The organism is Acetobacter sp. DmW_043 (assembly GCF_002153485.1).
Taxonomy (GTDB): Bacteria; Pseudomonadota; Alphaproteobacteria; order Acetobacterales; family Acetobacteraceae; genus Acetobacter; species Acetobacter thailandicus.
In genome coordinates this window covers 115,344-172,829 of record NZ_JOMN01000015.1, presented here as the reverse complement: position 1 = coordinate 172,829, position 57,486 = coordinate 115,344, and the positions used below count along the sequence as shown (strand labels likewise).

Annotated in this window: 51 protein-coding genes and 1 tRNA gene (1 of these 52 cut by a window edge); 27 read left to right on the top strand and 25 right to left on the bottom strand. The window is 51.2% G+C overall.

The genetic code is table 11. From position 1 onward, the window contains the following. Positions 1-104 precede the first annotated feature (104 nt). Both HK11_RS06150 and HK11_RS06145 read right to left on the bottom strand, forming a co-directional pair. Positions 105-1,676 (bottom strand): hypothetical protein, encoded by a 1,572-nt coding sequence (locus HK11_RS06150; RefSeq protein WP_086554453.1) that lies wholly within the window; start codon positions 1,674-1,676, stop codon positions 105-107. A 366-nt stretch (positions 1,677-2,042) separates the two neighbouring features. Then, positions 2,043-2,128: transfer RNA gene (locus HK11_RS06145), tRNA-Tyr, on the bottom strand. A gap of 168 nt (positions 2,129-2,296) precedes the next feature. Here HK11_RS06145 and panB point away from each other — a divergent pair. Together panB and HK11_RS06135 are read left to right on the top strand one after the other, a co-directional pair. Then, positions 2,297-3,127 carry a 3-methyl-2-oxobutanoate hydroxymethyltransferase gene (gene panB, locus HK11_RS06140; RefSeq protein ID WP_086554514.1) on the top strand — a complete coding sequence of 277 codons (831 nt, stop codon included), beginning with the start codon at positions 2,297-2,299 and terminating at the stop codon, positions 3,125-3,127. A 180-nt stretch (positions 3,128-3,307) separates the two neighbouring features. Further along, positions 3,308-3,928 carry a potassium channel family protein gene (locus HK11_RS06135; protein ID WP_158092786.1) on the top strand — a complete coding sequence of 207 codons (621 nt, stop codon included), beginning with the start codon at positions 3,308-3,310 and terminating at the stop codon, positions 3,926-3,928. On the opposite strand, the gene HK11_RS06130 is transcribed toward HK11_RS06135, so the two are convergent. The 6 genes from HK11_RS06130 to HK11_RS06110 form a co-directional block, all read right to left on the bottom strand. Continuing rightward, a complete protein-coding gene (locus tag HK11_RS06130) occupies positions 3,919-4,707 on the bottom strand; it encodes a serine protease (RefSeq protein WP_233133341.1) in 789 nt (262 codons plus the stop codon). The genes HK11_RS06135 and HK11_RS06130 overlap by 10 nt on opposite strands. A 57-nt stretch (positions 4,708-4,764) precedes the next feature. Next, entirely contained in the window at positions 4,765-7,524 is a 2,760-nt protein-coding gene (locus HK11_RS06125) for a DUF4175 domain-containing protein (RefSeq protein WP_233133340.1), read from the bottom strand. Positions 7,525-7,529: 5 nt separating this feature from the next. Then, positions 7,530-8,864, bottom strand: a complete 1,335-nt coding sequence (gene lysA, locus HK11_RS06120) for a diaminopimelate decarboxylase (protein ID WP_086554450.1) — start codon at positions 8,862-8,864, stop codon at positions 7,530-7,532. 81 nt (positions 8,865-8,945) lie between these two features. Next, entirely contained in the window at positions 8,946-9,086 is a 141-nt protein-coding gene (lptM, locus tag HK11_RS12790; RefSeq protein ID WP_408736137.1) for an LPS translocon maturation chaperone LptM, read from the bottom strand. After that, complete coding sequence (gene argH / locus HK11_RS06115) at positions 9,083-10,519, bottom strand: argininosuccinate lyase (RefSeq protein WP_086554449.1); 1,437 nt, start codon at positions 10,517-10,519, stop codon at positions 9,083-9,085. Before argH ends, lptM begins: the two co-directional genes overlap by 4 nt. Positions 10,520-10,829: 310 nt before the next feature. Continuing rightward, positions 10,830-11,612 carry a GTPase family protein gene (locus HK11_RS06110; protein ID WP_086554448.1) on the bottom strand — a complete coding sequence of 261 codons (783 nt, stop codon included), beginning with the start codon at positions 11,610-11,612 and terminating at the stop codon, positions 10,830-10,832. A gap of 241 nt (positions 11,613-11,853) precedes the next feature. On the opposite strand from HK11_RS06110, the gene HK11_RS06105 reads away from it, so the two are divergent. The 5 genes from HK11_RS06105 to HK11_RS06085 all read left to right on the top strand — a co-directional run bounded on the left by HK11_RS06105 (position 11,854) and on the right by HK11_RS06085 (position 15,519). Next, on the top strand, positions 11,854-12,657 hold the full coding sequence (locus tag HK11_RS06105) for an N-formylglutamate amidohydrolase (protein ID WP_086554447.1): 804 nt from the start codon (positions 11,854-11,856) through the stop codon (positions 12,655-12,657). Further along, positions 12,657-13,520, top strand: a complete 864-nt coding sequence (locus tag HK11_RS06100) for a shikimate dehydrogenase (protein WP_086554446.1) — start codon at positions 12,657-12,659, stop codon at positions 13,518-13,520. Before HK11_RS06105 ends, HK11_RS06100 begins: the two co-directional genes overlap by 1 nt. A gap of 21 nt (positions 13,521-13,541) precedes the next feature. Then, the gene (gene coaE / locus HK11_RS06095) at positions 13,542-14,129 is read left to right on the top strand and encodes a dephospho-CoA kinase (RefSeq protein WP_086554445.1); all 588 of its coding nucleotides are present in this window, start codon (positions 13,542-13,544) and stop codon (positions 14,127-14,129) included. After that, a complete protein-coding gene (gene dnaQ / locus HK11_RS06090; protein ID WP_086554444.1) occupies positions 14,126-14,803 on the top strand; it encodes a DNA polymerase III subunit epsilon in 678 nt (225 codons plus the stop codon). The genes coaE and dnaQ overlap by 4 nt, the downstream gene beginning before the upstream one ends. Before the next feature lie 179 nt (positions 14,804-14,982). Then, entirely contained in the window at positions 14,983-15,519 is a 537-nt protein-coding gene (locus HK11_RS06085; protein WP_233127753.1) for a hypothetical protein, read from the top strand. Positions 15,520-15,532: 13 nt separating this feature from the next. Here the strand turns inward: HK11_RS06085 and HK11_RS06080 are convergent, their stop codons facing one another. The 6 genes from HK11_RS06080 to purM are packed head-to-tail and all read right to left on the bottom strand — an operon-like array spanning position 15,533 to position 22,575. Beyond that, positions 15,533-16,648: a glycosyltransferase family 4 protein gene (locus HK11_RS06080; protein ID WP_086554443.1), complete on the bottom strand. Its 1,116-nt coding sequence runs from the start codon at positions 16,646-16,648 to the stop codon at positions 15,533-15,535. A gap of 3 nt (positions 16,649-16,651) precedes the next feature. After that, on the bottom strand, positions 16,652-18,724 hold the full coding sequence (locus tag HK11_RS06075; RefSeq protein ID WP_086554442.1) for a heparinase II/III family protein: 2,073 nt from the start codon (positions 18,722-18,724) through the stop codon (positions 16,652-16,654). A 50-nt stretch (positions 18,725-18,774) separates the two neighbouring features. Then, the gene (rpe, locus tag HK11_RS06070; protein ID WP_086554441.1) at positions 18,775-19,434 is read right to left on the bottom strand and encodes a ribulose-phosphate 3-epimerase; all 660 of its coding nucleotides are present in this window, start codon (positions 19,432-19,434) and stop codon (positions 18,775-18,777) included. Between the two features lie 54 nt (positions 19,435-19,488). Beyond that, positions 19,489-20,823, bottom strand: a complete 1,335-nt coding sequence (locus tag HK11_RS06065; RefSeq protein ID WP_086554440.1) for an RsmB/NOP family class I SAM-dependent RNA methyltransferase — start codon at positions 20,821-20,823, stop codon at positions 19,489-19,491. Between the two features lie 52 nt (positions 20,824-20,875). Beyond that, entirely contained in the window at positions 20,876-21,493 is a 618-nt protein-coding gene (gene purN, locus HK11_RS06060) for a phosphoribosylglycinamide formyltransferase (protein WP_086554439.1), read from the bottom strand. Between the two features lie 2 nt (positions 21,494-21,495). Next, the gene (gene purM / locus HK11_RS06055; RefSeq protein ID WP_086554438.1) at positions 21,496-22,575 is read right to left on the bottom strand and encodes a phosphoribosylformylglycinamidine cyclo-ligase; all 1,080 of its coding nucleotides are present in this window, start codon (positions 22,573-22,575) and stop codon (positions 21,496-21,498) included. 205 nt (positions 22,576-22,780) lie between these two features. Here purM and HK11_RS06050 point away from each other — a divergent pair, with 205 nt between their 5' ends. The 9 genes from HK11_RS06050 (at position 22,781) to HK11_RS06010 (ending at position 35,642) form a co-directional block, all read left to right on the top strand. Next, on the top strand, positions 22,781-23,521 hold the full coding sequence (locus HK11_RS06050; RefSeq protein WP_086554512.1) for a chromosomal replication initiator DnaA: 741 nt from the start codon (positions 22,781-22,783) through the stop codon (positions 23,519-23,521). A gap of 273 nt (positions 23,522-23,794) precedes the next feature. Beyond that, positions 23,795-25,882, top strand: a complete 2,088-nt coding sequence (locus tag HK11_RS06045) for a S46 family peptidase (protein ID WP_086554437.1) — start codon at positions 23,795-23,797, stop codon at positions 25,880-25,882. 120 nt (positions 25,883-26,002) lie between these two features. Continuing rightward, complete coding sequence (locus HK11_RS06040; RefSeq protein ID WP_255375968.1) at positions 26,003-28,264, top strand: RNA degradosome polyphosphate kinase; 2,262 nt, start codon at positions 26,003-26,005, stop codon at positions 28,262-28,264. Between the two features lie 15 nt (positions 28,265-28,279). Continuing rightward, on the top strand, positions 28,280-29,767 hold the full coding sequence (locus HK11_RS06035; RefSeq protein ID WP_086554435.1) for a Ppx/GppA family phosphatase: 1,488 nt from the start codon (positions 28,280-28,282) through the stop codon (positions 29,765-29,767). A gap of 113 nt (positions 29,768-29,880) precedes the next feature. Continuing rightward, positions 29,881-32,217 carry an adenylate/guanylate cyclase domain-containing protein gene (locus HK11_RS06030; RefSeq protein ID WP_086554434.1) on the top strand — a complete coding sequence of 779 codons (2,337 nt, stop codon included), beginning with the start codon at positions 29,881-29,883 and terminating at the stop codon, positions 32,215-32,217. Then, positions 32,214-33,116, top strand: coding sequence for an ABC transporter permease (locus HK11_RS06025; RefSeq protein ID WP_086554433.1), 903 nt, complete (start codon positions 32,214-32,216; stop codon positions 33,114-33,116). Before HK11_RS06030 ends, HK11_RS06025 begins: the two co-directional genes overlap by 4 nt. 2 nt (positions 33,117-33,118) lie before the next feature. After that, positions 33,119-33,820, top strand: coding sequence for an ABC transporter ATP-binding protein (locus HK11_RS06020; RefSeq protein WP_086554432.1), 702 nt, complete (start codon positions 33,119-33,121; stop codon positions 33,818-33,820). Then, on the top strand, positions 33,820-34,779 hold the full coding sequence (locus tag HK11_RS06015) for an MlaD family protein (RefSeq protein ID WP_086554431.1): 960 nt from the start codon (positions 33,820-33,822) through the stop codon (positions 34,777-34,779). The genes HK11_RS06020 and HK11_RS06015 overlap by 1 nt, the downstream gene beginning before the upstream one ends. Then, positions 34,776-35,642, top strand: a complete 867-nt coding sequence (locus HK11_RS06010; protein WP_086554430.1) for a hypothetical protein — start codon at positions 34,776-34,778, stop codon at positions 35,640-35,642. Before HK11_RS06015 ends, HK11_RS06010 begins: the two co-directional genes overlap by 4 nt. Positions 35,643-35,669: 27 nt before the next feature. Here HK11_RS06010 and HK11_RS06005 read toward each other — a convergent pair whose 3' ends face one another. Beyond that, positions 35,670-37,850: an FUSC family protein gene (locus HK11_RS06005; protein ID WP_086554429.1), complete on the bottom strand. Its 2,181-nt coding sequence runs from the start codon at positions 37,848-37,850 to the stop codon at positions 35,670-35,672. A 256-nt stretch (positions 37,851-38,106) separates the two neighbouring features. Here HK11_RS06005 and HK11_RS06000 point away from each other — a divergent pair, with 256 nt between their 5' ends. Together HK11_RS06000 and HK11_RS05995 are read left to right on the top strand one after the other, a co-directional pair. Next, entirely contained in the window at positions 38,107-38,478 is a 372-nt protein-coding gene (locus HK11_RS06000; RefSeq protein WP_086554511.1) for a YidB family protein, read from the top strand. An 83-nt stretch (positions 38,479-38,561) separates the two neighbouring features. After that, complete coding sequence (locus HK11_RS05995; RefSeq protein ID WP_086554428.1) at positions 38,562-39,086, top strand: hypothetical protein; 525 nt, start codon at positions 38,562-38,564, stop codon at positions 39,084-39,086. Between the two features lie 41 nt (positions 39,087-39,127). On the opposite strand, the gene ccmI is transcribed toward HK11_RS05995, so the two are convergent. The 6 genes from ccmI to ccmC form a co-directional block, all read right to left on the bottom strand. Beyond that, entirely contained in the window at positions 39,128-39,859 is a 732-nt protein-coding gene (gene ccmI, locus HK11_RS05990) for a c-type cytochrome biogenesis protein CcmI (protein WP_086554427.1), read from the bottom strand. A gap of 4 nt (positions 39,860-39,863) precedes the next feature. Continuing rightward, entirely contained in the window at positions 39,864-40,352 is a 489-nt protein-coding gene (locus HK11_RS05985) for a cytochrome c-type biogenesis protein (RefSeq protein ID WP_086554510.1), read from the bottom strand. A 5-nt stretch (positions 40,353-40,357) separates the two neighbouring features. Continuing rightward, positions 40,358-40,945, bottom strand: a complete 588-nt coding sequence (locus tag HK11_RS05980) for a DsbE family thiol:disulfide interchange protein (RefSeq protein ID WP_086554426.1) — start codon at positions 40,943-40,945, stop codon at positions 40,358-40,360. After that, positions 40,942-42,927, bottom strand: coding sequence for a heme lyase CcmF/NrfE family subunit (locus HK11_RS05975; protein WP_086554425.1), 1,986 nt, complete (start codon positions 42,925-42,927; stop codon positions 40,942-40,944). Before HK11_RS05975 ends, HK11_RS05980 begins: the two co-directional genes overlap by 4 nt. 39 nt (positions 42,928-42,966) lie before the next feature. Further along, the gene (gene ccmE, locus HK11_RS05970) at positions 42,967-43,500 is read right to left on the bottom strand and encodes a cytochrome c maturation protein CcmE (RefSeq protein ID WP_086554424.1); all 534 of its coding nucleotides are present in this window, start codon (positions 43,498-43,500) and stop codon (positions 42,967-42,969) included. Between the two features lie 154 nt (positions 43,501-43,654). Continuing rightward, positions 43,655-44,476 (bottom strand): heme ABC transporter permease CcmC, encoded by an 822-nt coding sequence (ccmC, locus tag HK11_RS05965; protein WP_369822924.1) that lies wholly within the window; start codon positions 44,474-44,476, stop codon positions 43,655-43,657. A gap of 136 nt (positions 44,477-44,612) precedes the next feature. Between ccmC and HK11_RS05960 the strand changes: the two genes are divergently transcribed. Next, positions 44,613-44,906, top strand: a complete 294-nt coding sequence (locus tag HK11_RS05960) for a YciI family protein (RefSeq protein WP_086554423.1) — start codon at positions 44,613-44,615, stop codon at positions 44,904-44,906. A gap of 5 nt (positions 44,907-44,911) precedes the next feature. Continuing rightward, complete coding sequence (locus HK11_RS05955; RefSeq protein ID WP_086554508.1) at positions 44,912-45,325, top strand: EVE domain-containing protein; 414 nt, start codon at positions 44,912-44,914, stop codon at positions 45,323-45,325. Positions 45,326-45,334: 9 nt separating this feature from the next. On the opposite strand, the gene HK11_RS05950 is transcribed toward HK11_RS05955, so the two are convergent. After that, complete coding sequence (locus tag HK11_RS05950) at positions 45,335-45,673, bottom strand: TIGR01244 family sulfur transferase (RefSeq protein ID WP_086554422.1); 339 nt, start codon at positions 45,671-45,673, stop codon at positions 45,335-45,337. Between the two features lie 263 nt (positions 45,674-45,936). Here HK11_RS05950 and HK11_RS05945 point away from each other — a divergent pair, with 263 nt between their 5' ends. Next, entirely contained in the window at positions 45,937-46,758 is an 822-nt protein-coding gene (locus HK11_RS05945) for an EcsC family protein (protein ID WP_369822923.1), read from the top strand. 57 nt (positions 46,759-46,815) lie between these two features. Here HK11_RS05945 and HK11_RS12320 read toward each other — a convergent pair whose 3' ends face one another. Together HK11_RS12320 and HK11_RS05940 are read right to left on the bottom strand one after the other, a co-directional pair. Then, a complete protein-coding gene (locus HK11_RS12320) occupies positions 46,816-46,965 on the bottom strand; it encodes a hypothetical protein (RefSeq protein ID WP_158092785.1) in 150 nt (49 codons plus the stop codon). Positions 46,966-46,993: 28 nt separating this feature from the next. Next, on the bottom strand, positions 46,994-47,968 hold the full coding sequence (locus HK11_RS05940; RefSeq protein WP_086554420.1) for a D-glycerate dehydrogenase: 975 nt from the start codon (positions 47,966-47,968) through the stop codon (positions 46,994-46,996). Positions 47,969-48,177: 209 nt separating this feature from the next. On the opposite strand from HK11_RS05940, the gene aat reads away from it, so the two are divergent. The 4 genes from aat to HK11_RS05920 all read left to right on the top strand — a co-directional run bounded on the left by aat (position 48,178) and on the right by HK11_RS05920 (position 50,932). After that, positions 48,178-48,807 carry a leucyl/phenylalanyl-tRNA--protein transferase gene (aat, locus tag HK11_RS05935; protein ID WP_194299652.1) on the top strand — a complete coding sequence of 210 codons (630 nt, stop codon included), beginning with the start codon at positions 48,178-48,180 and terminating at the stop codon, positions 48,805-48,807. Positions 48,808-48,828: 21 nt separating this feature from the next. Further along, complete coding sequence (locus HK11_RS05930; RefSeq protein ID WP_086554418.1) at positions 48,829-49,665, top strand: DUF4412 domain-containing protein; 837 nt, start codon at positions 48,829-48,831, stop codon at positions 49,663-49,665. Beyond that, positions 49,662-50,303, top strand: a complete 642-nt coding sequence (locus HK11_RS05925) for a hypothetical protein (protein WP_086554417.1) — start codon at positions 49,662-49,664, stop codon at positions 50,301-50,303. The genes HK11_RS05930 and HK11_RS05925 overlap by 4 nt, the downstream gene beginning before the upstream one ends. Before the next feature lie 68 nt (positions 50,304-50,371). Continuing rightward, on the top strand, positions 50,372-50,932 hold the full coding sequence (locus HK11_RS05920; RefSeq protein WP_143216353.1) for a hypothetical protein: 561 nt from the start codon (positions 50,372-50,374) through the stop codon (positions 50,930-50,932). 9 nt (positions 50,933-50,941) lie between these two features. Here HK11_RS05920 and HK11_RS05915 read toward each other — a convergent pair whose 3' ends face one another. Then, positions 50,942-54,229 (bottom strand): AsmA-like C-terminal region-containing protein, encoded by a 3,288-nt coding sequence (locus HK11_RS05915; RefSeq protein ID WP_086554415.1) that lies wholly within the window; start codon positions 54,227-54,229, stop codon positions 50,942-50,944. A gap of 38 nt (positions 54,230-54,267) precedes the next feature. Between HK11_RS05915 and HK11_RS05910 the strand changes: the two genes are divergently transcribed. Together HK11_RS05910 and bcp are read left to right on the top strand one after the other, a co-directional pair. After that, positions 54,268-57,354 (top strand): bifunctional [glutamine synthetase] adenylyltransferase/[glutamine synthetase]-adenylyl-L-tyrosine phosphorylase, encoded by a 3,087-nt coding sequence (locus HK11_RS05910; RefSeq protein WP_369822926.1) that lies wholly within the window; start codon positions 54,268-54,270, stop codon positions 57,352-57,354. 27 nt (positions 57,355-57,381) lie between these two features. Continuing rightward, positions 57,382-57,486 carry the 5' end (the start) of a thioredoxin-dependent thiol peroxidase gene (bcp, locus tag HK11_RS05905; protein ID WP_086554413.1) on the top strand. Its footprint extends 372 nt past the window's final position, so only the first 105 of its 477 coding nucleotides appear in the window; it begins with the start codon at positions 57,382-57,384; the stop codon falls past the right edge of the window.

Sequence of the window (57,486 nt, the reverse complement as noted above, 5' to 3'; positions counted from 1 at the left end):
TTATCTAACCAGATTGTGATGAAGTGCCTGCAGTCTTTATAAAAAAGGCCCGAAGAAAACTTCGGGCCTTTTCGTTAGTGCGTAGTGTTAATAAGGAGAGATGGTCAGGCAGCAAGAGAATTATTTTTGAGCAGCTGGGCTACCATGGCATCTGAATGGCTGCCTGTGAGCTGGCCAATAGTATCACCGCCAATGTTAGCCGGTGTGCCGTTTGCACCATTGAGTGTCATGAGGCCATTTGAGTTTGCCTTGGTTGTCAGTGTGACACCAAGGTCAGAGGCAAGTGTAACCGGCGTATGAAATTTAACAAAATCTTTGAAGACGTCACCAACAGTTTTCATCTGATCAATGAAGGTGCCATCGGTCCAGCCAGCGACAGTCTTACGAAGGGCTTCATTGTCAGATTCAGAGCCAACCTGAATAACCTTGCCATAGTGGTTGAGGCTGGATGATGCGCCTTCGTCTTTCCAGGAGACATAAGAGGCTCCTCCATTCGTGTCACGGGCATAACTTGCAATCGGGTCACCGTAGGCCATGATGCTGAGGAAGTTAGAGCCATCACCTTTTGCTGTGGATGATGAGGGAATACCGGTTGCAGAAAAGGCTATGCCGCCCAGGCCTGTCTGCTGCGCTACGTAAGAGGCCTCAATGCCCCCCAGAGAGTGGCCTGTAACGAAAATATTGTTCGTGTCTATGCCACGGGCTTCAGCTTCCTGAACAACCTTATTCGCCCACTTCAGAGCACTTTTCTGCGCTCCAGACACATCCTGATTAAAAATCTGAGCATTTGAAGCCATGCCGGCAACACCTGCTACGGGATTGATACTCATATTATCACCGCCGCTGGTGCTCTGATATGAGATGATAACCTGATTATCACCGGTCAGCCACACGCGCGAAGACATGCCCGTTGCGTCATCAACTGTATAGAGCTGCTTGCCATTAACGAGGAAAGGGGTAAGTCCTTTGGGGGTGCCGTCAATTGTAAATTCTGCGTTGGCAGCATTGAGGAGCTGCGACACTGTTGGTGTTTTGCTAAGATCCTGATCAACTGGTGCTTTAATGGCAACCTGATCGTTAAGATAGTTCAAATTAGAATAGGTTGTGCCTGCAAGCTTACTTTTCTCTATAGATGCAAGAAAACTAAAGACCTTGTTAACGCGACTATTGTTAAGTTTATTTTGCGCGTCTGTTACACCACCAGCGGTATAATCTACTATTTTTGAGAATAACTCGCTGTTCTTAGGTAAAATCTTATTCAGGGCAGATACAGGTGACTTTGTTGCATCTTTAATGTCTAAGGCGATGTGATAAGCTTTGTTAATATCTTTCACTACCGGGATATCAGAAATTCTCTCTTTTGTATCAGAGATCTTATTTTCTATTGCGTCAGAAATTTTCTTTTTTGTATCGGATATCTTATTTTCTATTGCGTCAGAAATTCCCTTTTTTGTATCGGATATCTTATTTTCTATTGCGTCAGAAATTCCCTTTTTTGTGTCAGATACCTCATTCTCTATTTTGCTACCAATGTCTTTGAGTTTTGAAACTCCTGAAAGTTTATCTTCTAAATTACCGACAAAACCTGATGTTTTGTTTTCAGTTTCATGGATTTTATCCGTGGCATTTTTTACCGCATCGGTCGCAGAGTGTCTGAGAGATGAAAAAAAAGACATGTTAATATAGTGTCCTTATAAGATCGTCTCTGAAAGAAATAGATGTTTTCTTAACTTTCAGAATCTTATTCATGAATTAATCTTAACTAAAGTTAATATATTTTAGTTAATGATTAACTTCAATTCATTTTTTATGTGTGACTATATTGGGAGCACTTAGGTGCTACGTTTAAAAAGCAGAGGATTTTATTTTAATTTACTCTTTTAAAAAAAGATCATTCATGAGTAACAGTCTGATATCGTGATATAAATATAAGGAGAATATTTTTCTGGCTCAGCCAGCGGTTCAGGCATTTTTCATGCCAGAATCATCTGATAAATTCAGAGTATCAAATGTCTGCAGTACTATTATTTTTTATAGGAAAATGGTGGAGAGGGTTGGATTCGAACCAACGTAGGCGTACGCCAGCGGATTTACAGTCCGCCCCCTTTAGCCACTCGGGCACCTCTCCGTATCGGTGAGCACAGACCTATAGCGATGAGCCTGTCTTGTCAACGGGCTAAGCAGCAGGTTTTTATGCTTTTAGTATAAAATATTCTATATGGCAGTCTGCCAGGGCACATTATGGGTATGAGTGCCCCAGAAGCATCTTCAGATAAAAGAAAAAGGAGCCGGTTTTTTGAGTAAGCATAAAGCAGGTAAACGTCATACATTGCGCTCTCTGGCCAGGCTTGAGACACCAATTGTTGCGTTAACTGCGTATACTACGCCTATGGCCCGGTTAATGGACCCTCATTGTGATTTGCTGCTTGTCGGTGATTCTCTGGGAATGGTTGTTTACGGAATGCCGTCCACGCTGGGTGTTACGACAGAAATGATGATTGCTCATGCTCAGGCTGTCATCAGAGGGAGTAGTCGGGCTTGTGTCGCTGTCGATTTACCTTTCGGAAGCTACCAGAAGAGCCCGCAGCAGGCGTTTGAGACCGCTGCCAGAGTGATGGCGCAGACCGAAGCCGGATGCGTTAAACTCGAGGGCGGAGAAGAAATGGCTGAGACAATTTATTTCCTTACTCAGCGAGGGGTTCCTGTTATTGGCCATATTGGCCTTAAGCCTCAGGCTGTTCATACGCATGGCGGTTTCAGAACAGTAGGGCGGGGCAGTGAGGCTGACCAGATTATAAAAGATGCAGATGCTGTTGTGGCTGCCGGCGCCGGCGCTGTCGTTATCGAGAGCACGGTTGAACCGCTGGCCCGTGCGTTAAGTGACCGCCTGCCTGTGCCAACTATAGGTATCGGGGCATCGCCTGCCTGCGGAGGGCAAATCCTGGTGGGTGAGGATATGCTGGGCTTGTTTACTGATTTCACTCCGCGCTTTGTAAGACGGTTTGGTACGCTTGCTGCCGATATTGATAAAGCAGTTGCTGCTTATGCTGAGGCAGTCAGAACACGCCAGTTTCCCGGGCCGGAGAATTATGTCAGTGCGTCAGGAACAAAAACTGAAGGCGCATAAATTCGGCATGTCAGGCAGGCGCTTCTCACCACGTCAATGAGAGTCTGAGTGGCGGGCGGGGCTTGTTCCTGACGAAGACATTATGCATTCTGCAATAAGAATAATGAAATGAACGATTTTTCTTTAGGGTGAAGAATGCAAAAAAGCACGTTTTACAATGTCGTCAGGTTTGTGCTTTTGGTGATAGGTGTTTTTTTCCTTTTTTATCTGATTATTCTTCCTCTGATTGATGCAATTTCGCCGCATGAATATGGCGTTGCCAGGGTCTCTCTGGGAATTTTTGTACTGGCCTTTTTATTTTTAGTTTCGGTTGCCATGGCTGTCGAAAGCACGAAGGCTTTCTATTCTATCGGCGCTGAAAAAAGCAGGCAGGTAAAAATATTTCTTATAAAAATAAAAAAATTAAAAGATAAAAGCCTCGGGGTTGATGCTCCGGGCGCTCTGATCTCTATGATTTTGTCATATATATTTTTTAATTATATATTTTCTGTTTTTTATATATTTCTTTCTCATGTTGATAATCATTCATTTTCAACAGGTGGCCCTCTTTCTATTATTGATGGTATTTTTTTTAGTGTGGTTACAGCAACGACAATTGGCTATGGTGACGTTTACCCCGAGACGGGTATTGCCAAGCTGAGTGTGCTATTTCAGATTTTGATCAGTATGTTTTACGCCGTGGTTTTATTCTCGGCGAGTTCTTCTTACCTGCGCGACTATGTCAGCACCGTAAAAAAACAGGCAGCAAAAGAAGTGGCCGAAGAACTGGAGCAAAAAACAGAACAATCTGCTCAGGGCTGAGAGGATGTATCCGGCGCTTTAAGGAGTGACACCGCAAAACCGCCGGCCTCATTACCATGCGCCAGAGTCTGAATGCCCAGAACCTGCCAGCCATCTCTGGTGTTTGTCAGTAAAGGTGCGCCGCTGCTGCCGTGTGTGCCTGCGCAGTTATGAGCCAGAAGAGGGTGCCCGCTCAGGTCCCGGCTTATGCCGGTAATCTGGCAGTTTACATCAGCTGTAATGACATCAGGTTTGTTCTGCTCATACCCTCCAAGAACAACCGGGTTCCCGGCTTTGATATCATTTTGGGTAGCGTCAACGTGAAAAATTGTTTCAGGCCGGGCAATCGGATGGTCGAGCAGCAGCGTGGCTTTATCCAGCCCGGCTTTTTGTTCTTCCTGTAAGGGAGTGTAACCCGGAGGGATGATATATTCTTTAACCCGGGCGTGTGCTGCGTATTGCCCGGCGCTATAGGCCAGAAGGAAATGAACAATTGAAGCAGGCACGAAGCGATGTGTCGCCGAATTCCACAGGCAGTGCGCTGCAGTTTCAACAACAGTCGGGCTAATCAGAAAACCCGTGCATCTGCTCCCCTGTTCAGTTTGAACGCGTCCTATCGCTGCCCAGGGCATCTGACGTACATCAACACGCTGGCGGGGGTCATTATTGCCGACGCCAGCAAGATGATCGCGAAAATCAGGACCATCGGCACGGGCCTCTGAGAGTGTTTTACCTGAAATAGTAAGACTACAGGACAGAAATATGATGTGAAACAAAGGTAAAAATTTACGCTTCTTCATCACTCTGGCCTTCTGTCATGTCATCGACTGCTCTTATAGGAACAGTCCTCAAATGCGTTAAAAAGATTTTAAGAGGCGGTCGAGATAGTCCAGCTCCTGTTTTGATCTGGTACGATCAGAATCTCTGCGTCGCAGCTCCTGTTCAATATCACGGGCTCTCTGGCGTGCAACGCTATCAGGCACTTCTGAGCTTTCATCGTGTCCCTGGTCATTGCCGCTGCCCATTGTGCGTCCCAGCGGGTCGTTTTTACTGTGTTTTGGGTCCGAACCATCGCTTCCGTCTGCATCACTGACAGGAGAAGAGCCGTCGTCACCCTTGCCGGACTGACCTTTTCCGTTCTGGTTGTTGTCTCCCTGGCCTTTGCCTGAGCCCATACCAAAAGATGGCAGAAAGCTGGAGGGAGCACTTCGTCCGTCACCCTTCATGATTTGCTGCATTTGCTGGCGGCCTTTACGCAGGGCATCAAGGGTTTTCTGTTGTTCAGAGGCGGTGACAGTGTCCTCTCCATCCCCCAGAGCCTTCATCGCGTTCTGCATACTCTGTTTTGCTTCAGCAAAAGCAGGTGGTGTTTTACCTGTCAGGTCCTTAAATTCATTTTGTAATTCATCAAGTGCGCGTTGCAGGGCGTGCTGTACGGCGCGGTCATTACGGCGTGCTGCTGCCTGAGCTTCGGCTTTAGCCGGATCAGGCAGTTTCGCCTGGTTGTTATTATTTGTCTGTGGCGCAGGGCTGTTATCTGCATCAGGAGGGACGGGCAGGCCGAGTTGACGTAAAAGTTCAGAGGTTGGCATGGACTGGTAGTTGTCGTTCGCCCCCTCATCTTCAGAATCGCCTGTTTCTTCAGCGGAATTAGCATCAATGCGTGACTGGCTATGGTCAAGCAAAGTAGCCTGTTTACTGGTCATGTCACGCAAGGCGGCGGCCTGTTCTTTTGCTTTTGCCTGCGCAATCATTTGCTGCGCCATTGCAGCCATATCTTTTGGTGTGGCATTGCGCATGCGTTCAGCAGCGTCTTCCATCTGCTGCAGGCGCTTCATAGCTTCTTCAGGGTTGCCACTCATGGCGTCTTTCTGCATCTGCTTCATCAGGCCTGAGAAGGCATTCTGATTAGCCTGCGAGAAATTTTGCATATCCGGGATGATCGTATGATCCCGCATAGCCTGCTCTGTCAGAGCCTGCATTTTACGGGCCAGAGCATTATTGAGGGTTGCCATCCGCTCTTTCAGCTCCTGCTGGGCGTTTTTGTCCCCGCGTCCCGTTTTGTTCATATACTCAAGCTGCTGAGCCACGGCAGCCTGTGCGGCCCTGACATCCAGTGAGGCCTGTGCAGAAGCTTCATTTTTATCTTTTTGTCTGTCTTCTATATCAAGGGCCAGGTCCCACATCAGGTTAACAGCACTGATTTGTGCAGTTTCATTGTCTGTGTGTCTGTTGTTCAGAATAGCAACAATATCGGCAAGGTTAAGCAGCATGCCGGTATGGTTTTGCACCGGGCCGGGGGCATCTCCCAGTACGGCCAGGTCGCTGGCGGTATCTTCCCGGTTTTCCTGTCCGAGCGCATAACGTTTACGCAGGTCAAGAACAGCACGGGCTACCGGTGAGTGAAAAACTCTTGCACCAAGGCGGAAAGTAACAGGTTTGCTGGCGCCGCTTTGCCCGCTGACAGAATGCGCAACAATGCGACCTGTTACAGTTTCTCCGGCCCATGGGTCTTCGGAAAGGTCAGGTGAGACCGCCCCTTTAACAGATTTCGGATGGCCAGACAGAGGGAGAGGAACGGCCAGGGTGCGCTGTGTACCACGGCCAGGATGGGCAAGTTGCAGCTCAGCGGTCAGAGAGTCGAGACCAAAAGCATGAGCGGCCTGAAAGGGCAGGCGTGTACGCCAGTCATTTTTTTGAGCACCGGGAGAAGGACCCCATTCAGCAGAGGGAACACCGTCTGGTTCAATTGTGACTGCCCACTGGCGAAGTGTACGCCCACGCCCTCTGAGGCGAATGAGACCTGAGCGTTCAAGTGAAGCTTCCAGCTTCCAGCTCTGTGAATCAAGGCGTGTGGTTTTGTAGTTTTTAATCTGGTTATAGCCGGTTCTCAGAACCGGAGCGGTATCTGTGCCTGTGACGATAGCTGTAAGTTTTGCGTTTTGTGGCACGCTGGGGTTCGATGCCGCACTCCCCAGAAAAACAGGCATGGCTGAGGTATAGGAGGGGGGAGTAATCCATGCTTCCACATGTGGCATGGGGGTATCAGGATCATCCCAGTCAGGGACAAAAGCTGCAAGTATGCGCCCGGGAGCGGAGTACCCGGCAAGCACGAAGACACCGCTCAGAGCGGCAATCAGGCCCAGAGTGGCAAACCGGCTGAAAAAAGTGTGAGGCCACAGGCGTGGAAAGCCTGCTTTGAGTGTCACGATTTCAGAGAGAGTCCGTGCTTTATGTGCATGCCATAAAGCCGTGGTGTGAACATCCTGCAAACCGGCTGGTTTGTCTGTCAGTGTCGTCAGAGGACGATTTTTAAGGCCTGATACCTCTTCAATGCGATGATCTGCAGCATGAGGAGATATCGGAGGGATACGCTTAAGGTCGGTATACAGCCGCCTGCCACAGAGGATGGCCCATCCGGCTAATAAAATAAGTCTTACGCTGTCAGGCAGGTAGTGTGGCAGGCGCAGCAGGGCTGCCAGGATATAAAGCGCAACCAGGCCCAGAGTGGGCAGGAAAGCCCTCCAGTATGCTTCCGTTTGCAAAATCTGAGCAGCACGCTTGCGCACTGCGACAAGTTTTGCATTGAGTGAGAGGCGTTGCGTTTCTCCTGTCATAGGCATCAGGTCAGGGCTGAGGGTACAATTTCATGACGCCACAGCTCTTCAGTCTGCTGTCTTTCGCGTATGATATGCCAGGTTCCGTTATCAATCATCACCTCAGCAGCCAGAGGGCGGGTGTTATAAGTTGAGCTCATGACGGCACCATAAGCACCGGCATCAAGGATGGCTACGCGTGAGCCGCGCTGTAAGGAGGGAAGGTCGCGGTCGCGTGTAAATGTGTCACCGCTTTCACATACAGGCCCGACAACATGAGCCGGGGCAACCGGGCCGGCGGCTTCATGTGCGCTGAGGGGTATAATGCCGTGCCAGGCGTCATACATGCTGGGGCGTGCAAGGTCATTCATCGCAGCGTCAATAATGCAGAATGGCACACCTGAGGCATGCTCTTTGCGCAAAATAACTGTCGACAGCAATATGCCGGCGGGCCCGGCCAGCCAGCGACCTGGTTCAATGGCCAGTTTGAGGTTAAGGTGTCCAAGCTCGGCTTTAATGGCGCCGGCCAGGGCTTCAGGCTGCCCTTCTGTTTCCGTGCAGTAAGAGATTCCCAGGCCACCGCCACAGTCCATAACAGAGACATCAAGGCCGGCAGAGCGGGCTGACTGAATGAGGGTTGCCATACGTGCATAGGCTGCACGGTAGGGCGCTGCAGAAGTAATCTGACTGCCGATATGCGTTGAAAACCCGACAGGGGCGAGCCCGGGGAGTGTCAGGGCATGAGCATAAAGTGCCTGTGCTTCTTCAAACGCAATGCCGAATTTATTCGCAGCCAGGCCGGTCGTAATTTTTGCATGCGTTCTGGCATCAACATCGGGGTTAACCCGCAGGGTGATGGTTGCTGTTTTTCCGTTTTTTTGGGCAAGAGCTGACAGAATTTCGAGCTCCTCCTTACTCTCAACATTAATCTGGCCGACACCAGCGCCAAGAGCGGCCTCGAGCTCAGCATCAGTTTTCCCAACTCCTGAAAAAACAATGTCGCTTGCTTTTATGCCGGCTTTTAGTGCGCGGGTTAATTCACCCCCGCTGACGATGTCTGCACCTGCACCCTCCTGACGGAGGAGAGACAGGACCGCAAGATGGTCATTTGCTTTAACAGCATAGTGAATAGAAACCTCTGAACCGATCTGCTGCATTGCTGCACTCAGGCGTTGCATACGGGTACGCAGTGTGTTTGCGCTAAGCACCCAGCATGGAGTGCCGACTTTGCCAGCAATAGTGCTGAGTGAGACACCATCCATTAAAAGGCCGCTTACACCATCCATTTTCAGGTTGGGGCGGGCAGCCAGAAGGTCAGCTACCGAAGGTGATGTGCCTGCGTGAGAAAGAGAGTCGGCCATTGAGATGTCTTAAAACCTTAAATTTAATTTATATAATCACAGAGAGCGAAAAACATATACTCATGTCTTTCGCATTATTGGTTAATCATTGGGTGGATAGGTGCGGGGGTATATAACATCTTTTGCCGGCCCCGGGGGATGCGGTGAACCTTTTTTACCGCACCCGCTAAGTGGAAGCGCCAGAAAAGTCACGGCTATTAAGCCGCAGAGGAGACGTTTCATGCTGAGACTCTGTTCAGTGCAGCCAGCCATTTCTTTGCTTCACGACTGACGTTAGATGCTGCTGTTCCGCCTTCGCTGGTGCGTGAGGCAATGGAGGCTTCAACCGTCAGAACCGAGAAAATGTCATCGGTGATCCCGGCTTCTTCTGCCTGCATTTCAGCAAGAGAAAGTTCTGACAGGCCAATATTTTTTGCTTCCGCTCTGGCAACCAGCCGGCCGGTAATGTGGTGCGCTGTGCGGAAAGGTACTTTAAGTACACGTACCAGCCAGTCGGCGATGTCTGTTGCGGTTGAGAAGCCAGAGCCGGCAAGTGCGCGCATTTTTTCTGTATTGGCCGTCATGTCACGTATCATGCCATCGCAGGCAGCCAGTGACAGCACAGCCGCGTCAGTTGCTGCAAAAACAGGCTCTTTATCTTCCTGCATGTCTTTTGCATAAGCCAGGGGCAGACCTTTCATCACGGTCAGCAGGCCGACCAGACTGCCAGTCATCCGCCCGGTTTTTGCGCGGATAAGCTCTGCGGCATCAGGGTTACGTTTTTGCGGCATGATGGATGAGCCGGTTGTAAAAGCATCTGAAAGGCGAATGAATGAGAAGGGAGACGAGCACCAGATGACGATTTCTTCGGCCAGGCGTGAGAGATGCATTGCCATGATGGAGAGAGCAGACAGATACTCGAGAGCAAAGTCGCGATCAGAGACTGCGTCGAGTGAATTTGCTGTAGGCCGGTCAAACTTAAGCAGTCGTGCTGTCATCTGACGGTCAATCGGAAAGGATGTTCCTGCCAGCGCCGCTGAACCCAGTGGACACTCGTTGAGGCGTTTGCGTGTGTCACTCAGGCGGCCCCGGTCACGGGCCAGCATTTCAACATAGGCCATCAGATGGTGGCCAAAGGTAACGGGCTGTGCAGTTTGCAGATGCGTAAAGCCGGGCATGGGGTCAGCTGCATGTGCTTCAGCGCGGGTTGCCAGTGCACGCATGAGCGAGGCGACCTGCTGGTCGAGGCCGTCAATGGCATCGCGCACCCAAAGGCGGAAGTCCGTAGCCACCTGGTCATTACGTGAGCGGGCTGTGTGCAGGCGTTTACCTGCTTCGCCAATACGTTCAGACAGGCGCACTTCAATATTCATATGAATATCTTCCAGTGCTTCAGAGAAATCAAAGCGCTGCGCTTCAATATCACCGCGAATGGCAGCCAGGCCATCACGAATGGCAGATTCATCCTCACGGGTGATAATGCCGGTGTGAGCCAGCATGGCCGCATGAGCGAGCGAGCCTTCAATATCCTGTTTCCATAAGGCCTTATCAAAACTGACAGAGGCATTAATCGCCTGCATAATGTCTGATGGACCACCAGCAAACCGCCCGCCCCATTGTGCGTTGGTGTTTGCCTGTGATGAGGTGTTTGTGTCGTTTGTCTTGTCCGCAGACATTATCCAGCCCCTGCCTGTATCCCTGAAGTCCTGATCGGACATGTAGTTTACTGATGCAGAGGCTGTGGTGCAAATTCCCGCAGATGTAAATGCCTGAAGATTTGATGCGAAGATGTGTCGTCCGTTTAACCAAAAAACGATTTAAAAAGAGATTTCGCTCCGTTTGCTATATATTCTTTAATTTTGCGAATTGGTTCTTTAAAAAAAGGCGTTTTAAGAACAGGAAAATACCTATAGGCAAACTCTTCAGCTGTATCGAGAGCGTATTCTATAAATCCTTTTTCTACTTTCTTTTCTATTTTTTCAGTTCTTATTTCTTTTTTTGTCTCTCTGTAGATGGATGCTTTTTTTTGTTGGGTATAGTAGATATTATTCTTTCAAGTAACGTTTCCAGATTAAAATTGATATCTGTTTCCGATGCCTCGGTATCGATCGAGACATACGATATGTGCGAGGGATCAATGCGAAAGGCATCTTTGATCTCGTTAATTTTTTCTTCAATATTTTTAATCTGATTAGGTCCGGGCTCAAATGTGTCCCAGTTCCACTCCCGATGGGGAGCTATTTTATCTACCTGAGATAAAACAATAAATACCGGACACCCAGACTTCAGATCATTTTCATATATATCCTGAGCTTCGGCATAAGCACGGTCGTCAGCTTTCATAACCCACAAAATAAGGTCACATTGCTGAGCGAATTCTTTATAGAGATTCCTGTATTCTATATGTCTCTCTATGGTTTCACCAATGCCAGGCGCGTCGACCAGAGTCATGTTGCCGACTGGTATTTCATTAAGTGTCCGGGTGCAGGCTTTAATATCAGATACTTCAGATATTTTTTTGCCAAAAATAGCATTGCAGAGAGATGATTTTCCCGCACCGGTCTTTCCGAAGACGCCTATTTTTGGTTTGTATTTTATAGATTCAGACAGTTTTAAATTTACAAAATCTTTGATTTTACTTTCGATATCGTTGTATTTTGTTTCTGATGATGAATCTTTATTATTTTTGAATTTTTCAGGGTGATTTTTTAAATAATCTGTCGCTTCCTTTAAAAAATCAATCGCTTTATTTACACGCTCCTGAGTCATATTGTTTCTTTCTGCAATAAAATAATGTAAAAATATTTTATATTATCTGATATTTCAAATTGATAGTTAAAATAAGGATGGATTACGCGGGTTGTTTAATTAATCGTAATATTCTTCACTTTTCATGCTAATGACAGTGCAAATGTCATGAAAGTTTTTCCTGGCATAAGGGTGCTCTCTCTGCATTTGTCCATTATAGTGTCTGGCAGAACACGACAGCAGCCAGAGAGGGTATGGGGTGATGACAAAAGCGGCAGAGGCTGAGAGCAAATGGGTTGCCGTCTCTGGTAAAAGAGGGGGGTCACCGTTTGTTCTGCTTAGTGACCATGCCGGACAGGTAATTCCGTCTCACCTGCAGGATCTGGGGCTGAGTGCGGCAGAGCGTGCGCGGCATATCGGGTGGGATATTGGCATTGATGGTGTCGGCCGTATTTTATCAGGCTTGTTAGAGTGCGTGCTGATAGAACAGGTGTGCTCTCGCCTGGTGATCGACTGTAATCGTGCTCCCGGACATCGTACTTCTGTTGTGACAGTTAGTGATGGTACGCTGGTGCCAGGGAACCAGAATTTATCGCCCGCGCAGCGCAAAGAGCGTGAAGAGACTATCCTGCATCCTTATCATGATCGTATTACCCGCGAGCTGGATGCACGTCAGGCCGCAGCTCTGCCTTCAGTTATTGTTTCCCTGCATAGCTTCACCCCTGAAATGAATGGCGTAAAGCGGCCCTGGCATGCTGGTTTGCTGCATAATCACGATTCACGTCTGGCACATATTATGATCGCGCTTTTGCGTGAAGAGGGACTGACTGTAGGGGATAATGAGCCTTATGCTCTGACAGATACCTCTGACTATACTGTGCCAAAACATGGTGAGCAGCGTAGCCTGCCTTATATCGAGCTTGAAATTCGCCAGGATCTGATCGCCAGTCCGCAGGGGCAGCTCGAATGGGCACAGCGCCTGGCCCGTCTGCTGCCGCAGGCATGGAGCATCTTTTGCCAGAAATACGGGGGCGAAACAGCCTCTGCACGCGAACAGGTTTCATAATGTCCAGCGTTAAAACAGATATTCCCTCAGCTATCCTTACAGGTCATGGCCGTATAGCCGGTGTCATTGGCTGGCCTGTTGAGCATTCACGCTCTCCTTTGCTGCATAATTACTGGCTGCGCCGTTATGGTATTGATGGTGCTTATGTACCGCTGCCTGTTCAGCCTGGTCAGTTCGAATTAGCTGTGAGGGGGCTTCAGGCCGCCGGATTCAAAGGAGCCAATGTTACTATCCCCCATAAAGAAGCAGCTTACGCCCTGGTGGATGAGCTTGATCACTCGGCAAAACGTGCAGGGGCGGTCAATACGCTGATTTTTGAAAAAAACGGGCGTATCAGAGGGGTGTCAACAGATGGCAGCGGTTTCGTTGCCAGTATGAAAGCCGCGGGTCATGCGCCGCAGGGAAAAGCTCTGCTGCTGGGGGCAGGTGGAGCTGCACGCTCTGTTGCAGCAGCTTTGCAGGATGCAGGTTTGCATGTCGCAGTAACAAACCGCACAGAGGCCCGCTCAGAAGCTCTGGCTCAGGCTCTTCCGGGGCTTGAAAGGGTGGCATGGGATGAATGGGAGAGCAGGCTTGGAGCATATGACCTGCTGGTTAACACCACCTCTCTTGGTATGGAGGGTGGGCCTGACCCGTTATTCTGTCCCTCTCTGGCTCAGGCATCATCGTCTCTGATTGTTGCCGATATTGTTTATGTTCCTTTGCTGACACCTTTGCTGGCACAGGCGCAAAAACAGGGACTGAAAACTGCAGGCGGGCTGGGTATGCTCCTTCATCAGGCGCGGCTTGGTTTTCGTGAGTGGTTTGGTCAGGACCCGCAGGTCGATGAACAGCTTGAAGCTTTTGTGCGTCAGAGTTTGTAGCAGGAAAAATACAGGGTTCCGATGCGCGTTCTTGGTCTGACCGGTGGTATGGGGATGGGAAAAACTACGGTGGCAGCTTTTCTGTCCCGTGCAGGTTTTCCCGTGTTTGATGCTGATGCGACGGTACGCGCCCTGCAGGCTGATCATGGTAAGGCATTACCATTTATCGCGCAGCTGGTGCCTGAATCGGTGAGTGATGGTCATCTGGACCGGGGGGCATTAAGGCGCGCTGTTGTGCAGCAGCCTGCTCTTCTCCGGCAGCTTGAGAAGATAATTCATCCGATGGTATGGGCTGAGCGTACGCAATTTTTGCGCAGGCACAGGCAGCAGGGAGCCCGCTGGGTGGTGTTAGATATTCCACTCCTGTTTGAAGCCGGTGCCTGGAGATTATGTGATTATATTGTCGTTGTCTCTGCACCTGCACGCATTCAGGCCGGGCGAGTTGCTCTGCGGCGCAGTATAACTAAAGCTGAGGCCCGCAGGCTCATTGCCAGGCAAATGCCAGACCGGCAAAAAAGGCGGCGTGCTGATCGTGTTATCAGAACGGGAGGTACAGTGCGGCAGACTATACAGCAGGTACAGTCGTTAATCAGGATGATGAAACAATGAAGCGCTCAGTTCTGTTTGATACAGAAACAACAGGATTTGACCCCGAAAAAGGCGACCGGGTTATTGAGATTGCCGCTCTTGAGCTGATTGATGATATGCCTACGGGCGAAGCATTTCATGTGCTGATTGACCCTGAGCGTGATGTGCCCGAGGAAGCAACCCGGGTGCATGGTTTTACAGCGGCAGACCTTGCCGGAAAGCCAAAATTTGCGGCTGTTGCTGAGGGCTTTATTGAGTTCGTACAGGATTCTTCGCTCATCGCGCATAATGCCCGCTTTGACTTTAAGTTTATGAATGCAGAGCTGAAAAAGGCAGGGTACCCGACACTTGATATGAGCCGTATGGTCGATACGCTTGATATGGCCCGTGAGCGTTTTCCCGGCATGCCCAATAGTCTTGATGCTCTGTGTCGTCGTTTTGGGGTCGATCTGTCTGCCAGAACAACACATAACGCTCTGCTCGACTGTAAACTTCTGGCAGATGTTTATGTTGAGCTTATGGGAGGGCGGCAGCGTGGTCTGGGGCTCACAGCAGATGACGAGCAGCAGCTGGCTGGTGCAGTCTACAGCGGACCTGCTCATCGTCGGGTGATTAGGATTGTGCCGTCAGAACAGGAGCTGACAGCACATCACGCCTTTCTTGAAAAGCTGGACAATCCTTTGTGGAGCAGATAAAAACAACATTCTATTGGTTTCAAATCAAAAAGATTTTTTCTTTTTTTTATAAATTATCTCTTTCTCTGGAATAGTTCAGTTTTTTCTTTTGTTGGCGCATGTTAAAATGCGGATAGTCTGAATCTGTTCTGTGATCCAGGAACGATGGACAGGCTGGTTTTCATATAAGGAGCCATTTGATGCGTGTTGCATCTGTTCATGTTTTTTCTGCTGCAGTTTGCTGCGCTTTATGGTCTCTTTCTGCGTGTGCGCAGTCACCTCTTGGCCCTAAAACGGGTGAAGTGACATTTCATACAAAATCAGCTGATCTTGGCGTAGGGTACACCTGGGGTGGGGGCGTTCTCAATTATGGTGGCCGTTCTTACCCCTTTAGTATTAAGGGAGCCTCTGCCGCGGCAGTTGGTTACTCGAGTGGCCAGAGTGTCGGGCAGGTATATAACCTTCAGCGTATTGAAGATTTTGCCGGCACCTTCTGGGCTCTGAGCGGAGAGGCAACCCTGGGGCGTGGGGTGAGCGGTCTTCTGATGGAAAATGATAACGGGGTCAGAATACGCCTCGATTATATTGCGCGCAGCGGTGCGCGTCTGGCGGCGTCTCCTTCACGTTTTACAGTCAGATTACTGAAACAGCCTGCTCTGCAGGAGGGTGATAAGAAACCCGCTTCGCCACCAGCTGCGGTTACAGATAAATCTCAGCCGGCCTCTGCTGCGCAGTAATAATACACTATAGTCAGGCTCCTGAGAGCAGTAGTCTGACAGTGTGGCTGATGATATTTTTTTCTTCAAAATATTCCAGTGCTCTGTGTCGGCCGGCCTGTCCCATCTGATGACGCAGCGTGCTGTTTTCTGAGAGTGTTTTCAGAGCCTTCGCCAGGGGTTCTGCCGTGCCTGGCGGAACAAGAAGACCAGTAACATTCTGAATAACCTGTTCACGGGGGCCGCTAATGTCTGTGCTGACAACAGGCAGCCCGGTCATCATAGCTTCAATAACCGACATTGGCAGGCCTTCAAAGTGGCTGGGTAGTGTGAAAATATCCGCTGCAGCCAGAAGAGCGGGAATGTCAGTGCGGTATCCCAGACATTTCAGCCTGCTTCCCAGAATATAGTGTGCCTGTTCAAAGTTTGCCTCTAAATCAGCACCGTGATCTGAGGGGAGGCGTTCTCCAACTATCCAGAGCTCTGCATCCGGTACAGAGGCCATAGCTGCCAGCAGCTCGGGGTAACCTTTGTGGCGTACCAGGCGTGACACTGCGATGATAACCGGTGTGCTTTCCGTTGTCATTAAACTGTCACGTATGCGTTGTCTTGCTTCAGGGTCTGGCCTGAAAACGCTGCTGTCCCGCCCGTTTCCAACAGCGTGTGGCTGCGGATGGATTCGCAGTCGTCGGACATCTTCTGCTTCTTCTGAGGATACTGTCAGATAGATATCTGTCAGATGTCCGCATAATTTTTCAAGCATAACCGCCAGCATGCGGCGTGCTTTTGACCCTGGCTGATTAAAGAGAAAGCCATGACATGTATAGGCGACGACAGGAACACGGCATATGGCAGCAGCCAGTCGCGCAAGTATGCCACTAATGGGCATATGAGCATGTACCATATCCGGTTTTTCGCGTTTTATGAGGCGAATGAGGCTCCAGAAAGCTCTGATTTGCCCGGGCAGAGAAAAAGAGCGGACAAAGGGGAGAGTTTCAATCCGAAAGCCTTCTGCGCGAGGTCTGTCGAGCAGAGGTCCATCGGCACACACACCGACCACCTCATGCCCTTCTTCTCTTAAGCGTCTCATTAATGGCAGGAGAAAGTGGTTCAGAGCGAAATCAACATTTGTGACTTCAAGAATTTTCATCTGCTACGGCTCACTCACCAGTGTGAGAGCCCATTTTATGGGGGGGCACGGCACAGGCTGTGTCTGCTGGCCCCGGCGGGCCAGGAACTCAGCCGACAAAGGTGTGTCCTGAGGGGTAATCTGTCTTTCTTTTTCTAATCGACGAGCATGGAGTGCAGCAGTGGCCTCTGCCCGGCTGAGCGTGGTCTGAGAGGCTGCGGCATGGTTGCGTGCGCGGGTATTGTCGTACTGCAGGCGTGTAACGCCTTCGAACAGTGTCGGGATGCTGTCTGCCGGGGGTGGATCACGCGGAATTGGTGCGTAATCATCCTCTTCCCCGGTTTCAGGCACTGAGTTTTCTGTGAAGGAGAGAAGTGCTTCCTGCTCAGGAATACTGACCTGTTGTTCTGCTGCAACCTGTGGAGCGGGACTGACCGGAGCCATATTCAGGAAGGCAGGGACCGTATCGTCAGATTCCGTAAGGGCCAGATCTGCATTGTCAGAGACAGGTATTTCTCTGTTTTCTACAGCTTCTGTTTTTTCTTCCGGCTGTGTTTTTTCAGGAACAGAAGGAGTCAGTACAATCTGGAGGGTCGGCTGTCGTTGTGACGTGCCAAGGTAGACGCTTTCTTCCACTGTTGCCAGAGCATCAGACTGAAACAGCCAGCTTTCTTCATCTGTGTGTAACAGGAGCCCATGACTGGTTTTTTCAACTGTAACATTGGGGTGCAGATGAAAGCGCACGCAGAAATCAGTCCGGGTGCCGCCAGGCAGAGAGTCTTCTCCGCGCAGACTCTGACCATCAGCACTGAGATAAAGCAGGCGTGTAAAAATGCCACCCCCCCGGGATTCAAAACCATCATGCGTCATGTGGAGCCAGCTGGCTCCACTCTGGCTGGCCTGGGCTGCTGTAATCTTAGGGCGATGGGCAATGCTGCCATCTTTTTGGATATCGACAGGTGAGATATCCGGAAATTCAAGAACAGAGTGGGCAGCAGCCTGTCGCAGCGCTTTATTCCACCCGGGCTGTGTGCTGGAGCCACAATTGACGATGATACGACTGCGGCCTGATGCAAATTCGAATGACAGCATACCGGCATGGGCTGTTTTGTCATGGCCTGAAGGAGCGCAGGTCGCAGTATCAGCAATCAGCAAAGCACGGCCACTTGCCATGCGGGTATAGCCGCCATCAGCCAGGCTTGACGCCATAATACGTGAGCGTGAGGCACGGTTCAGAATATGCTCAATTGTCGCAGAATCATGCTCTGAACTACCATTAAAAAGCATGAGGCCGCCGTCATTATGGCGCATAGTGCGCAGGGCTGCGACGGCACGTTCTGTCATGGCGGTCAGATTGGGGGGGATAGACAGGCGCGCCGTCTGATGAAAGCTCAGAATTTCAGCTATTTCTTTGACAGCTTTGAGCTGATGGTCAGGGTTACGCGTAATATGAGTGCCATCAGCCAGAAATTGTTGTGTAATAAGGTGTGGGCTTAGCTTCAGATAACATGCGAGAAACTCTTTAAACTGAGGCAGAGCGATAGCAACACCCAGTAACCCTTTCATAGCTGTGAGCGCATGCCATCCTTTGGCATATTCGGGCATCAGAGCGATAACAGAACGCCCTTCCATAATCAGGGCTTTGATAAGAGCCTCACGGAAAGGTTCATCAGCAGTCGCTGCAAAAAAATCGTAATATGAAAGCCAGGCTGTCAGGCGGGTGCCGGTAACTGACGGGTCTGAAACCTGGCGCTCAGCAGCAGGAATATGGATCCATGATGAGACCAGGCTGCGCGCTTTGATACGGGCAGACTCGGCCCCCAGTTCACGCAGGTCACGCAGCCATTCAAAGCTCTGAAGCCACCTGCGGTAGGTCTCGGGCCATGAGGAATCATCCCAGATGCCATAGTGAAGCTTACGGGTTACTCCCTCAAAGTATGTCTGGTTATGGACCAGACGCTCGCCTGTAGCGGGGTTTCCCGGCCATGGGTCGCGCAGGGTCTGAGCCGGGGACTCCGGCATTGGCTTTCTCCACCTGACCGGATTGCGCATGGCAAAAGCAAGGCGGGTATCGCGGGTCCAGCGGCGCAGTGGCATCTGAGGAAATATGCTCCGGAGGTTAGAGAACAGAAAGACTTAAATAAGAGTTATACGCGTAATGCTGCGATGGCCTTAGCATAATCACTTTGATTATAAACGGAGCTGCCGGCAATAAGCGTATCGGCGCCAGCATTCACCGCCAGTCGTGCAGTTTCCGGGTTTATACCACCGTCAACAGATAGTCTGATATCACGCTCTGAGTGCGTGATCATGTCACGTATACGCCGTATTTTCCCAAGCTGGCTCTGAAGAAATTCCTGGCCGCCAAAACCTGGGTTAACCGTCATGACCAGAATAATATCAGTAATATCGAGGAGTTCACTGACCGCTTCAGGCGGGGTCGCAGGGCAGAGAACAATACCTGGTTTAACGCCCATTTTTCGTATGCGCTGAAGCAGGTAATGCGCATGAGGACCGGCTTCAACATGCACAAGAATGTGATCGGCTCCGGCTTTTGCAAAGGCCTCAAGGTAGGGGTCAGCTGGCTCAATCATCAGGTGCACATCAAATGGTAATGTGCTGTGAGGGCGCAGTGCTTTGACAACAGGCGGGCCAAACGACAGGTTGGGCACAAAGTGCCCGTCCATCACGTCAAGATGAATCCAGTCTGCGCCAGCTTTATCAACGGCTTGTACTTCCTCACCCAGGCGGGCAAAGTCAGCGGAGAGGATGCTCGGTGCGATAAGAGTACGTGTCAGTGCTGTCATGCATTGAAGTATTGGCAATAAAACGACAACTTGCAACTCTCGCTGATAAAGAATTTACCTTTCAGGACAGATAAAACGTGCGGCAAAGAATCCGTCCATACCACCCTTATCAGCCCACAGGCCCGGGTGGGTGCGCAGCCAGCCTTCAGGCGTCAGGGCCTCAGGTAAAAAGCTGAGTTCTTCAGCCGTAAACGGAGATGGTTTCCAGCCCATGGCTACGGCGGCGCGTGCTCTTGCTGGTCCTTCTTCTTCCTGGAGGGAGCAGACCGCGTAGATCAGGCGACCGCCAGGTTTGAGCATAGTTCTGGCTGCTTCGAGCATCTGGTCCTGTTGCCTGGTGAGGGCAGGCAGGTCCTGCGGGCGTTTGACCCACAGTACATCAGGGTGTCGGCGGATGGTGCCGGTCGCAGAGCACGGAGCATCAAGTAAAATAGCATCCTGCAACGCGTCAGGCTGCCATGTGGTGGCATCAGCCTGAATAACGGTTGCCGGGCATGCCAGACGCTCCATATTTTCGTGCAGGCGGTTCAGGCGGCTGGTGTTTTGTTCAACAGCGGTAACTGTTGCACCAGTAAAAGCGAGCTGAGCTGTTTTACCACCCGGTGCGGCACACAAATCTGCCACCAGTTCGCCGGCCTGTGCATTAAGCAGCCGTGCGGGCAGGGTTGCTGCGGCGTCCTGTACCCAGAATGTGCCCTCATCATAACCAGGAAGTTCGCTGACGCGCGTGCCGGCAGGCAGGCGTACAGAACCGTTTGGCAATACAACCCCCATCTCTGTCAGCGGGGAGGTTATGCCAGGGCGCAATGTCAGGTCGAGAGGTGCCTCATCACACAGTTCACGGGCAATAGCACGCGGGGTACCTTTTCCCAGTTTGTTCCATGCTGTCCAGAGCCATGCAGGAATGTTCTGGCGTTCCTGATCAATACCATCCAGCAGCGTTTTGCCCTGGTCAGCAACTTTACGTAGTACGGCATTTGCCAGACCAGCAAAAGGAGCCAGCTTGCGACGGCGCAGAAGAGAGACAGTTGTGCCAACAGCAGCATGAGGGGGCGCATCAAGGAACAGAAGCTGTGCGCAGCCCATCATCAGAGCAATACGTACGGGTTCAGGCGGCTCTTTGCGTAAAAAGGGTTCCAGCACAGCCCGCAATGTACCCATATGGCGTAAGGTTGCTGCCGCCAGGCGGTGGGCTGCTGCTCTGTCACGGGGTTCAGCATTATGTTGTGTCGCAGACTTTGAGAGAGAACCCTCAAGCATGCGTCTGTGCTCGACTACGCCACAAAGGATATCAAAGGCGACATCACGCGTCGGGTCAGGCTGCGGCTGTATATTTTTCTTGCGCGCAGGGGGGCGTTTTCCATGAGGGCGGCGGGATTCTGCTGTCATCAGCTCACTATCAGATTGCGCAACTGCGCGAAGTATGTCGAAGGGCGGGCGGTCAGCCTACCAGTAATGCTTCCCCGCCCTGGCAGGCCGGAGCAGTTTTGTCCAGAAAATGCTTCACAACTGTCGGGTAAAGGCGGTGCTCCTGCTTGAGAACACGTGCGGCAAGAGCGTCTGCCGTGTCGCCTGGCAGGACAGGTACAGCCGCCTGACCAAGAACTGGCCCTTCATCCATATCTTCTGTTACGATATGAACGGTGCAGCCATGTAAGCGTACACCAGCTTCAAGAGCACGTTCATGTGTGTGCAGGCCAGGGAAAGAAGGCAGAAGACTGGGGTGGATGTTGAGCATCCGGCCGGCCCAGGTGCTTGTCAGCCACGGGGTGAGCAGACGCATATACCCGGCAAGGCATATCAGTTCAGCTCCCGCTTCAGTCAGGCAGGCATGCAAAGCCTGCTCATGTGCTTCACGGTTTTTACCAAACGGGCGGTGGTCAACAACCTGGGTGCGCAAGCCGGCCTGACGTGCAACTTCAAGTCCGGGAGCTTCAGGGTTGTTGCTGATAACAATGCAGACCTGCGCAGGAAAATTTTCTGCTTTGCAGGCTTCAATCAGAGCCGTGGCATTGCTGCCCCGGCCACTGATAAGTAATGCGACAGGTGTTTTAGTCATTTTTAAACCTGGTGAAAATCAGGGCAGGCCTGCATTTTCAGACCTGCTTTAGCGGTGCTGTCGGCGGCCTGCTCAATATGACCGATTACCGTGGCAGGCTCTCCTGCCTCTCTGAGCATGGCCAGAACGTCATCAGGTTTGTCGGTAATCAGCACCATACCAATGCCACAGTTAAAGACGCGCAGCATCTCTTCATTTTCGACATTGCCTGTGCGGGCAAGCCAGCTGAATACACCAGGAACCGGCCACTCTGCAGTGATAACGGCGTCAAGGCCATTGGGCAGAACACGAGGCAGATTACCAGGCAGGCCGCCGCCGGTAATGTGGGCAGCCGCGTGGAGAAGGCCTGCACGATGTAAAGTCAGAACAGGTTTTACATACAGGCGTGTTGGTGTGAGCAGTGCCTCACCCAGTGACTGGCCCGGAGCGAAGGCAGCCGGGTCTGTCCAGGTCAGATGTGCATCAGCAACGATACGGCGTGCAAGTGAGTAGCCGTTGGAGTGAATGCCTGATGAAGGCAGGGCAATCAGTGTGTCGCCTGCTGCGATGTTACGGGGCAGCAGATTATCACGCTCTGCCGCACCGACTGAGAAACCAGCGAGATCGTAATGACCATCAGCATACATCCCTGGCATTTCAGCAGTTTCGCCACCAACCAGCGCACAGCCGGAATCTTTACAGCCCTGGGCAATGCCTCTGACAATGCGTGTTGCGTTGTCAACGGAGAGGCGGCCTGTTGCAAAATAGTCAAGGAAGAACAGAGGCTCAGCACCCTGTACAATCAGGTCGTTGACGCACATAGCAACCAGGTCAATGCCGATTGTTTCATGCAGGTCGGTTTCAATGGCGAGGGTCAGCTTCGTGCCGACACCATCGGTGCATGAAACGAGAACAGGGTCTTTAAAGCCGGCAGCCTTCAGGTCGAATAATGCACCAAAGCCGCCAAGACCACCCATGGTGCCAGGACGATCGGTCGCGCTGGCAGCCGGGCGGATGGCATCGATCAGGGCTTCTCCTGCTTCAATATCCACACCAGAGTCACGATATGTCAGACCGGAGGATGAACTGGAAGAAGACGTCATAATGGCACACTTACTTTGCTAAGGAATCGATGTGATGGTACAGAGTGTACAGATTTGTGAGGAAGTCTTTACGGCAGGTCGCGCGACACGCAAAGCGGCTTGAAACGGAATAACGGAATAAAAATCAGTGCATGATAACCCCGAATTTCTGAAAAGGCAGGGAAAAACCTTCGATCAGAAGGAAAAACTGGCCAAAGAAGGCGGGGTGAAATCAGCTCAGGAAGTTTTTCAGACAGCATCGTCAGTAAGAGGAAACGGGCAGACAGCGTTGCCATTTATGCGTCATTCCCGATTCGAACGATCTGATTTTGTTGCAGCCCCCTCTAATGCAGCGGCGCGTATCTGGGTTCTGGATCCGGAGGCCCGGTGGCAGTGGCCAGAGGGTCGTCTGGTGTTGTGGGGTGATGAGGGTACAGGCAAAACGCATCTGCTTTCGGTCTGGTCAGGGCGGCACGGTGCACCCGTTATCGATGGAACCCGTCTCTGTAATGCAGATGTTGCTGCTCTTTCGCATGAAAAGCTGAGTGCTCTGGCACTTGATAATGCAGATTGTGTGTCGCAGGAGCGTGACCTGCTGCATCTTATTAATATGTCACGTGAGCGGCGCATTTCTCTTTTAATGACTGCCCGTACACCTCCTGCACGCTGGTCTGTCGCTCTGCCAGATCTGGTGAGCCGTTTGCGTGCCACGACTTCTGTGCCCATTGGTCCGGCAGAAGAGGCTTTGCTGCGGCGTTTATTTTTGCGTTTGCTGGCTGAACGTCAAATTGTGGTGGGGCAGTCAGTTACAGACTGGCTGCTCAGGCGCCTGCCACGCAATGCTGGTGTGATCAGAGATATGACAGAGCGGCTGGATAATCTGGCTCTGGAATCCGGAGGGAAGGTGACCCGTAAGCTGGCTCAGGAGGTTCTTGAGCAGATAAATGGCCACTCAGATACATTCTGAGAATTTTTTTTATTTTCTGGTTTCTTCGACCGTAATGCTGTTTGCGTACTAAAGATATCAGTAAATTTTACGAATGCGAAATAAACGTAAAAGCCCGGCCTGTTTTTACGCATGAAGTGCAAAAACCACCTTTGGGACGGAGCTTTTGTAAGTGAAAATCAGGGGTTTTATGGTTTGCCTGTAGTCTTGCTCTGAGGGGGTATTCAGGTCAGGATAGCCGCGAATGTAATATTGTAACGTATTTTGTACAAAACAGGATAATCGGGTGAGCATATGGCAGGAATTGTAAAATACGCGTCGTTGTTCGGCATTCTGGCCTGCGGGTCTGTGATGCTGTCAGACGCCCGTGCCGATGAAGGCATGTGGACGATGGATAATCTGCCCGTCAGACAACTGGCAGAGCGGTATAATTTTACGCCCACACAAAAATGGATTGAGCACGTCACCAAATCTTCTGCGCGACTGGCGCTTGGGTGCTCAGCCTCTTTTGTGTCAGCAGATGGTCTCGTAATGACCAACCATCACTGTGCGAACACCTGCCTGCAGCAGCTTTCTGATTCAAAACATAATTATTTTCAGGATGGTTATTATACCGCATCTCCGGCCCAGGAGCAGAACTGCCCGGCGATGGAACTTAATCAGCTTGACAGCATTACGGACGTAACAGACCGGATGCAGGCGGCGCTCAAAGGCAAAGATGGTGAGGCTTATACAAAGGCTCGTCAGGCTGAAGAGAGTGCTATTGAAAAAGAATGTGCCGGCACAGATGCCAAAACCTGGCGCTGTGAGGTTGTCAGCCTGTATCATGGTGGTCGCATAGCGCTGTATAAATACCACCGTTATCAGGATGTCCGTATGGTTATGGCTCCTGACCAGAATGCGGCATTCTTTGGTGGTGACCCGGACAACTTTAATTTCCCGCGTTATGACCTCGATATGGCGTTTTTGCGGGTTTATGAAAATGGCAAGCCTGCCAAAGTTTCTTCTTATCTGCCATTTGATCCGGTCGGCCCGGCAGCAGGGCAGCTGGTCTTTACCTCAGGCAACCCTGGTTCGACCGAGCGCGAGCTGCCTCTGGCTGATCTGGAATTTCGTCGCAATGTGATGGTTCCGTTCGTGACAGATGCTTACTCAGCACTTGATGGTGTGCTGTGGCAGTATAGTCGTGAAAGTGCCAGCCATCGCCAGGAAGCGCAGGAGCGTATTTTTGGTATAGAAAACAGCCTTAAAGTTTTCCGTGGACGAGTGCCTGTGCTGGCTGATTCAAAGTTTCTGATGGCAAAGGTTAAAAGCGAAACCGAACTGAAGAACTGGATCAATGCAGACCCTGAACGTCAGAAACTTTATGGCGATCCATGGGCTAAAAATACCCAGGCTATAGCTGTAGAAGAGCAGATTTTTAAGCCTTATATGATGCTTGAGCGCTCTTCAGGTCTTGGTGGTGATCTGTTTGCTTATGCAAAACTGCTGGTGCGTGCTGCTGATGAGCGTCAGAAGCCAGATGCCAGCCGTCTGAGCGCGTATCATGATGCTAACCTTCCTGCTCTTGAGGCAGAACTGGCGTCAGTGGCTCCTGTGTATCCTGAACTGGAAAAAACAGAACTTGCATTTTCTCTGACCAGACTGCGTCAGGTTCTTGGCGCTGACAGCAAGCTGACACAGCTTGTCCTGGCCAAATCATCTCCTGAAGAGCTGGCGAATGAGCTTGTGGGAGGCACAAAGCTTGCTGATCCTGCTGTGCGTCTTGCCTTGTGGAAAGGTGGAGCAAAAGCGATTGCTGCATCAGATGATCCGATGATTGTTCTGGCCAGAAAAATTGAGCCAGAAGCTCGTAATCTGCGCCATCAGATGGATGATGATGTGCTTGCTCCATCACGTCAGGCTTCTGAAGCAATGGCAAAAGCACGTTTTGCCCGTGACGGTATGGCATCATATCCTGATGCAACCTTTACACAGCGTCTGTCCTTTGGGCAGGTTAAAGGCTGGAACGAAGATGGTCGCGCTATTCCGCCATTTACGTATTTCTCCGGCTTGTATGAGCGTGCCACCGGCGCAGATCCCTACAAGCTGAGCCAGCCATGGGTTGACGCTAAAGCGCATCTGAACATGAAAACGCCGTTTGATTTTGTTTCGACCAACGATATTATCGGCGGTAATTCAGGTTCTCCGGTTATTGATGCCCAGGGACATGCTGTTGGCCTGATTTTTGACGGGAATATTCACTCTCTGGGTGGAGATTTCTTCTATGATGAAAGCAATAACAGAGCAGTCGCTGTTGATAGTGCTGCTATTATCGAGGCATTGAAGGTTGTTTATAAAGATCAGGCGCTGGCAGATGAGCTGGTAAAGGGACATCTGTAAAATAGTTTGCTTCTGATCTCTGTTTCAGCAGGATGTCATATTTTATCCTGCTGAAATATTTTGTATTTATACGTTCTGCGCGGTAGTGTCAGGACGATATAAAATAAGGAGACAGCAGTGGTGGTGCGGAGCAGGCAGGACAATAAAACCGGTGTTGCTATAAGACGCCGTGCAAAACGCCCTCCTGGTGCCACTGCGCCTTCTAAAAAAAAACCCGTAAAGCCTCAGATCGCGTCTGATTCCCCTGAGCGTTTCATTAATCGTGAGCTCTCATGGCTTGATTTTAATCAGCGCGTTGTTGAGGAGGCAGATAACCCCCGCAACCCCTTGCTTGAGCGGCTTCGCTTTCTTTCTATCAGCGCCAGTAACCTCGATGAATTTTATTCTGTTCGTGTTGCTGGTCTGGTTGGTCAGGTAAGAGAAGGGCTTGCGGCGTTCTCTCCCGATGGTCTGACTCCCGCAGAGCAGTTAAATGCTGTGCGTGAACGCTCTGTTGTGCTGCTGCATGAACAGCAGCGAATATGGCTTGAGCTCAGAGCGTTGCTCGCTGAGTCTGATGTTATATTGCAGGATATACCAGAGCTTGATGACGCCGATCGTGCCTGGCTTGTTTCCTGTTTTATGGACCGGATTTTTCCGGTGCTGACACCGCTGGTTGTTGATTCAGCGCATCCGTTACCATTCATCCCCAATATGGGTCTTGCTCTGGCCCTGCGTCTGCTGAATTGTGAAACTGACGATTTCGTGATGAATGCGCTTATTCTTCTGCCTGCGCAGGTTGAGCGTTTTATTCGTCTGCCTGTCAGGGATGGTAATGGCAGCCGTAAAGTGCGCTTCATTCGCCTTGAAGATATGATAGCGCTGTGCATCGATAAACTGTTTCCTGGTCTGGTTATTGGCGAAAGCGGCATGTTACGTGTGGTGCGTGACACGGATGTCGAGTTTGAAGATGAAGCCGAAGATCTGGTGCGCTCATATGAAAGTGCATTAAAACGCCGCCGCCGTGGTGTGGTTATCCATCTCGACATGGAAGCGTGCGTTCCCAGAGAGCTTGCTTCGGCTATTGCGGCGGACCTCGATCTGCCGGATGAAGAGATTATTGTGCACCCGGGTATCATAGGTGTTTCTGACCTGAAGCAGATGATAGTCGATGACAGGCCTGATCTGCTTTTCCCGCCTTATACGCCACGCTTCCCGGAGCGTATTCTTGATTTTAACGGCGATTGTTTCGCTGCTATTCGTGCAAAAGATCTGCTGGTACACCACCCGTTTGAAAGCTTCGATGTGGTGGTGCAGTTTCTGCGGCAGGCTGCACTTGACCCTAATGTCATTGCAATTAAGCAAACTCTGTACCGTACGTCCCGTGACTCTCCTATTGTTAAGGCTCTGATAGAAGCGGCTGAAGCAGGCAAGTCAGTGACAGCAATGGTTGAGCTACGGGCCCGTTTTGATGAGGAGGCGAATATTCGCCTCTCCCGGGCGCTTGAGGCTGCCGGTGTGCAGGTTGTTTTTGGGTTTGCTGACCTGAAAACACATGCGAAACTCAGCCTGGTTGTGCGGCGGGAAGGGAACCAGGTTCGTTCTTATGCACATTTTGGCACGGGGAATTATCATCCCATTACGGCCAGAATTTATACAGACTTGTCTTTCTTTACCTGCAAGCCAGAGCTGGCTCGTGATTCTGCACGGTTATTTAACTATGTTACGGGTTACGCGCTGCCGGCTGAAATGGAGGAAATATCATTTTCCCCTATTACAATCCGTAAGACACTGGTTGAACAGATTAATGCTGAAATCAGCCTGGCTAAAGCAGGGAAGCAGGCCAGTATCTGGCTGAAAATGAATTCATTGGTCGACCCTGAGCTGATTGATCATTTGTATCGTGCATCACAGGCAGGGGTGAAGATCTCGGCTGTTGTGCGCGGTATGTGTTGTCTGCGCCCTGGTGTCCCTGGTCTTTCAGACAATATACGGGTGAAATCGATCGTCGGGCGGTTTCTGGAGCATTCCCGTATTTTTGTATTTGGTAATGGTCATCGTCTGCCGTCGCGTCATGCCCGGGTTTATATTTCGTCCGCTGACTGGATGACACGTAACATGGACTGGCGGGTTGAGAGTATGGTGCCGATCACAAACCCGACGGTGCATGCTCAGGTTGTCGGTCAGATTATGGTATCTAATATAAAAGATACACTGCAGTCATGGATGCTTGAGCCCAATGGTAAATGGCGCAGAGTTGCTCCTGGCAGAAAGCCCTTCTCGGCGCATGAATGGTTTATGACAAACTCTTCTCTTTCCGGGCGCGGTTCGGCAGCTCATGAGGGAGGGGTGAGGGCTCCTGCCACGTTGTCTTCCTTTCAGAACCTGATGTTTGACGCATAAAGAGAAAGAGCAGAAATGCAGAATGATATTCCTCGTCGTTCGGCTGTAGTCGATCTCGGGTCGAACTCCGTCCGTCTCGTTGTGTTCGAAGGGGTATCACGCAACCCTGTTCCGATTTTTAACGAAAAAGCAGTGCTTCGCCTTGGTAAAGGGCTGACACAGACAGGTATGCTCAATGAGGAGGGTGTAACGCTTGCGCTGGACGTGCTGAAGCGTTTTCATGCCATTGCCCGCGCTATGCATGCTGATCCGTTTGAAATTCTGGCAACGGCTGCCGTGCGTGATGCAAGAAATGGCCCGGGATTTATAGATGCACTGCGTAGCCATATGCCTGGCGTGCCCATTCGCATTCTTTCAGGCGAAGAAGAGGCTGACCATTCGGCTATTGGTGTGATGTGTGGCATCCCGGGTGCTTCAGGTATTGTCGCAGATATCGGAGGGGGCTCTCTGGAGCTGATTAATCTGACGCGTAAAGGTCGTCATGATGCAAGTACGTTACCACTTGGTGTAATCAGATTAGGAGACCGCTCTCAGGGCGATATCAAAATAGCCAAGCAGCTGGCTGATGACGATATTGATAATGTAAGGTGGCTGAGTAAGCTTAAAGGCAGTACGCTTTATCTGGTCGGCGGGGCATTTCGTGCACTGGCCCGCCTGCATATTGCCCGTATGCAGTATCCTCTTAATATTATTCATTACTATACGCTTGATGCTGAAGAGGCACGTGAGATGACCGGCTGGCTGTTGCATGCACCACGCCGCGGGCTTGAGCGGTTGTCAGGGTCTCCTAAAAAGCGTTTGTCAGATATACCTTTTGCCGCAACTGTGCTGCGCCGTCTGCTGAGAAAAATACAGCCTGAGCGGGTTGTGTTTTGTGTCGATGGTCTGCGTGAGGGGTGGTACATGCTTAATGTCGCCCCTGACTGCCTTGAGCAGGACCCGATGGAGGTTGTGGCGCAGGATATGTGTCTGCGGCTCGGGCGAAGCATGAAGATGCCAGGCGTGCTGCTGCGGTGGACTGATTCTTTGTTTATAAAAGAAACAAAGCGCCAGAATCGACTGCGCCGTATTGCCTGTCGTATTTCAGATGTTGGTAGTCATGATCATCCTGAATATCGTGCTGAGCAGACATACTGGCGTGTATTAAGGCTGCAGGGTACCGGCTTTGATCATAAGGCCCGTGCATGGCTGGCCCTGGCCCTGGCGGTCAGATATTCTGCTGTTTCTGATGAGGCATATTTATCAACATCACGAATTTTGCTTGAAGATGATGAGTGGAATCGTGCGATAATACTTGGGCAGGCATTGCGGCTTGCATATTCTGTTGCAGGTGGAACCGCAGCTCTGCTTGAGGGGACGGAACTCGTCAGCCAGCGTAAAGAACTTGTTTTGCGGCTGAGTTCGTCATGTGTGGCAGTAAAAGGGGATAGTGTAAGGCGTGGACTGGCCCGGGTTGGTCAGGCTATGTCATTGCCAGTGCGCATTGAAGAAGCAGATTCATAAAAAATATTTGGTTAATCTGATCTTTTTTGTGCAAGATTATGGTGTGTTTTTATAAAAAAAGAATACCCTCTTTGCATCAGCAAAGAGTATTCAGATTTTAGTGGAAAAAAATCGTGTCTTCTGAAGAAATAATTGACCCGACGAAACAAAGCGATTTTTCTGTCAGGCGTATATTATTTCATCTTGTGCTGCCAGGCCTTGCTCTGGTGCTCAGTGTTCTTGCTATCGTCGTTATTGGCATGCACTCGTATAACACCACGCGAACAGGGGTGCGAACGCTGACGCATGAGCTGCTGGATGCCGTGCAGCGTTATATTTCTCAGGAAGTTTCAGATTATATCATGCCTGCCTCAGCTGGTAATATTGTTGCCAGCGGGATGATCGAGCATGTGCCTGTTGCTGTACAGAAGCGTGTCTTTTTTTCATATGGCAGCGCAATGCTGCATAATATACCACAAATTGAGTCATTCTACCTGGCCGACGCCAGGGGCAATTTTACGATGATTGCCCGGACGAAAGACAGAAAAAATATTGAGCAGACAACTCTTGAGGGAACTCAGGGGCATAAAGTTTTTCATCACATTTATTATAACAATGACGGTGTGCAGCTCGGTGAGGCAAGTGATCCGGCAGGTGAGTATGATCCGCGTCTGCGTCCCTGGTATAAAGTGACGGAGCATAAAGATGCAGTGCAGTGGACACAGCCGTATCTCTTTCCGTCCAGTGGTCAGTTTATTATGACCAGTGCTTTGAGATTTAAGGGGATTGATAGTCAGACTGTTGTTTTCGCTACAAATATTTCACTTAATGAGCTGAGCGGTTTTCTTGATAGAATGAAGGTCGGTAAAACCGGCAATGCTATCATTCTGGATACGGAGGGGAGGGTCATCGCTGGCCGGCATCTGATGAAGCTGGCTAAGGAAGCTGACTGGGACCCGGCAAAGATGGTACTTAATGCCAAAACCTCGCCTATTCTGGCTATGGGTTTTGATCATTATCGTGTGCGGGGGTTCGGGCCTCGTAGCTTCACGGCTGATGGTAAGCCGTATGTTACGATGACGTCTCCTCTTAAGAATTCGTCAGAAAGCTGGGTGCTGCTGTTGTCTGCACCTGAGAGTGATTTTTCGAATTTTGCCCGTCAGAGTAGCAAGCAGAGTTTGCAGTTTGCTGCTGTTATTATTGTTTTCTCTTTAATTCTTGCCGGGTTGCTGGCCCGCCAGGTGCGCAGAACAGATCGTACAGACCGATTACTTGTCGCGCAGCAACGACAGGTCGCGCGTGAGGCCGCTTCAGTTCAGCAGATATCATCAACACCGCATTTATTTGATGACCCCAGTGAACCTCTGGTCCTGACTGAGCAGCTGGCTGACATTACCGGTGCACGTCGTGTGAGTGTCTGGCGTTTTCTGCATGATGGCTCAGCGATGATCTGTGAAGATTCCTATGACAGTAAGCAGGATACACATTCCGGCGGATTTGAAATGTTTCGTCAGGATATGGAGGAGTTTTTTAAGGCCCTCGAAGATGGTGAAAATTTCTCCGTTGACGATGCGACCGGCGATACACGCACAACACAGTTTGAAAGGCTGGTTATGCGAGAGATCGGCACTGAGCGGGTCGTGGTTCATCCTGCGCGCGGAGCCGGTGAAGTTGTTGGCGCAGTAGTTCTCGAAGATGCGTCATCTGTTGGTCACCTTCTTTATTTTGTTGATCTGATATCTTCTATTGTTGCTGTGCGCTTTGCCAGTTTGTACGGTGATCGTACAACAGGGTTTAACGATGCTGACTCTGGCAAAATTATTGCTGGTGATAATGATGTGCCACAGGTGGTCTCCGGGCTGAAACCACATTTTGACACCGTGCTGAATGCAGATTCAAAGGCTGCTCTGGCTGAGACTTCAGGTGTCTATCATCACGTTGCCGTGCTGGTTGTTGTTTTCACCGACCCTGTCTTACATTCTGATACAGAAACAGTAGAATTGCTTCAGCTGATAGATCGTCTTGCCTGTGAAGTGCAGCGTATCGCTACAGAACAGCAGCTTTTTGCCGTAAAAATTGCCGGGCATCGTATGATCTGTACGGCAGGCTGTACAGATGCAGAAGACCCAACGGCTCTGCTGCGCATTGCCAATGCAGCCCTGTCAATGCGTGAGGCATTTATGGCCGCCCTGGCCGGCGCTAACCTTGAACCTGTCTTTACGATGGGTCTTGATTACGGGGCTGCTTTTGGTCGTGAGGTCGGACATGAGCCCAAAGTGTTTAACCTCTGGGGGCAGACAGTTTCAGTCGCCGAACTGATGGCGCAGGGGGCAGCGGGCGCGGGTACCGTTCAGGTGACAGAACGTGTTTATACTGTGTTGCGTGACCGCTATCTGTTCCGTAGCAGAGGAACCTTCTTTGCGCCTCACCTCGGTCTGAGCCGCGCTTACATTCTGGCAGCACACCGATGAGCGGGGGGGAGAGCAAACTGCCTGCACAGGGTGGCGGTGATGAAAATGATGCTATTCTTAGCGATAGCATTCAGATGCATCAGAAGCAGAGCCTCCTGCTGCGTCTTTTTTTGTGGCTGGTAAAAAAAACAGGGGCGCTTGGGCGGCTTGTGCGCCATCAGGTCTGGTTTTTTCTGGTGATGCTGGGGGCCTGCTGGGGGGTTCTGTTTGAGAGTATCAGTCAGAATGCCTGGCGACGTACAGTGCGTTATGAATTTGGCACGACCATGAACAGCGTGATTGGTGGTGGTTTAATTGCAACGCTCTTTGCAGGAACACTTACCGGCGTCGCTGCGGTTTCACAAACAATATACTGGCTTGGTGTGGCTGGTATGGCCAAAATGACCGGCTCTATCCTGATTAACGTGGTTGTCCGTGAGATAGCGCCTATTCTGGTCGGTATTTTGCTACTCGGTCGTAATGGCATGCTGTCTGTAACAGAGCTTGGCCTTCTGACAACAGGCGGGCAGATCCGCTCATTTCAGGCACAGGGCATCGACCCATTTTTGCTGCTTGTTATGCCTCGTACCCTTGCGTTCACCGTTGCCGGTTTTACGCTGGGCATAGTCTTTTCAATCGCGTCACTGTTGACCGGGTATATTATCAGTCGCGTTTCGGGAGTTGTGACAAGTCCGGTATGGTCTTTTTTTAATGATGTTATTTCTGCCATGTCTACGGCAGATTATATTATGATCCCTCTGAAATTTGTTACTGTCGGGTTTGTGGTAGGGGTTGGTTCCTGTATTACAGGGCTGACTGCGACCAGTCAGGATAACCTTCGTACGCTTTTACCTCGCGGATTTTCCCGCGGTATGTTGATTGTTATGGCTGTCAGCGTTTTGTTTAGTCTGGATTTCTGAATATGTACACACGTGCAACAGGTCCGGTTTTAGAGCTGAATAAAGCTGTTCCGTCATTTGATGAGAGTGGGTTACCACCTGTACCATTCAGTATGAAACTGATGCCTGGTGAGTGCGCTATCATAGAAGTGCGTGACAACAGCCGGGCTACCGCTTTTGCAGATATGTGCTCAGGGCTTGTCCCGCTGGTTGATGGTGCGGTTAAATTTATGGGGCTTGACTGGGCAGATTTACGCGACCGGGAGAAAAATGCTCTGCGCGGACGGATTGGACGGATGTCACACCGTCCCAGCTGGCCTGATTTTCTGGGCACTTATATGGGAATAGGCCTGCAGCAGCTACATCATACGACGCGTGATATGAGTGAGGTTGTTATTGAGGCAACACAGCTGAGTAGCTGGTTTGGTTTGCCAGGTTTGCCAGTGTTACGTCCGGATATGCTTTCTGAGACAGACCTTATCAGGGCATCCTGTGTCAGGGCATTTTTAGGTAATCCTCAGATTCTTCTTCTCGAAAATCTGCTGGAGGCATGCCCTGCTGATCTTGAAGAGGCTTTTGTTGGTGCTGTTGTTGCAGCCCGAAATAAAGAAGCTGGAGTAATCTGGCTGGTGCGTAATAATACAGTGCAAAGGCGCTATCGTCAGTTAGCCACCAGTATGTGGCGCCTTGTGGATGATGGACTCGTGGCGGTGCGGGCAGGCTAATGTTTCAGATTCGTTTACGACAGAAAGTTAAGCCATTAATCTCACTCCGATATACGGACGAGTGGGTGGGGCTCCTGGTAATACTGAGCCTGGTAGCCTTCGGTGGGGTTATCGTCGAGGCCGGGGTGCTGCGTGACTGGCTGACGCCACCGGCTATCTTACGCGTTACACTGCCCGCAGGTGGTGTTGAGGGGCTGACCGTCGGGGGTGATGTTCAGTTACTGGGGGCGCATGCCGGCACTATTCGTTCCATCAAGCTGAACCCTTCAGGCGATATGTATGTAATTGTTGACCTTGACCTGCAGGCTAAGCCCTTTATCCGTCGTGACAGTACGGCAATTATTCGCAAGCAGTTTATTGTGGCAGGGTCGTCTTATCTTGATCTGAACCGGGGATATGGTGCCCCGATGAACTGGGATTATGCTGTTATCAGTGCGACGCCGGCTCCTAATCCTGGTGATATGATCACAGCAACGCTGAATGATATTAAGACGCAGATTGTTCCTACACTGGAGAGTGCGCGTCATATGATGGCTGAGCTTGATGCCACTATGACGGCTATGCACGAAGGAAAAGGCTCTGTTGGCCAGCTTCTGACCAATGATGCACTGATTAAAGATGCAGAGAAAACAATCGTATCACTCAATACGGTCATTAATCAGCTGAAGCCGATAGAAAATCAGATGGCGACTATCATGAGTAAAGCTGACGCAACAATGGGAAATGTAAAGTCGATGTCGGGTGACCTGGCAAAAACGACACCGCATCTGCCGGCAATCGCGGCCAGTGTGCAGGACAGTACAGCTGATCTGCCTGCGTTGCTGACCCAGGCTCAGACAACTCTTTACAGCCTTCAGAAACTTACAAACCAGCTGCGTGGCATGTGGTTACTTGGCGGTTCAGGGCAGCCAAAAAACAGTAAAAAAGGCTGGTTGCCACCACGCAGGGTGCAGCCATGAAAAAAATAATTCTTTCATCCGCCGCGCTGATGTCTCTCGCCGCCTGCGGTAGTACGTCACAGCCGGCACCAGCGGCTTTTGATGATTCTGTTTATGCTCAGGCAATGGACACGGGTGAGAGCGCTTTTGACCTGAAGCGCTATAAGGTCGCGATGAGTGAATATCGCACGGCCGGGCAGCAGGCTCTTAAGCGTGATGACGGTCCGGCAATGGCCGAGGCTGGTTATAACCTGGCAGTATCTCAGCTCGCGGCGGGTCAGCCGCAGGATGCTTTAAAGACAGTTCAGGACGTTAGTCAGACACTTCTTATTCGCCATGATACGTCAGTCGTATCGTTAAAGCTGGTCCAGGCAGCTGCTTACTATCAGCTGAAAAATTATACGCAGGCGATAGAGGATGCTGCGGCGCCTATGGCTGAGGCTGATAAAGACCTTGCAGGTCGTGCAGCGCTTATTATGGGGCTGGCAGGGTATGACAGTGGTGATAATGCCGCTTTACAACGTGCATATACACGCCTTCATAATATGAAAAAGCCGGTTTCTGTTTCTGTGCTGGCTGATAAAAAAGAGATTGAGGCACTGTCTCTCATTAAAACCAACCCGGCTCAGGCTATGTCTCTTGCCCGTGAGGTTGCTGACCTGAGACGAGATGAGGGTTCGTATAACGAAATGTCGAGAGCTCTGGCTCTGGCAGCGCGTGCCGCCAGCATCTCGGGCGATCATGCAGGTGCAGCTTCTTTATGGGCTCGTGCGGCTCAGAGTGCTGCAGCGCAGTCTGGCAGTCAGATGCAAAAAGATGCCGATCAGTGGGGGCAGCTCGCAGGTGGCGTTTTATTGCATCCTCTGGCCCCGCCTGCGCAGTAAAACGATATTTTGCCTGCAGGCGCGGTATTATCTGACCTTGAAGGGCTTTGATGTGTCGAGGAAAACAGCATTAGCCCTGAGCTCGTGCGACACAACAATCAGATAGGCAATTGCACGCGTCAGCTCGATCCTTGTTGTAATATTGGGTTCGGTTGCCTCCAGACGGCGCAGAATGTTGGTTGCACGCTGTGCGGTCTGCGCTGTGCGGTCATATTTACCTGTAAAACGCTCCATACGCAGCATGACGACTTCTATCGTGCGGCGGGCCTGTGGAGGAATTTGCTGCCGCGCGAGCAGGTTTCGCAACCGTATAATGTTGAGACCTATAGTCATGGTTGCCAGAGTGCCCTGAAGGCAGCCTTCAATGGTAGCTGAAGGTTTGGGTCCGGCATGACGGATCAGCCGTGAAAAGCGGTCAATGTTACGACCAATCCAGTCCCTTGTCTCCGGAATAGGATGTGCGGAGGCCAGAAAGCGCAGTTCGTTAAGCATGCTGCGGCGCATACGCCAGCGTTCACTTGCATTATCGAAGGGAAGAACAATTTTAAACACGATAATAGCAAACGCAATGCCAAGGATAACGCTGCTTGTTGAGTTAAACCAGGCAAGTTCATTTTCCCGACCATGGTTACTGGGGGCGACAAAGTTTGGCAGCAAGAGTGTGTATGCAGCTGAAGGTAAGGCAGTCGCTGCATTACGCGCAGCCAGCCCGCCAGCAATCATCGGAAGCGCAAATGTAGCTGCCAGCGTTTCGTAGTCAGCCTGAGGGGGTATGACAATAAAAACAAGGATGGCAGAGATCGCAACGGCCCATAATGTGCCGTAAAGAAAATGCGTACTGGCCAGAACAGGGTTTTCACGCGTGGCAAACAGCCCGCAGACAATAGCCACAAACGTAATGAAAGTCAGTCCTGATGGCCAGGCAGTGATCTCCCATATCAGGCCTGCGGCGGTAATAGCGGCAAAAGCTCTTATTCCGTTATACAGTGCTTCCCGCTGGTCGTTATGTGCCTGCATACGAAAATGGAAGTGGTCACCGCGTATGACATGATGGCTGGCATCATATTCTTTAATGGCCTGCTCAAGCTCCAGCAACAATTCATCAAGCGCGTTATGCAGAATACGGTTATCAAGTAAGGCCTGTACCTTTTCGACGCTTTGTTCTTCATTGGGCGTACTGATTTCCTGCGTCAGCGCATCGACAATCTGCTGGCGGCATTCGCCACGCAAATGTTGCAGGTCATGCAGCAACTCCTGGACATGTTCATCAGTATCGAGGTTCTGAGTGACAGTATTAAGGAAGCTGCTAACCTGTGCTGCTGTTTTCTGAAATGCAGGCTGGTCACTGTCGAGGTACTGCAGGCGCACCGCCATGCCGAGCCCGCGGGAGAGCAAAACAGAAACTGCAGCAAGGGCAGCACGTGCATGGTCTCCCTCATGGCCATGTGGCCCCATTTCCACTTCTGAAAACTCTATCTGATCATTGATCGAGAGCAGTGGGCCAAACATCTCTCGTGAACGGATCATTGCATTTTCAGAGCCGGATAAAAGACCGGCTACTGACACAGACACGCTACCCAGTGCTGTATGCAGTTTTTCACGGATGTTGCGGCGTGCCGTGGTTGCCAGGTTTGAACTGAAAAGACCTGCGATGGTGCTTTCACAAACGATACCAAGAACAATGTACGTGGCACGTGACATGGCAATCATAAAGACATTCTGAGGGGTCTGAATGGAGCCGATGGAAATAATGGCGCAGGTGTACCCGGCCAGCACCAAAGCATAAGAGCGAAAATTACGTACTAATGTAGCCAGCGTGCAGCATAACCCCACCCATATGCCCAGTGCAGGGAAAAACAGCCAGGCCTGCTGAATAAAAGACGAAATGAGCGTAATAGCCATGGTTACGCCCACAGCTGTACCAACAAGACGCCATCTGGCTTTGGAGAGGGATTCACCTCGTGAGCCCTGTGCTACAATCCACACAGTCATAGCCGCCCATTGCGGATCAGCCATTTCCATCCACATCGCAAGATACAGTGCGATCAGGGAGGCTACGGTGGTACGAATGGCAAAGCTAAGCGCTGGCAATGATGGCGCAAACAGCCATTTCCATTTTGCCAGTAACTTATTTTCAGACTGACTGAAGGCGTTCAGACGCTCCAGCGGCTTTATGTGCTTCAGAAGAAAGGGAAGAATGTCTGGCAAGACCTGAGGCTTTTATTCTAAGGCTGAGGAATAAAGGATTCGCCGGTAAAGTAGCCTGAATTCTGAAAATTTCCTCCGGGTATCCAGCGCATATCAGCTATATCCATTCTGAAAAGAGGGGAGGGCAGAGAGGTACAACCGCATAAAGCTCGCATAAGTTGCTTATCTGGTCCATAACAAAGCAGATCGTCGGCCTTTTTTCGGGGTGACGCAACCTGCTGTATTTTTATTTTGCAGCGACATTGGGGATCTGCAGATGTCTGGTTTTTTAGCCAACCTTGTAAATAAAGTTGAAAGCACGATTGGAAGCAGCCTGTCTGGCGTGATGCAGCAGCAGCTTCAGTCCTTTTTGCAGCCGGAAATGATTGCTAAAATTCAGGCAAAAGCTGACGAATGCGGGTTGGGCGATAAGGTCCGTTCATGGATTGGCCAGGGTGATAATCTGCCTGTCACAGCTGATGAAATCAGAGAGATGCTTGGCAGCGAAACATTACACAACCTGGTCGATCGCTCAGGCCTGCCGGCAGATGCAGTTTTGGGTGCTCTGGCACAATTTCTGCCTGAGGCTGTGCACAAAGCAACACCAGACGGCACTATTGCCGACAAATCTGAAAGCAGCAGCGTTTAATTTTTAACGTAAACGATCTGCCTGCCGGATAAATAAGCAGGACCGGCGGGCAGAGAGTTTTTATACAATATTGTGAAGAGCAGATGAGTTTAGGTGAACGTATTACACAGGCTGATGCCTGGCTTCTTGATAAAGTCTTTCAGCCTCTGGCCGACCGGCTGCCGGAGAGGATGAATGTTCTTGATGTCGGTATGAGTTTTCAGCTGGGGTCACTACTTTTTTCTGCGGCTTCAATTATTGCTGTTTTTATTTTTAACGGCATCGAAGATTTTAGTTCGATGGTGTTTAATATTCTGATCTGGGCGTTGTGCGTAACGTTTTTTATAGGCCTTTGTCGTATGCGCGCACTGGTTAAACCAGGTTATGCTAATCCGCTGCGCCATGTACTGCGCGGGGTCAGGATCGTTTCTATACCATTTACAATTTACACAATGTGGCAGGCAAACGTAACCGCTCCTCCCTTTTTTCAGGCGATGTGGTTTAACGCGCTTTCAAACCTTGTCTTTGTGATTGGCCTTTATCTGATTTCCTGTGAAATTCGCCCGCCACAGGCCAGTTTTAAAAAGGATATATGGAGCCGCCATATGGAAAAAAACGGCATCCGTTAATTTTACGGTCTTTGTATAGTGTTGTGTAGCGGCAGGAGCCCTCAGGGGTTATCCTGCTCGTGTTCTCCTTCAGCTATGCGTGCCTGTACGGCACTGCGCCACGAAGCATCAGCCGGTGCGGCATCCATAGCTTTACGAAAAAGAGCCAGGGCCTGCGGTGTGACATGGTCACTGGCGCGTGTCATGGCTTCAGCTGTGCGGGCCGCCAGCTCAGGCTCAAAGCCCAGACTGAGCGCGTGGTTCCAGGCATCAGCTGCATCTGCATAGCGGGCTCGTGAGGCTTCAGCCTGGCCAAGCAGAAGGTACCCCTGTCTCAGGGTGGGGTCATCTGCTGACATTTGTGCAAGGGTCCGTCTCATACGATCCAGAACAGCATCATTGCGCACATTCTGTGCGTGCTCTGCCGCCAGCCTTGGGCCGAGTGGCTGAGCTGGCAGAGAAGGAATACCGTTGCAAAGATAAAGCAGGATCGACGCTGCTGGCAGAAGCAGCAGGCCGCACCAGACAAGGGGAGCCGAAAGGCGCGCACTTGCCTGCGGGGCAGGCCGATCAGCGGCGAGTATACGACGCTGAATTTCAAGGCGTGCAATATCATGCTCAGCGGGTGCAATAAGGTCAGCGGCAAGGTCACGGTCAATTTCTGAGAGCTGAGCCTCATGCAAAGCGAGCGCTGAACCGCGTTCATCTTTAATCTGCTGAGAACGTCGCCAGAGCTGTGCAGCCGCCGGAGCCAGGGCCAGCAGGCTTAAAAGCAGGATAGAAAGCCAGATCATGCATTTAGTCCTTTGTCAGTTCTGCCAGTCTGGCTTTTTCTTCTTCTGTGAGAGGTGATGGCGTAACCTGTATCTTCACGCGGCGGCTTCTGACCACAAAAGCAATCACAAATCCGCACAGCAGGGCCAGAGGCGCCATCCCCCACAACAACAGCGTTGCCAGTGTAAGGGGGGGAGCCAGGCGAATGAAGTTGCCATAGCGGCTGACCATCCATTCCATAATCTGCCCGTCGCTCTGCCCCTGCGCTACATGTTCACGCACAACGCGGCGCAGGTCGCGGGCCAGACCGGCGCTACTGTCTTCGATCGACTCATTCTGGCATACAAGGCAGCGCAGCTGTGAACCGATATGCTCAGCCCGTGCTTCCAGCTTTGGGTCAGGCAGCATTTCTGACGGGTCATCAACGGCCAGCACCAGAGCAGGCGTTGCAATGACAACTATAACAGCAGCAAAAACTACGGTGATTAAACGGCGTTTCAGGGCTGAAAGCATATGTCTCATGGGCTGTTCAGTTTTGCCAGAAGGGGAAGCAGGGTCGTTTGCAAAATATCCGGGGCAAGGGGTGTCGCTGTATGCCAGCGGATGATCCCACCGGGGGTGACGAGAAAACTTTCGGGTACGCCGGAAATGCCCCAGTCAATGCCTGTACGTCCCTCACGGTCACTGCCGATACGTGTATAGGGATTACCTGAATGACGTAGAAAGCCCTCAGCATTTTCAGGACGGTCTTTATAGGCAATACCCCAGAGTTCGATGTCTTTTTTAATGGTCATGAGTACCGGCATTTCTGCCAGGCAGGGGATGCACCATGAGGCAAAAAAATTGACCAGAACAGGTTTGGTCATGGTCCGCAGGTCCTGCGCTGAAAAGCCTGTACCAGGCGGCTGCGCAGCCAGGGTAAAATCGGGAACGGGGCGGTTAATCACCGGTGTATTAATTCTGTGCGGATCGAAGGAGCCTTTTTGCATGCCAGAGAGCATTCTGGCGAAACCGACCCCAACGATTGTAGCACCCGCCAGAGGAACACCCATAAGCAGTCTGCGGCGCAGTGGCGATGAGGGAGGAGCGTCGTGCGTGTCATTCATGGTGATGTCACCGTTCTGGCTGCAGACTGAGCGCGTCGCGGCGCACCGACTCTTATCCGTCTGTCAGAGAGAGAGAGTATACCACCTACAGCCATAATCAGAGCACCAAGCCACATCCATGGTGCAAGAGGATTATAATGAAGGCGCAGCACATAGGTGGGGTTAGCATCTGTTCCGTGCTGGTCTCCGAGCACACAATACAGGTCTGCCAGCAGGTTGGTGTGAATAGAGACTTCGGTTGTTGTCTGATGCTGTGCGTTAAAACTGCGACGTGACGGGTGCATCATGGCGACCAGATGACCATTGCGGCTGACTTTAACTGTTGCTGTCATGGCGGTGTAGTTAGGGCCGGGTGCCTGCTCAACCTTTTCAAGCGTCCAGTCATAACCTGCCAGATGCTGCGTAGTACCGGGTGTAATTTCGGTAATTTTGTGCTGTGCCTGAGACATAACAGCGAGCCCCAGAACACTGATGCCCACACCTGCATGTGCCAGGGCGGTGCCAAAGACAGAGCGGGGCAGACCACGTGCGCGTTGCAGGCTGCCACTTAAGGGCATGCGAAACAGCCTGATACGTTCTGTTACATCGGTAATGCTTGTCAGAATAACCCATACAGCAGCACCACATGACAGAGCGGGGAAAACACCTGCAACCCCCCAGAGAGATATAGCAAAAGCCAGTCCTGTCAGGATGAGGGTAATCCATAGTCGCTGTATCACCGGCCAGAGCTGAGCCCGTTTCCAGGGAAGCATTGGCCCGATCCCCATGAACATAAATAAAGGGAGAGCAAGGGGGATTGTTGTCGCGTCAAAAAAAGGTTTACCGACCGAAATTGTGCGGTCAAACAGCAATGACATAAAGGGAGGATACATCGTGCCGGTTACGACAACGGCACAGATGGAGCACAGGAAAATATTGTTGAGCACAAGTGCCCCCTCGCGGGAGACCGGTGCAAAAAAACCACCTGATGTCAGAGCCGGTGCGCGGCAGGCAAACAGAGCCAGTGAGCCACCAATAACCAGGGCCAGCAGAGCAAGAATAAAAATGCCACGTGCCGGGTCATTAGCAAAAGCATGAACTGAGTTGAGGATGCCCGAGCGTACAAGAAATGTGCCTGACAGAGAGAAGGAAAACGTGGCGATAGCGAGGAGTACAGTCCAGATCTTCAGGCTTTCGCGTTTTTCAACAACTGTGGCGGAATGAATGAGTGCCGTACCAGTCAGCCAGGGGATGAGAGAGGCATTTTCAACCGGGTCCCAGAACCAGTAGCCGCCCCAGCCCAGCACATAATAAGACCACCATGACCCCAGTGCGATCCCGCAGGTTAAAAAGCACCATGCCGCAACAGCCCAGGGTCTGACCCATCGGCCCCATGCTGCATCGACCCGGCCCTCGATCAGAGCGGCGATAGCAAAAGCAAACGGTACGGCAAAGCCAACATAGCCTGTGTAGAGAATGGGCGGGTGAAAGGCGAGGCCGGGGTCCTGCAACAGGGGGTTCATACCCTGTCCATCCATCGGGGCGGGCCATACACGCGCAAAGGGGTTAGATGTTGTCAGGCAGAAGAGTTCAAAACCTGCGGCGATAATGCCCAGTACGGCAATAACCCGTGCCCGCAGAATACCAGGCAGATTACGCCCGAACGCCGCAACCGCAGCCCCGCAGATACCCAGGATAAGGATCCACAAAAGCACTGAGCCCTCGTGGTTGCCCCATACACCGGTTATTTTATACAGCAGAGGTTTAGAGACAGCACTGTTTGCGACAATGTTCTGAACCGAGAAGTCATCAGTTACTGCGGCATTGATCAGACACAGAAAGGATACCAGAAGCGCAAGCAGCTGTCCCAGAGCCAGGGCAGGCGCCAGCGTCAGGAGGCGGATGTCGCGAGTTGAGGCGCCGATAAGCGGCACAACCGCCTGTGCAAAGGCAAGAACACAGGCCAGGGCAAGGGCATAATGTCCGAGTTCGGGGCTCAGCATATCAGTGGGGCACTCCCGGATTAACTGTGTGGTGGTATGTTACTGTGCAGCAGGAGCTGGCGGCGGCAGGAGAGATTTTTTTGCATCCTTAACCGTCATACTGTTCCAGCTGGCGGCATCAGGCGGCGGGCCAAAGCGTGGGTCCCATTTGCCCGATTTTTTCAGGGCTTCAGCCACTTCTTTGGGCATATAGGTTTCGTCATGCTTGGCCAGAACTTCACTGGCGATGAAGATACCGTTCTTCATCGAGCCAATTGCCACGACACTTTGCCCCTCGCGAAACAGGTCAGGCAATACGCCTTCATAGTTCACGGTGACGGCTGACTGGCCATCAGTGACTTCAAAGCTGGAAACAGGTGTGTCCCCATGCTTTTCACGTTTAACCGAATTAGCGACAACCATACCGCCGAGCTTAACTGTACGGTCAGCTGGCTGTGCGTTCTGTGTGAGCTGTGAGGGCGTGACAAAAAAAACAATGTCAGATGAAAAGGCACGCAGCATCAGAGCCGCGGCTGTGCCAAAGCATGCTACACAGATAATAACCAGCCAGAGACGGCGTGTTTTACGGGTCATGAGACGGATTTTTTTCCTGGCGAACTGGGTTTGGCCGGCTCAAGTGACAGTAGTTTCAAACGAGCAGTTCTGAGACGTAGGGCAGCTCCCGCACTCAGGTAAAGGGCAAGAGCAATAAAAAGTCCGTAACTGGCGATAATAAATGGCAGATGTGTCATGAGAGATCACCATTGTGGCGGCGCTGGTTTGAAAGCAGGCTGCGAATACGGCTCTCCATTACAGAAGCGCGCAGACGTGCCAGTACGATGGCTGCAAACCCCAGGGAAATGCCCAGCATTGACAGAGCGAGAGGCCAGAGCATGCTGCCAGACATGGTGGGAGCACTGGTCAGAGTGATACTGTCAGGCTGGTGCAGGGTGTTCCACCATTGTACACTGAATTTAATAATGGGCAGATCAACTGCGCCTGCAATTGCCAGGATGGCTGCGGCACGATAGCCGCGCTGCTGGTCGTCAAAAGCACGTATGAGCGTGATATGCCCCAGGTAGAGAAAGAACAGAATAAGTACTGATGTCAGGCGGGCATCCCATACCCACCAGGCGCCCCACATAGGTTTGCCCCACAAGGACCCCGTCGCCAGGCACAGAGCGGTAATGCAGGCCCCGACAGGGCCGATTTCTGCCGCTGCCAGGTCAGCCAGCGGGTGACGCCACACCAGAGACAGCACGCTGCAAAGAGCAAGAGCGGCATATCCTGCTGATGCCAGAATGGCTGTGGGTACATGAATGTACATAATGCGCACACTATCTCCCTGCTGCCAGTCAGCAGGAGAGAAAAACAGCCCCCAGATCAACCCGGTCAGGGTCAGGGCAATAGCAGGCCAGGTGAGCCATGGCTGAAGCACTTTGCCCAGCCTGAGAAAGCGGCCCGGGTTAGCGTAGCGGTGAAAAAAGCTGCTGAGACGTGAGGCAGAAGAATGTGAGGCACTCAATGGTTTGTTCGTTTCGTATACTGAATGAAGGAACATTGAAGGCACATAACGAAGTATCTTTTCTGTGTCAGGAAAAAAATAGCAACTCGCGTGCAGGGGGGCGTTATATCATTTTATTCCCCTTGACACGAGGCCATTATTCGTGGGCGATCTGAGCAGGCAATTATCAGGAGAAAAAGATATGCTGTTTTCTATTGTGTGCACAGATCGTCAGAATGGTTTTGAGACCCGCCTGGCAACACGTGCTCAGCACCTTGCTCATCTTGAAAAACATAAAAATATCATCCGGTTTGCAGGACCTATGCTTGATGAAGAAGAAAAGCCATGCGGTAGCCTGATTATGATTGATGTTGACAACCCATCGGCAGCTGATGTTTTCGCTGCGGCTGATCCTTACACCAAAGCAGGCCTTTTTGAGAGTGTTATTATCCGGGCTGTGAAAACAGTTTTTCGTGATGGCAACAGGGTTGAGTGAAAAATATGGCGTTCTGGCTGATTAAAAGTGAACCAGATGCATTTAGCTGGCAGGAGCAGGTTGCCAATGGTACAGAACCCTGGACCGGGGTGCGTAACCATCAGGCAAAGAAAAACCTCGCCGCAATGCGCCTGGGTGACCGCGCTTTCTTTTATCACTCAAATGTGCAGCGCGCGATTGTTGGTATTGTTGAAATCGTGCGTGAGGCTTACCCCGACCCGAGCGCAGAGTCTGGTTCCTGGGTATGTGTCGATGTTAAAACAGTGGGTGCTATGCCCAGGCCGGTGACCCTTGCTGAAATTAAGGCTGATGACTCGTTGGAGGACCTTGCTCTGGTAAGGCAGTCCAGGCTTTCAGTCTGTCCGGTGTCTGCACAGCACTGGCAGGCGCTGTGCAGTATGGGTGGCTGGAAAGAATAAGGCTCCGGCTTATTTCTGTGTCGCCAGCTGCCAGAGAACACCCGCACGTGTGCCAGAGCGACAATAGCTGAATACTGGTCCTGGCAGTGTATTCAGGGCTTCCTGCATTTCGATAACAGCATCGGAAGAGGGAGCCACACCTGACGTCACAGGAATAGCATAAAAAGACAGGCCTGCCTGTGTGGCCGCGTTTGCAATGGTTTCAGCTGAAGGCTGGCCTGGATCTTCGTTGTCGGGACGTGTGCAGATGATGCTTTTAAAGCCTGCAGCACGAATAGCTGGCACGTCATCAGGTGAGATCTGAGGGGCAACTGCAAAATCCTCAGAAAGTTTTTTGTAGTGTGACATAAACAAAGCTCCGTATAAAAACTGAACTGGCCTGTATGGAGGGTGCCTGAAGAGTATGCCTCACAGGCACTGGCAGGGCATATTTATGGACCTTATTACAGGGCACGACAATAACCATATCTTTCTGGTGTCTGATGTGCAGGCACCGGGGTTGTGTTGTACCCGAAAGTTCTGTGTTATAATGCCATCGATCCGAAAGAACAGCGTGACCAGTTTCGCCACCGTTGATTGTGGCGTGCATGCAGGAGGCTGAAAGACCGCAAATGACAAACAATGACAAGGCCGGCAGTGATGTTGTCCCTCTGGCTCTGAGCACTCAGGATCTGGGCGAGCTGGAGCATGCCCTGACACAGGTTGAGGCCGGGAAAGGTGTACTTGTGCGCCTTGCTGACCTGATGGGCGGAGCTGTCGGCCATGCCGCGCGTCTTGGCCTGCGTGGACTTGGTATGGCCCCTGGTATGGAGCAGAAGCTGCGTGCTCTGGCAGAAAGTGCTGTGACCCGTGCGTTTGATATTGCTGTTGTCGGGCTGCGCTCCGGTAGTGATGCCGTGGCGGGTGATGAGCAAAGCTGGCGTAAACCGGTAACGCAGGCTGCAGTTGCAGTTTCGGGAGCTGTCGGTGGCTTTACAGGTCTGGCTGGCCTTGCCCCCGATATTGCTTTTACAACTCTGACAATTATGCGCGAGATTGCACATATTGCCCGTGAAGAGGGTGAAGATCTGTCGCAGGAAGATGCCCGTGCTGCCTGTCTGGAAGTTTTTGCGCTGAGAGCCTTCCCTAATGTGCGCGACGGGGATGAAAATGAACTGGGCTATTTCTCGGCACGGGCGTTGTTACGTGGTCGCCCGGTTGTTATGCTGATCGCTGAAGTAGCTTCACATTATGGTCTGGCTCTGGGGCAAAAGGTCTCTTTGCAGCTTATGCCTGTCGCTGGTGCGCTTTGTGGTGCATCCCTGAATACTGCTTTTCTGAATCATTACAGAGCACTCGCAAGAGCACATTTCACCATTCGTCGTCTTGAGCGTGAACATGGCCCTGTGGTGCGTGACACAGCTCTGGCACTGCGTGAGCAGGTTAAAAAATAAGCCCGCACTTAAAGCAGGAGCGCGTGACGTCATGCGCTCCTGCTTGAGAATTACCTGTCAGTCTTCCTGTATGAGCAGCGTGCCTGCCAGGGCCAGTATCATAAAGCCGCTCGATACAACTTCAGCTGTTACCTGGTAATGTGGTGCAAAGAGTGACACCAGGCCACTCAGGCCAATGCCAATGACACAAAAAAGGCGCATTGTCATAACGGGTCTCTCCTTAATATGATTATGGTCAGGCCGTTACGGGTGATGGTAAAGGCGTGCCTGCAGCAATAGCTGCTGCGTTATCAAGTGCCAGCATACACATAGCTGTGCGTGTTTCAATCGTTGCGCTGCCGGTATGCGGTGTCATGAAGACGTTTGGCAGGGCAAGAATGCGCGGGTCAGGATTAGGTTCATTCTGATATACGTCAAGACCTGCTCCTGCCAGCTGACCTGAACGAAGGGCATCAATCAGAGCTGTTTCATTAACAAGAGAGCCACGGGCCGCATTGACCAGAATACTCCCGCGCGGCAGTAAGCTCAGTGTACGGGCTGTAATGATGGGCTGGCCGTTTGATGATCCGGGCAGATGAAGCGAGAGAATATTACATTTTGGCAGCATTTCTTCGAGAGATGCATAATATGTAGCGCCTTCTTCCTGCGAGGGGTCCAGCTGACGGCGGTTGTGATACAACACATTCATTGAAAAACCGCGTGCACGCTGTGCTACGGCCTGACCAATGCGCCCCATGCCAATAATGCCCAGAGTTTTACCGCTGACTCTGTGGCCAAGCATCTCATCCATTTCCAGAGAATGGCCCCAGCCTTTTTTCATAATGTTGTAGTATTCTGCCGCCCGGCGTGATGCTGCGATAATCAGCATCATGGTCAGGTCGGCATTGCAGTCAGTCAGCACGCCGGGTGTATTCGATACAGCAATACCACGCGCGTTAAGAGCGGCGACATCAAGGTGATCAAGGCCTACGCTAACGGTCGCAACCAGCTTGACGCAGTCTGGCAGGGCTGCAACATCATCGCCTTTTAAAGGTGTGTGATGTGTTACAAGTAAGGCCTGCGCCTGAAAACTATGTGCCAGTTCAATCAGCTCTGCGGTGTTGAGTGGATGAGCTGGTGCCGCAGGTGCTGAAAATTCAGACAGGATTCGTCGCTCTGCAGCATCGAGCAGACGAACTGAGCGGATAAGACGAGGTTTTTCAGCAGACATATTGACCCCTGACAGATAAGAAAGCGGTAAAATTATACCATATTATAGCAGTATGACCTGAGCAGGAGATCATGGAATGGGCTCAGAATAAAAGGAAGGGTCATCCTGCGTTGAAAAATAAAATTTTTAGTGACCGTCCTGCAAAGGAATTAACAGTTAAATTATAAAGGAGCTCTGATGTGTCCAGACAGGTTCTGACACCTGAGATTATGCTGCGTGCTTATGCTGCAGGTTTTTTCCCTATGGCTGACAGTGCACAAGGGGACGAGCTGGCATGGTATGACCCTGACCCACGCGGAGTTTTACCGCTGGAGACATTTCATCTGCCACGCCGTCTGATGCGTACGGTGCTTTCAGATACCTTTGATGTCACTGTTGATCAGGATTTTCCCGGCGTGATGAGAGGATGTGCTGCTCCGGCACCCGGGCGTGAAGAGACCTGGATTAATGCAGAAATTTTTCGTCTGTTTTGTGCTCTGCACGATCAGGGGTTTGCTCATAGTGTAGAATGCCGCAGGGATGGCCGGCTTGTGGGCGGCTTGTATGGTGTTGCTCTGGGTGGTGCTTTTTTTGGTGAGAGCATGTTCAGCCGTGAGCGGGATGCCTCAAAAGTTGCTCTGGTGCACCTGGTCGCGCGGTTACAGATTTCTGGCTTTATTGTGCTTGATACACAATTTGGCACAGAACATCTGGCGCGTTTTGGCGGGCTTGAGATCCCTGCCGCTGATTATAAGGCGACTTTGTCGGGTGCTGTCCATATGTCGCCATGTTGGCGTAGTAATATCCCTCAAGAGGAATTACGAAACACAATTCGTGCGTTGCGTGGCACCGCAGTGTAAGATGAAAAAACGAGGATCGTTATGATACGTCGCCTGTCAGGCTGTAAATTTTTTCTGCCAACTGTGGCGGCATGTTTTCTGACAAGTCTGAATATTGTGAGCTGTGATATGTGGAGAGCCCGCGCTGTGGGAGCAGAGGCTGCTTCGCAGGAGCATCCGCCTCTTACACCTGCTCGTGATGCAACAATTGATTACGTTTTTCAGCCCCGCCCTCCGGCTGGTATGTCTGAGGCTGAGAAAAATACGGTTCCGCCACTGACAGACCGTCATGTGCAGCTTTTGTTTTCAGGTGATGGCGGGCTGATGCGCATTCGCTACCTTCAGGACAGCAAGGGTGATGAGGAGCGTGGTTCGGTTATTATGAACCGTAGTGCGCAGGAAATTATTATTACGCTGGATGCCCGTAAAATCTACACGCGCCTTGTACAGCAGGAAGCGATCAGAAATCCATTTTTTCTTGATTTATCAATGAAATTTACTCCTCAGGGGCAGGATGTTATCGCGGGGCAGCCCTGCACATTATGGGGTGTTGTCTCAACGCAGGGTAAGAGTAAGGTCTGCGTGACAGCAGATGGTCTTATTCTTGACTATGAAGGGGTTGATGTTGACGGCCTTAATGGTCACCTTAAGGCTGAAAAAATATCTTACGATCCTGTTCCTGCAAGTGCTTTTGAGCCGCCTGCTGGTTTTCATGAGTTTGTACCGCACAGAGGTAATGCTGAAGCAAGCGGAGGTGAAGGGGGCGGTGAGCCATCATCTCCGGACAGTTCAGCCGGCAGCGCAGGTATAACAGGAACCGGGCCGGGTGCGACAGGGTCAGAGGCCGCGTCAGAGACAGGAGAAAGAGAGGGGCAATGAGGCAGGTATCTGGTCAGGTTATAGCTGGCCTTGGGGTGCTGCTGGGCAGCATGTTTTCTGTTGCAGTATATGCACAGACGCCTGCAGTTGCGTCGTCTGCTGCAGCAGGAAAGCATGAAGCTGTATGTGACCAGAATGCGCCGTGCATTACGCCTGGCACTGATGTTGACATAGATTATGAGTTAACGTCTCCGCAAAACGGAAGCCTGCTTAAGCAGCGGATGCGCTGGCAGGTTGCCACGCTGCGTCAGCGTATTGACCCTGAGGGGAATGCACTTTTCATGCTAACCTCCTGGCCTGATCATACCCTGACAGTGGTGGATCTGGTGCGTCATACTCAGAGTGTTATGCCTGCTCCGTCACATGAGCTGACCCCTCCGGGACATCCGGCGATGATGGGGCATTATGCACGTCTTGGTTCTTCAGTTGTCGCTGGTGAGCATTGCACGCTCTGGCGCACAAAAGATTCAGATGGTTTTGTCACGGATGCCTGTTATACGGCCGATGGCTTACTGCTTCAGGTTTCGCGCAAACAAAAAATTATGGTTCAGGCTGTAAGAGTAGACCGCGCGGCTCAACCTGATAGTATCTTCAGAGTGCCGGAGGGGTTTAGTAAGGTCGCCCCTGCTACGCCGTAAGAATTTTTGAATATATGCCTTTGTTTGGGTAGTGTGCGTAAGAACGCGTAGCAGGGCTGGATTGTACGATGGGGAAGTTTACCAGGTTATTGCCCTGGACCGGGGTAGTGGCGTTGTTGTGTTTTTCATATGCCTCTGCTCAGACCGGTCATGATTATGCTGCCGGCCTTGGTGTCGTACAACAGGTGCCTAAAGGGCAGGGTGGAGTAAGTATTTGTGTTGCGTCGCCTGCTGGGGCAAAAGGTTTCCCTCTTATCATTCCTGCTGGTACAATATTTGCAGACGCAATATCCGACTACACTCCGGGTCAGGCATTTATTACAACACAGACTGTGGTGCTCACTGCTGACAGCCCCTGTGACGTCGCCGATGCCTCTTCTGTCGTATCACATACGCGCCACTGGCTGACACCGCAGGTTCTTCCGCAGTTTGATACGCTGTTTCAGCCTGTAGGTGAGACAAGTGGCAATGGTGTTGATACAGGCTTTGAAGAGGAAGATATAGGTTTCCGCAGGCTTATCGCTTCAGGCGCTGTGACGGCGCATGTTCTTGATCGCCTGCATGATACAATTTATCTCACTGAAAGTAATGCCGACATAGAAGATCCGGATGCCCCTCCTGTTCCGTAAGGCATAATTTTAGTCAGGGAGAACCGCCCGCAGCGCGCCGGGTAACAGGATGGCATACGGGTTAACGTGGAAATCAGGGTTTTTAAGTTTCCCGGACAGTGAAAATGTTACTGCCAGCAGGCCGCCATTTTTTTCGGGGCTGAATAATTGTCCGATAGCCGGTATTTTACCAAGCAGACTGTTCAGGGCAAATAGCGGTACAACCGTACCATCAATATCCAGTGTACCCTGCTTCAGATTAATGTCGCCTTTCATCGTCGCCCCCAGTGCACCGTTACCAGCATTGGCATCATGAATATTGATAATGCCATCTGATAACGACACGGGCACCGAAAGGTGTGTAATTGCAAATGAAGAGGCCTTTTTACTATTAATCCAGCCATAGAGAGAGATGTTTCTCGCTGCGAGAACGATACCTGGTACTTTAGTTACTGAAAATGTGCTGACATTAATAACACCATCAAAAGGTGCTGCCGGCAAAGCGTCGTTAAATGTCCCTTCCAGGGTCGCATGTCCGCCCTCGACATCAGGAATAATGTTAAAGGCTTTGAGAAAACCACCGGCATCAGGGATATTCACAGATAAATGCCGGTTTTTAGGTGCGGGGGTCATCTGAATTGTAATGGGAGAGGGAGCTTTCATGGTGAAAAGCATTTTCTCAAGCCGCAGGCCATTATGAAAAAAACGGGCGTTAATGCTGTGCAGAGCAGGCTTGGTCTCATTATAAATCAGTGAGTCAGCCTGCAGATTTATTCTCCACGCATTCCCCGGAGGGCCATGTAATTTCCCATTCGCTGCTGTGGGGATAGAATATCCATCATTTTCTTTCTTTTTTGTATCAGGAGAAGAAGATGGCGCGGAGGCAAAAGCTGAGTCCAGCAGGGGGGAAAGATCCAGCTGTGAAGCAACAACGCTGACATCAATCGTTTTGTCTCTGGACAGAAAAGGAAGAGACAGTTCAGCGTGTCCTGAGGAACGCCCTATATGGAAAGAGGATACAACCAGCCTGGGTGCTGTCTGAGAGCGCAGATTAATCTGCCCGCGAATATTCAGATCAGGTCCGTCCCCGGCGAGTTTATCGACACTGACCATATGACCATCAGCCATGTTGAGTGTGGCAGAGAGTGTGGCAGGCTGCCCTGCGGCTTTATGCCACATGGGAATGAAGATGTTTGCATGTTTCAGGTCAAGGTTGAGGTTGACGATGGCGTGTTTATTAAAAAAACGCGTATAATCAACTTTCAGGTTAGCCATGCCCTCGAAATGGTTTCCCGTTACAACGCCCGCAGCCAGAGCAGAATCTGGTGTGATATGTGCATTCAGGTGGAGTGTTTCAGCAATATCAGTCGGGCTGCCAGGTACAAAATTCATCATGTAGGAAACGTCAGATGGCTGCTCACCAGCCAGTGCGTGCCCTGACAGGCTGAGTTTTTTTGTTGTGGCTTGGAGTTTAAACTGACCATCATTGACGGAGTGATGCAGCACAACGTTTTCAAGATGTACGTGTGACAGAGCTGCTCTGGCATCAACGACAAGCTGATCGGCTGTAATGTGACTTTCCAGAGGAAGACCCAGCATCAGCGAGATATCTGCATTGCCTGACGGGTGGCTGAAACTGAGCGGGTGGCGCGAGAGGAGGTGCATACGTGGCTCAGACAGCAGAGACAAAATGTCCTGCACCTTGCCGTGCATACTGGCATTGATCACGCTCGTCTGATCTTTTTGATCAAGCCCGTTGATGACCATTGTGCCGGAGTTAATCGTGATGCGTCCTGTTCCGGTTGTTGCCAGCGCTGCATTTTTGAGCGTTGCGATCTGGTAGCCCTGGGTAAACGTAATAGTGATGCTTTTAAGGTTATTAATTGCCAGATGTGCACTAACATCATGAAAGGGCGAAACCGGGCGCAGCCAGTGAACAGTTAGCCCTGTGCCATCAACCCCGCCGTCAATATGTTTGACTTTCAGAGCACTCCAGCCGGTTTTGCTTTGTAAATCCAGAGAGACATGCAGGTTTCGGGCTGTGCCTGATGTAATATTTTTCATTACCCACAGGCGTCCGCCTTTGGCCGCACGTATAGGCCAGTAGTTACCTATCTGCGCAAATTGTAAGCCGGGGATAGAAAGCGTTGCTCCGCCTGACAGGCCTGTGGGACTTAACAGGTCGGAAATATCAAAATAACCCTGACCTGTGACCGTAAGGCCCTGATCGGGCTGATCAGGTGCGGCAGGGTTAAGGAGGTTAAGGGTCAGTTCTTTTAATTTTAGTTTTGCTCCGACTGCGCTGGCTGAGTGATGAAGCAGGTCAGCATGCAGTGTGGCGGTACCGTGCGTGAGAAGATAAGGTAGTTTCTTTACTTCTATCGTGCCTGCGCCAATATCGGTCGTCAGGTCAACTGCACCAGGTACTAGCCAGATGCTGTGCTTAACAGGTGAGAGAGTGATATCAGCACCCAGACTTACGGTGTTGTTAATCTGGGTCAGTTCTGGTGCAAGTGAAGCAAATGCCGAAGGACGGACCGGTGTGAGAGCAATATGCCATCTTGCATTATTATTTTTGGTAACAACGCCACCTGCGTTTATAGCCAGGTGTGTCTGAGGTGTATCCTGACTGGTAATCTGTAAGGAGAGTGAACCGGTTACAGCGTTTTTTCCGTGCAGGGTTTGGACATTCAGATCGGCTTCTGCTGGGGAGAGTGTCCACCGTGTGTTTGTTTTATTGTCGTCGAGCTTAATAACAGTATCATGAAGCCTTACATGCCGGATGCTGCTGAAGCTGAAAGAGTGTGAATGTTTTTTATTATGATGGTGTGTGCTGTTCGGTGCCCCGGTCAGGTTAATATCACCATCCGGTGTGCGGCTGAGATTCAGATGCGCACCTGTAACGGCAAGAGTATGTAATCTGATCTGACCATGTATTAATGATAGCGGGCTAAGTGTCGCTTCAGCCTCTTTAATAGTGTCGACCGGTGCTGTCGGGGCACCGGGGATGAGACTGATGTTATAAATTTTAAGTCTGAGTGGAATGGCAAAACCATCGTGCAGGCTGTTCCACCTCAGCTCAATTCTGCCAAAGTCAAGGGTGGTTTTATTTTCAGGATGTGCTTTATCTTTTTGTAAGACCACAGGCAGAAAAGGTCTGGCCAGTGGTGTTATATTCAAAGGTTTAAAGAGCATATAGCACAGCAGGCTGGCCACTGCGCAGACCGGAGTAAGCAGGACAACAAGCGCTGTAACAAGCAGCGCAAAACGTAATTTTTTCTTTGCGGGACGAGGCAGGTCTTGACCAGTTGAAGTCAACGCAGCAACCCTCTGTTCTTCTCCAGGATGGTCATATGATACAACCCGCTCCACAAATTCTGTTTCATGATATCCGTCAGTTGCGTGGTTCCAGCGTCTGGCCCGATGCCAGGTGGCCGGCGGCAGCTGAACCGCAGGCCGCGGACCGCTTTTGCACAGACATGGCTGATGCCCTGCGTGAGGCTGGTTATCAGGCTGTCCTTGATCAGCCGGGTGTCATGGCTTTGCTTGCCTGTCTTGGTGGCAACAGCCCCTACCTGTCTGATCTTGCCTTCCAGGATATCACATTCTTTGTGGCACTGATGCGGCAGGGGCCGGCAGAAAGTGCGGCACATGTTTTTGCTGAGCTCGATGCCTGTGACATTACCCGTGAGCGAGAGCATATTGCGGCTGTTCTGCGTCAGGCTAAGAAACGTATTGCGCTTCTGGCCGCAGTTGCTGATCTGGGTGGCTTCTGGTCGCTTGAAAAAGTTACTCAGACGCTGAGCCGTCTTGCAGACATGACTCTGGAGGTTGCTCTCAGGCATTTATTACGCGCTGCCCACTATTCAGGTCAGATAGAATTGAAAAACCCGGAGCGTCCGACCTTCCGCTGTGGAATTTTTGTTCTGGCAATGGGAAAACACGGAGCACGTGAACTTAATTTCTCCTCTGATATTGACCTTATGGTGCTGTATGATCCGTCATTATACAAGCAATCAGACGGTGTAAGACGTATTTTTATTCGCATGACCGGCGATTTAGTCAGTTTGATGGAAGCGCGCGATGCAAATGGCTATGTTTTTCGTACTGATTTACGTCTGAGGCCCGACCCGGGATCAACGCCGCCTGCTGTGTCTGTGCAGGCCGCGATGGTTTATTATGAAAGCCTGGGGCAGACATGGGAGCGGGCGGCTATGATAAAAGCGCGCCCTGTTGCTGGTGACCTGGCTCTGGGGCGGTCATTTCTGGATGGGCTTCGTCCTTTTGTCTGGCGGCGCCATCTCGATTTCGCTCTGATTGATGATATTCACATCATGAAGGCTCGTATAGATCACTACCGCAAAACCGGGCGGACGGACCTTGCCTCACAGCCTGACACAATGATGGCAGATGCACAGGCAGGTATCAGCTGGCTGCTCGGGCACAACCTGAAACTGGGGCAGGGCGGTATTCGCGAAATTGAGTTTATTGTTCAGGCGATGCAGCTCGTCTGGGGCGGGCGGGACCCCGCCTTGCGGGATAAAACAACATTTGGTGCGCTTAAAAAGCTTGTGCGTTCGGCTTATCTGCCGCGTGAAGAGGCAGAGACACTGGCTCGTACCTATCGTCTGCTGCGTGACGCTGAGCACCGTCTGCAAATGCGCTCAGACCAGCAGACGCATTCTTTGCCAGATAAGCGTGAGGCGTTTGAGGCGTTCGCTATCTTTATGAATTACTCAGATGCTGAGACAATGGTGCTCGATCTGTTGCCACGCATGCGTGAAACGCGCCGTATTTTTGAACGCCACTTTGTGACGCATTCAGGAAGCCCCGAAGCGGAGGATGCACGTTTTCTGGTTGTTGACCCGAACGATCAAAAAACGGTTGATTATCTCAACCAGCAGGGATTCAGTGCTGATCAGGCTGTTGAGGCTGCCCAGATTCTGGCGCGCTGGCAGAAACATAGCATGAGGGCTTTGCGCTCAGAGCGTGCCCAGGCGTTGCTGCGTAAGCTGCTGCCTGCTCTGCTGGGCAGCTTTGTAACCCGTAGCAACCCTCTGGCATGTCTGCGGCGTTTTGACACGTTGCTGGCGCGTCAGCATGCAGGGGTGCAGCTGCTTTCTCTTTTTGAGAAAAACCCGGTTCTGATTGATCGCATTGCAGACATATTTGATGCCTCGGCTTTTCTTGCTGATCATCTTGCCGATACCCCTTCTGCTCTTGAGGGTATACTGGAGCCTGAGCCTGAATCCGGGCGTAATGTTCGCGAGCGCCTGCATCAGCTGGCCCGTGAAGCAGAAGATACTGAAATGCTTGTGACAATGCTCCGTCCGCTTCTGCGTGGTGAGGAGTTTCGTCTTTCTGTCGCTGTTCTTGAAGGGCGGATGGATGAAGATGAGGGAGAGCGTATCCGTACTATTCTCGCTGATGCGGTGATGATTGCTTTGTGGCGTGCTGTAGAGAAAGACCATACCCGCCGGTATGGTCGTGTTCCTGGCGGCAGCATGGCAGTCATTGCAATGGGTAAAGCAGGCTCTCGTGAAATGATGCCTGGTTCAGACCTTGATCTGCTCTTAGTCTTTGATCACCCGGAGGAAGAGCTAAACAGCATTATTCCTGAACGGGCTGCCGCAGCAGCAGAGGGTGCATTTTATTCTGCCCCCCGGAGTGTGACGGTATCACAATATTACACGAGGCTGGCCCACGCCTTTATTGCAGCACTGACAGCCCCGGGACCAGAGGGGCCGCTTTATGCTGTTGATATGCGGCTGCGTCCGTCAGGTGCCGCTGGTCCGGTTGCGGTGTCACGTGCTGCTTTTATGCGTTATCACCGTGAACAGGCATGGACATGGGAGCGTATGGCTTTAACCCGTGCACGCATTATCACGGCACCTCCGGCTCTGCGTCGTGTTTTGCAGGAGAACCTGAATCATATTCTTGATGGTTCGGTAAAGGAAACGCCATTTAGTGCGGGGAGTGTGCTTGAAGACGCACGGAGCATGCGGGCGAGACTTGAGCGGGATTTGCCCGCATCAAGCCCGTGGGACGTTAAAAGGCGTTCCGGCGGACTGATGGAAGTCGAGTTTCTGGCTCAGAGTCTGCAGCTGGAGGCAGTTGATTCGTCGGTAAGAGACACATGCACGCGACGTGCTTTGACACAGCTTGGTCGGGCAGGCGTATTGTCGCACGATGATGTGACACTTTTGCTGAAGGCTGACCGTATCTGGCGGCGTCTGCAGTGTCTGTTACGTCTGTTGTGTGGACCCGTGCCGCCACAGGATCTGGAAAAGGAACTTTCAGCCGGTGCTCAGGCTGTGTTGCTGCGTGCTTTACAGATGGGTAGTTTATCTGATGTGCTAAGTGAAACCAGCGAACTGGCACATGCTGTCAGAGCATGTTTTGAGCGTATTGCCGGCATTGTAGGTGAAGAAAGCAGTCAGTAACGTATAGTGTCAAAAAAGGAGAGTGTTATGTCGCAGACGTATGTTTTGAAAGAGGGAGATACAGCTCCCGACTTTTCGATGGATGCTACGAACGGCCGGCACGTTAGCCTTCAGAGCCTTAAAGGGCAGGCT

What these genes read in the sequence shown, in the direction of transcription:
- HK11_RS06065 (WP_086554440.1), bottom strand. Translation starts at nt 20,823, where the DNA reads ATGACAGCAGAATCCCGCCGCCCTCATGGAAAACGCCCCCCTGCGCGC.
- HK11_RS06075 (WP_086554442.1), bottom strand. Translation starts at nt 18,724, where the DNA reads ATGCCACTGCGCCGCTGGACCCGCGATACCCGCCTTGCTTTTGCCATG.
- HK11_RS06015 (WP_086554431.1), top strand. Translation starts at nt 33,820, where the DNA reads ATGTTTCAGATTCGTTTACGACAGAAAGTTAAGCCATTAATCTCACTC.
- HK11_RS06130 (WP_233133341.1), bottom strand. Translation starts at nt 4,707, where the DNA reads ATGAAGAAGCGTAAATTTTTACCTTTGTTTCACATCATATTTCTGTCC.
- HK11_RS05985 (WP_086554510.1), bottom strand. Translation starts at nt 40,352, where the DNA reads ATGCTTTCAGCCCTGAAACGCCGTTTAATCACCGTAGTTTTTGCTGCT.
- HK11_RS05995 (WP_086554428.1), top strand. Translation starts at nt 38,562, where the DNA reads ATGAGTTTAGGTGAACGTATTACACAGGCTGATGCCTGGCTTCTTGAT.
- aat (WP_194299652.1), top strand. Translation starts at nt 48,178, where the DNA reads ATGCTGCGTGCTTATGCTGCAGGTTTTTTCCCTATGGCTGACAGTGCA.
- HK11_RS12320 (WP_158092785.1), bottom strand. Translation starts at nt 46,965, where the DNA reads ATGACAATGCGCCTTTTTTGTGTCATTGGCATTGGCCTGAGTGGCCTG.
- HK11_RS06010 (WP_086554430.1), top strand. Translation starts at nt 34,776, where the DNA reads ATGAAAAAAATAATTCTTTCATCCGCCGCGCTGATGTCTCTCGCCGCC.
- HK11_RS06000 (WP_086554511.1), top strand. Translation starts at nt 38,107, where the DNA reads ATGTCTGGTTTTTTAGCCAACCTTGTAAATAAAGTTGAAAGCACGATT.
- HK11_RS06020 (WP_086554432.1), top strand. Translation starts at nt 33,119, where the DNA reads ATGTACACACGTGCAACAGGTCCGGTTTTAGAGCTGAATAAAGCTGTT.
- purN (WP_086554439.1), bottom strand. Translation starts at nt 21,493, where the DNA reads ATGACTAAAACACCTGTCGCATTACTTATCAGTGGCCGGGGCAGCAAT.
- dnaQ (WP_086554444.1), top strand. Translation starts at nt 14,126, where the DNA reads ATGAAGCGCTCAGTTCTGTTTGATACAGAAACAACAGGATTTGACCCC.
- HK11_RS05920 (WP_143216353.1), top strand. Translation starts at nt 50,372, where the DNA reads ATGGGGAAGTTTACCAGGTTATTGCCCTGGACCGGGGTAGTGGCGTTG.
- HK11_RS06035 (WP_086554435.1), top strand. Translation starts at nt 28,280, where the DNA reads ATGCAGAATGATATTCCTCGTCGTTCGGCTGTAGTCGATCTCGGGTCG.
- HK11_RS05945 (WP_369822923.1), top strand. Translation starts at nt 45,937, where the DNA reads ATGACAAACAATGACAAGGCCGGCAGTGATGTTGTCCCTCTGGCTCTG.
- HK11_RS06105 (WP_086554447.1), top strand. Translation starts at nt 11,854, where the DNA reads ATGACAAAAGCGGCAGAGGCTGAGAGCAAATGGGTTGCCGTCTCTGGT.
- coaE (WP_086554445.1), top strand. Translation starts at nt 13,542, where the DNA reads ATGCGCGTTCTTGGTCTGACCGGTGGTATGGGGATGGGAAAAACTACG.
- ccmE (WP_086554424.1), bottom strand. Translation starts at nt 43,500, where the DNA reads ATGACCCGTAAAACACGCCGTCTCTGGCTGGTTATTATCTGTGTAGCA.
- lysA (WP_086554450.1), bottom strand. Translation starts at nt 8,864, where the DNA reads ATGGCCGACTCTCTTTCTCACGCAGGCACATCACCTTCGGTAGCTGAC.
- HK11_RS05940 (WP_086554420.1), bottom strand. Translation starts at nt 47,968, where the DNA reads ATGTCTGCTGAAAAACCTCGTCTTATCCGCTCAGTTCGTCTGCTCGAT.
- HK11_RS05950 (WP_086554422.1), bottom strand. Translation starts at nt 45,673, where the DNA reads ATGTCACACTACAAAAAACTTTCTGAGGATTTTGCAGTTGCCCCTCAG.
- HK11_RS06025 (WP_086554433.1), top strand. Translation starts at nt 32,214, where the DNA reads ATGAGCGGGGGGGAGAGCAAACTGCCTGCACAGGGTGGCGGTGATGAA.
- HK11_RS05930 (WP_086554418.1), top strand. Translation starts at nt 48,829, where the DNA reads ATGATACGTCGCCTGTCAGGCTGTAAATTTTTTCTGCCAACTGTGGCG.
- HK11_RS06045 (WP_086554437.1), top strand. Translation starts at nt 23,795, where the DNA reads ATGGCAGGAATTGTAAAATACGCGTCGTTGTTCGGCATTCTGGCCTGC.
- HK11_RS05925 (WP_086554417.1), top strand. Translation starts at nt 49,662, where the DNA reads ATGAGGCAGGTATCTGGTCAGGTTATAGCTGGCCTTGGGGTGCTGCTG.
- HK11_RS05955 (WP_086554508.1), top strand. Translation starts at nt 44,912, where the DNA reads ATGGCGTTCTGGCTGATTAAAAGTGAACCAGATGCATTTAGCTGGCAG.
- HK11_RS06110 (WP_086554448.1), bottom strand. Translation starts at nt 11,612, where the DNA reads ATGACTCAGGAGCGTGTAAATAAAGCGATTGATTTTTTAAAGGAAGCG.
- lptM (WP_408736137.1), bottom strand. Translation starts at nt 9,086, where the DNA reads ATGAAACGTCTCCTCTGCGGCTTAATAGCCGTGACTTTTCTGGCGCTT.
- HK11_RS06100 (WP_086554446.1), top strand. Translation starts at nt 12,657, where the DNA reads ATGTCCAGCGTTAAAACAGATATTCCCTCAGCTATCCTTACAGGTCAT.
- HK11_RS05975 (WP_086554425.1), bottom strand. Translation starts at nt 42,927, where the DNA reads ATGCTGAGCCCCGAACTCGGACATTATGCCCTTGCCCTGGCCTGTGTT.
- HK11_RS06150 (WP_086554453.1), bottom strand. Translation starts at nt 1,676, where the DNA reads ATGTCTTTTTTTTCATCTCTCAGACACTCTGCGACCGATGCGGTAAAA.
- HK11_RS06125 (WP_233133340.1), bottom strand. Translation starts at nt 7,524, where the DNA reads ATGACAGGAGAAACGCAACGCCTCTCACTCAATGCAAAACTTGTCGCA.
- argH (WP_086554449.1), bottom strand. Translation starts at nt 10,519, where the DNA reads ATGTCTGCGGACAAGACAAACGACACAAACACCTCATCACAGGCAAAC.
- purM (WP_086554438.1), bottom strand. Translation starts at nt 22,575, where the DNA reads ATGACGTCTTCTTCCAGTTCATCCTCCGGTCTGACATATCGTGACTCT.
- rpe (WP_086554441.1), bottom strand. Translation starts at nt 19,434, where the DNA reads ATGACAGCACTGACACGTACTCTTATCGCACCGAGCATCCTCTCCGCT.
- HK11_RS05960 (WP_086554423.1), top strand. Translation starts at nt 44,613, where the DNA reads ATGCTGTTTTCTATTGTGTGCACAGATCGTCAGAATGGTTTTGAGACC.
- ccmI (WP_086554427.1), bottom strand. Translation starts at nt 39,859, where the DNA reads ATGATCTGGCTTTCTATCCTGCTTTTAAGCCTGCTGGCCCTGGCTCCG.
- HK11_RS06085 (WP_233127753.1), top strand. Translation starts at nt 14,983, where the DNA reads ATGCGTGTTGCATCTGTTCATGTTTTTTCTGCTGCAGTTTGCTGCGCT.
- HK11_RS05980 (WP_086554426.1), bottom strand. Translation starts at nt 40,945, where the DNA reads ATGAATGACACGCACGACGCTCCTCCCTCATCGCCACTGCGCCGCAGA.
- HK11_RS06080 (WP_086554443.1), bottom strand. Translation starts at nt 16,648, where the DNA reads ATGAAAATTCTTGAAGTCACAAATGTTGATTTCGCTCTGAACCACTTT.